The organism is Arminella tubonensis, assembly GCF_003240585.1.
Lineage (GTDB): Bacteria > Pseudomonadota > Alphaproteobacteria > Rhizobiales > Rhizobiaceae > Rhizobium > Rhizobium tubonense.
The window spans coordinates 450,513-502,966 of the sequence record NZ_PCDP01000001.1 but is presented as its reverse complement, the minus strand read 5'-3'; the positions used below and the strand labels follow the sequence as shown (position 1 = coordinate 502,966).

General features: G+C 61.3%; 66 protein-coding genes and 1 pseudogene (2 of these 67 cut by a window edge). 48 read left to right on the top strand and 19 right to left on the bottom strand.

Annotation, left to right across the window (positions count from 1 at the left end; translation table 11 throughout):
- Positions 1-600, bottom strand: the beginning of a protein-coding gene (locus CPY51_RS02590) for a S9 family peptidase (protein ID WP_111158463.1). 1,494 nt of this gene lie to the left of the window's left edge; 600 of the gene's 2,094 nt are visible here — the first part of the coding sequence; its start codon is at positions 598-600; its stop codon lies beyond the left edge, outside the window.
- Positions 601-888: 288 nt separating this feature from the next.
- On the opposite strand from CPY51_RS02590, the gene CPY51_RS02585 reads away from it, so the two are divergent.
- Together CPY51_RS02585 and CPY51_RS02580 are read left to right on the top strand one after the other, a co-directional pair.
- Positions 889-1,278 (top strand): DUF930 domain-containing protein, encoded by a 390-nt coding sequence (locus CPY51_RS02585; RefSeq protein WP_111158462.1) that lies wholly within the window; start codon positions 889-891, stop codon positions 1,276-1,278.
- Positions 1,279-1,530: 252 nt separating this feature from the next.
- On the top strand, positions 1,531-2,316 hold the full coding sequence (locus CPY51_RS02580; RefSeq protein ID WP_111158646.1) for a polysaccharide deacetylase family protein: 786 nt from the start codon (positions 1,531-1,533) through the stop codon (positions 2,314-2,316).
- A 27-nt stretch (positions 2,317-2,343) separates the two neighbouring features.
- Here CPY51_RS02580 and CPY51_RS02575 read toward each other — a convergent pair whose 3' ends face one another.
- From CPY51_RS02575 to CPY51_RS02565, 3 genes are all read right to left on the bottom strand, one after another.
- The gene (locus CPY51_RS02575) at positions 2,344-3,639 is read right to left on the bottom strand and encodes an NAD(P)/FAD-dependent oxidoreductase (protein ID WP_111158461.1); all 1,296 of its coding nucleotides are present in this window, start codon (positions 3,637-3,639) and stop codon (positions 2,344-2,346) included.
- A gap of 45 nt (positions 3,640-3,684) precedes the next feature.
- Positions 3,685-4,857, bottom strand: coding sequence for an AI-2E family transporter (locus tag CPY51_RS02570; RefSeq protein ID WP_111158460.1), 1,173 nt, complete (start codon positions 4,855-4,857; stop codon positions 3,685-3,687).
- Positions 4,858-4,971: 114 nt separating this feature from the next.
- The gene (locus CPY51_RS02565; protein WP_111158459.1) at positions 4,972-5,838 is read right to left on the bottom strand and encodes a VOC family protein; all 867 of its coding nucleotides are present in this window, start codon (positions 5,836-5,838) and stop codon (positions 4,972-4,974) included.
- A gap of 301 nt (positions 5,839-6,139) precedes the next feature.
- Between CPY51_RS02565 and CPY51_RS02560 the strand changes: the two genes are divergently transcribed.
- Positions 6,140-6,553 (top strand): universal stress protein, encoded by a 414-nt coding sequence (locus tag CPY51_RS02560; protein WP_111158458.1) that lies wholly within the window; start codon positions 6,140-6,142, stop codon positions 6,551-6,553.
- A 25-nt stretch (positions 6,554-6,578) separates the two neighbouring features.
- On the opposite strand, the gene CPY51_RS02555 is transcribed toward CPY51_RS02560, so the two are convergent.
- Both CPY51_RS02555 and CPY51_RS02550 read right to left on the bottom strand, forming a co-directional pair.
- Positions 6,579-6,830 (bottom strand): hypothetical protein, encoded by a 252-nt coding sequence (locus CPY51_RS02555; RefSeq protein WP_111158457.1) that lies wholly within the window; start codon positions 6,828-6,830, stop codon positions 6,579-6,581.
- Positions 6,827-7,300 carry a PIN domain-containing protein gene (locus CPY51_RS02550; protein ID WP_244598392.1) on the bottom strand — a complete coding sequence of 158 codons (474 nt, stop codon included), beginning with the start codon at positions 7,298-7,300 and terminating at the stop codon, positions 6,827-6,829. Before CPY51_RS02550 ends, CPY51_RS02555 begins: the two co-directional genes overlap by 4 nt.
- Positions 7,301-7,437: 137 nt before the next feature.
- Between CPY51_RS02550 and trhA the strand changes: the two genes are divergently transcribed.
- Positions 7,438-8,106 (top strand): PAQR family membrane homeostasis protein TrhA, encoded by a 669-nt coding sequence (gene trhA, locus CPY51_RS02545; RefSeq protein WP_111158455.1) that lies wholly within the window; start codon positions 7,438-7,440, stop codon positions 8,104-8,106.
- On the opposite strand, the gene CPY51_RS02540 is transcribed toward trhA, so the two are convergent.
- Positions 8,081-8,611, bottom strand: a complete 531-nt coding sequence (locus tag CPY51_RS02540) for a hypothetical protein (RefSeq protein WP_244598391.1) — start codon at positions 8,609-8,611, stop codon at positions 8,081-8,083. The two genes, trhA and CPY51_RS02540, sit on opposite strands and share 26 nt — an antisense overlap.
- Before the next feature lie 191 nt (positions 8,612-8,802).
- On the opposite strand from CPY51_RS02540, the gene CPY51_RS02535 reads away from it, so the two are divergent.
- Together CPY51_RS02535 and CPY51_RS02530 are read left to right on the top strand one after the other, a co-directional pair.
- A complete protein-coding gene (locus CPY51_RS02535) occupies positions 8,803-9,321 on the top strand; it encodes a GNAT family N-acetyltransferase (protein WP_111158454.1) in 519 nt (172 codons plus the stop codon).
- Positions 9,322-9,441: 120 nt separating this feature from the next.
- Positions 9,442-10,509, top strand: a complete 1,068-nt coding sequence (locus CPY51_RS02530; RefSeq protein ID WP_111158453.1) for an NAD(P)/FAD-dependent oxidoreductase — start codon at positions 9,442-9,444, stop codon at positions 10,507-10,509.
- A 372-nt stretch (positions 10,510-10,881) separates the two neighbouring features.
- Here the strand turns inward: CPY51_RS02530 and msrB are convergent, their stop codons facing one another.
- On the bottom strand, positions 10,882-11,295 hold the full coding sequence (gene msrB, locus CPY51_RS02525; protein WP_111158452.1) for a peptide-methionine (R)-S-oxide reductase MsrB: 414 nt from the start codon (positions 11,293-11,295) through the stop codon (positions 10,882-10,884).
- Positions 11,296-11,522: 227 nt separating this feature from the next.
- Here msrB and CPY51_RS02520 point away from each other — a divergent pair, with 227 nt between their 5' ends.
- The 12 genes from CPY51_RS02520 (at position 11,523) to CPY51_RS02465 (ending at position 21,211) form a co-directional block, all read left to right on the top strand.
- Positions 11,523-13,889, top strand: coding sequence for a putative monovalent cation/H+ antiporter subunit A (locus tag CPY51_RS02520; RefSeq protein WP_111158451.1), 2,367 nt, complete (start codon positions 11,523-11,525; stop codon positions 13,887-13,889).
- 208 nt (positions 13,890-14,097) lie between these two features.
- Positions 14,098-14,517 (top strand): Na(+)/H(+) antiporter subunit B, encoded by a 420-nt coding sequence (locus CPY51_RS02515; RefSeq protein WP_111158450.1) that lies wholly within the window; start codon positions 14,098-14,100, stop codon positions 14,515-14,517.
- The gene (locus CPY51_RS02510) at positions 14,517-14,894 is read left to right on the top strand and encodes a Na+/H+ antiporter subunit C (protein ID WP_111158449.1); all 378 of its coding nucleotides are present in this window, start codon (positions 14,517-14,519) and stop codon (positions 14,892-14,894) included. Before CPY51_RS02515 ends, CPY51_RS02510 begins: the two co-directional genes overlap by 1 nt.
- 181 nt (positions 14,895-15,075) lie before the next feature.
- Positions 15,076-16,665: a Na+/H+ antiporter subunit D gene (locus CPY51_RS02505; RefSeq protein WP_111158448.1), complete on the top strand. Its 1,590-nt coding sequence runs from the start codon at positions 15,076-15,078 to the stop codon at positions 16,663-16,665.
- Entirely contained in the window at positions 16,662-17,135 is a 474-nt protein-coding gene (locus tag CPY51_RS02500; RefSeq protein ID WP_111158447.1) for a Na+/H+ antiporter subunit E, read from the top strand. Before CPY51_RS02505 ends, CPY51_RS02500 begins: the two co-directional genes overlap by 4 nt.
- Positions 17,132-17,518, top strand: a complete 387-nt coding sequence (locus CPY51_RS02495) for a cation:proton antiporter (RefSeq protein WP_111158446.1) — start codon at positions 17,132-17,134, stop codon at positions 17,516-17,518. The genes CPY51_RS02500 and CPY51_RS02495 overlap by 4 nt, the downstream gene beginning before the upstream one ends.
- On the top strand, positions 17,518-17,847 hold the full coding sequence (gene mnhG, locus CPY51_RS02490) for a monovalent cation/H(+) antiporter subunit G (RefSeq protein WP_111158445.1): 330 nt from the start codon (positions 17,518-17,520) through the stop codon (positions 17,845-17,847). Before CPY51_RS02495 ends, mnhG begins: the two co-directional genes overlap by 1 nt.
- A 471-nt stretch (positions 17,848-18,318) precedes the next feature.
- Positions 18,319-18,747 (top strand): Ros/MucR family transcriptional regulator, encoded by a 429-nt coding sequence (locus tag CPY51_RS02485; protein WP_111158444.1) that lies wholly within the window; start codon positions 18,319-18,321, stop codon positions 18,745-18,747.
- Positions 18,748-18,980: 233 nt separating this feature from the next.
- Positions 18,981-19,424 (top strand): helix-turn-helix domain-containing protein, encoded by a 444-nt coding sequence (locus CPY51_RS02480; RefSeq protein ID WP_338049388.1) that lies wholly within the window; start codon positions 18,981-18,983, stop codon positions 19,422-19,424.
- Positions 19,417-20,229 carry a DUF6456 domain-containing protein gene (locus CPY51_RS02475; RefSeq protein ID WP_111158443.1) on the top strand — a complete coding sequence of 271 codons (813 nt, stop codon included), beginning with the start codon at positions 19,417-19,419 and terminating at the stop codon, positions 20,227-20,229. Before CPY51_RS02480 ends, CPY51_RS02475 begins: the two co-directional genes overlap by 8 nt.
- Before the next feature lie 97 nt (positions 20,230-20,326).
- Complete coding sequence (locus CPY51_RS02470) at positions 20,327-20,665, top strand: ArsR/SmtB family transcription factor (RefSeq protein ID WP_111158442.1); 339 nt, start codon at positions 20,327-20,329, stop codon at positions 20,663-20,665.
- 96 nt (positions 20,666-20,761) lie between these two features.
- Positions 20,762-21,211: an SRPBCC family protein gene (locus CPY51_RS02465; protein ID WP_111158441.1), complete on the top strand. Its 450-nt coding sequence runs from the start codon at positions 20,762-20,764 to the stop codon at positions 21,209-21,211.
- A 41-nt stretch (positions 21,212-21,252) separates the two neighbouring features.
- Here CPY51_RS02465 and CPY51_RS02460 read toward each other — a convergent pair whose 3' ends face one another.
- A complete protein-coding gene (locus tag CPY51_RS02460; RefSeq protein ID WP_111158440.1) occupies positions 21,253-21,675 on the bottom strand; it encodes a SufE family protein in 423 nt (140 codons plus the stop codon).
- A 329-nt stretch (positions 21,676-22,004) separates the two neighbouring features.
- On the opposite strand from CPY51_RS02460, the gene CPY51_RS32180 reads away from it, so the two are divergent.
- Complete coding sequence (locus CPY51_RS32180) at positions 22,005-22,211, top strand: hypothetical protein (protein ID WP_146260063.1); 207 nt, start codon at positions 22,005-22,007, stop codon at positions 22,209-22,211.
- A complete protein-coding gene (locus tag CPY51_RS02450; protein ID WP_111158438.1) occupies positions 22,211-22,738 on the top strand; it encodes a helix-turn-helix domain-containing protein in 528 nt (175 codons plus the stop codon). The genes CPY51_RS32180 and CPY51_RS02450 overlap by 1 nt, the downstream gene beginning before the upstream one ends.
- Before the next feature lie 180 nt (positions 22,739-22,918).
- Here the strand turns inward: CPY51_RS02450 and CPY51_RS02445 are convergent, their stop codons facing one another.
- Positions 22,919-23,425 (bottom strand): DUF5330 domain-containing protein, encoded by a 507-nt coding sequence (locus CPY51_RS02445; protein ID WP_111158643.1) that lies wholly within the window; start codon positions 23,423-23,425, stop codon positions 22,919-22,921.
- 471 nt (positions 23,426-23,896) lie between these two features.
- Here CPY51_RS02445 and CPY51_RS02440 point away from each other — a divergent pair, with 471 nt between their 5' ends.
- Genes CPY51_RS02440 through CPY51_RS02430 form a run of 3 tightly spaced genes read left to right on the top strand, consistent with a single transcriptional unit; the run spans position 23,897 to position 26,816 of the window.
- Entirely contained in the window at positions 23,897-25,441 is a 1,545-nt protein-coding gene (locus tag CPY51_RS02440) for a sensor histidine kinase (protein WP_195909401.1), read from the top strand.
- Positions 25,413-26,405, top strand: a complete 993-nt coding sequence (locus CPY51_RS02435) for a peptidoglycan-binding domain-containing protein (RefSeq protein ID WP_111158436.1) — start codon at positions 25,413-25,415, stop codon at positions 26,403-26,405. Before CPY51_RS02440 ends, CPY51_RS02435 begins: the two co-directional genes overlap by 29 nt.
- 54 nt (positions 26,406-26,459) lie before the next feature.
- Complete coding sequence (locus tag CPY51_RS02430) at positions 26,460-26,816, top strand: DUF1491 family protein (protein WP_111158435.1); 357 nt, start codon at positions 26,460-26,462, stop codon at positions 26,814-26,816.
- A gap of 168 nt (positions 26,817-26,984) precedes the next feature.
- On the opposite strand, the gene CPY51_RS02425 is transcribed toward CPY51_RS02430, so the two are convergent.
- The 3 genes from CPY51_RS02425 to CPY51_RS33045 form a co-directional block, all read right to left on the bottom strand.
- On the bottom strand, positions 26,985-27,482 hold the full coding sequence (locus tag CPY51_RS02425) for a type II toxin-antitoxin system PemK/MazF family toxin (RefSeq protein WP_111158434.1): 498 nt from the start codon (positions 27,480-27,482) through the stop codon (positions 26,985-26,987).
- Positions 27,483-27,599: 117 nt separating this feature from the next.
- Positions 27,600-28,658 (bottom strand): DUF2336 domain-containing protein, encoded by a 1,059-nt coding sequence (locus CPY51_RS02420; protein ID WP_195909393.1) that lies wholly within the window; start codon positions 28,656-28,658, stop codon positions 27,600-27,602.
- Positions 28,659-29,151: 493 nt separating this feature from the next.
- Positions 29,152-29,358, bottom strand: coding sequence for a hypothetical protein (locus tag CPY51_RS33045; RefSeq protein WP_111158642.1), 207 nt, complete (start codon positions 29,356-29,358; stop codon positions 29,152-29,154).
- A gap of 584 nt (positions 29,359-29,942) precedes the next feature.
- On the opposite strand from CPY51_RS33045, the gene CPY51_RS32670 reads away from it, so the two are divergent.
- Positions 29,943-30,110 (top strand): hypothetical protein, encoded by a 168-nt coding sequence (locus CPY51_RS32670; protein WP_195909392.1) that lies wholly within the window; start codon positions 29,943-29,945, stop codon positions 30,108-30,110.
- Positions 30,111-30,142: 32 nt separating this feature from the next.
- Here the strand turns inward: CPY51_RS32670 and CPY51_RS02410 are convergent, their stop codons facing one another.
- Together CPY51_RS02410 and CPY51_RS02405 are read right to left on the bottom strand one after the other, a co-directional pair.
- Positions 30,143-30,691: a DUF1254 domain-containing protein gene (locus CPY51_RS02410; protein ID WP_111158432.1), complete on the bottom strand. Its 549-nt coding sequence runs from the start codon at positions 30,689-30,691 to the stop codon at positions 30,143-30,145.
- A complete protein-coding gene (locus CPY51_RS02405) occupies positions 30,684-31,271 on the bottom strand; it encodes a DUF1214 domain-containing protein (protein WP_111158431.1) in 588 nt (195 codons plus the stop codon). The genes CPY51_RS02410 and CPY51_RS02405 overlap by 8 nt, the downstream gene beginning before the upstream one ends.
- A 123-nt stretch (positions 31,272-31,394) precedes the next feature.
- On the opposite strand from CPY51_RS02405, the gene CPY51_RS02400 reads away from it, so the two are divergent.
- On the top strand, positions 31,395-31,679 hold the full coding sequence (locus tag CPY51_RS02400) for a type II toxin-antitoxin system RelE/ParE family toxin (protein WP_111158430.1): 285 nt from the start codon (positions 31,395-31,397) through the stop codon (positions 31,677-31,679).
- Positions 31,651-31,971, top strand: a complete 321-nt coding sequence (locus tag CPY51_RS02395) for a HigA family addiction module antitoxin (RefSeq protein WP_111158429.1) — start codon at positions 31,651-31,653, stop codon at positions 31,969-31,971. The genes CPY51_RS02400 and CPY51_RS02395 overlap by 29 nt, the downstream gene beginning before the upstream one ends.
- 9 nt (positions 31,972-31,980) lie before the next feature.
- On the opposite strand, the gene CPY51_RS02390 is transcribed toward CPY51_RS02395, so the two are convergent.
- Complete coding sequence (locus tag CPY51_RS02390) at positions 31,981-34,143, bottom strand: transglycosylase domain-containing protein (RefSeq protein WP_244598390.1); 2,163 nt, start codon at positions 34,141-34,143, stop codon at positions 31,981-31,983.
- 243 nt (positions 34,144-34,386) lie between these two features.
- On the opposite strand from CPY51_RS02390, the gene CPY51_RS02385 reads away from it, so the two are divergent.
- Entirely contained in the window at positions 34,387-34,878 is a 492-nt protein-coding gene (locus tag CPY51_RS02385) for a YcgN family cysteine cluster protein (RefSeq protein ID WP_111158427.1), read from the top strand.
- Between the two features lie 22 nt (positions 34,879-34,900).
- Here CPY51_RS02385 and CPY51_RS02380 read toward each other — a convergent pair whose 3' ends face one another.
- The 3 genes from CPY51_RS02380 to CPY51_RS02370 form a co-directional block, all read right to left on the bottom strand.
- On the bottom strand, positions 34,901-35,230 hold the full coding sequence (locus CPY51_RS02380; RefSeq protein WP_111158426.1) for an MmcQ/YjbR family DNA-binding protein: 330 nt from the start codon (positions 35,228-35,230) through the stop codon (positions 34,901-34,903).
- A gap of 67 nt (positions 35,231-35,297) precedes the next feature.
- Entirely contained in the window at positions 35,298-35,816 is a 519-nt protein-coding gene (locus CPY51_RS02375) for a GNAT family N-acetyltransferase (RefSeq protein ID WP_111158425.1), read from the bottom strand.
- Complete coding sequence (locus CPY51_RS02370; protein ID WP_244598389.1) at positions 35,813-36,313, bottom strand: c-type cytochrome; 501 nt, start codon at positions 36,311-36,313, stop codon at positions 35,813-35,815. The genes CPY51_RS02375 and CPY51_RS02370 overlap by 4 nt, the downstream gene beginning before the upstream one ends.
- A gap of 863 nt (positions 36,314-37,176) precedes the next feature.
- Between CPY51_RS02370 and CPY51_RS02365 the strand changes: the two genes are divergently transcribed.
- The 21 genes and pseudogenes from CPY51_RS02365 to CPY51_RS02265 all read left to right on the top strand — a co-directional run.
- The gene (locus CPY51_RS02365; RefSeq protein ID WP_111158424.1) at positions 37,177-37,749 is read left to right on the top strand and encodes a hypothetical protein; all 573 of its coding nucleotides are present in this window, start codon (positions 37,177-37,179) and stop codon (positions 37,747-37,749) included.
- A 49-nt stretch (positions 37,750-37,798) separates the two neighbouring features.
- The gene (locus CPY51_RS02360; RefSeq protein WP_244598388.1) at positions 37,799-39,247 is read left to right on the top strand and encodes a DNA-packaging protein; all 1,449 of its coding nucleotides are present in this window, start codon (positions 37,799-37,801) and stop codon (positions 39,245-39,247) included.
- 386 nt (positions 39,248-39,633) lie between these two features.
- On the top strand, positions 39,634-40,281 hold the full coding sequence (locus CPY51_RS02355; protein ID WP_244598387.1) for a hypothetical protein: 648 nt from the start codon (positions 39,634-39,636) through the stop codon (positions 40,279-40,281).
- A 70-nt stretch (positions 40,282-40,351) separates the two neighbouring features.
- On the top strand, positions 40,352-40,648 hold the full coding sequence (locus tag CPY51_RS02350) for a toxin-antitoxin system TumE family protein (RefSeq protein ID WP_111158423.1): 297 nt from the start codon (positions 40,352-40,354) through the stop codon (positions 40,646-40,648).
- Positions 40,635-40,997, top strand: coding sequence for an HVO_A0114 family putative DNA-binding protein (locus CPY51_RS02345; protein WP_111158422.1), 363 nt, complete (start codon positions 40,635-40,637; stop codon positions 40,995-40,997). The genes CPY51_RS02350 and CPY51_RS02345 overlap by 14 nt, the downstream gene beginning before the upstream one ends.
- 84 nt (positions 40,998-41,081) lie before the next feature.
- Positions 41,082-41,393 (top strand): Dabb family protein, encoded by a 312-nt coding sequence (locus CPY51_RS02340; RefSeq protein ID WP_111158421.1) that lies wholly within the window; start codon positions 41,082-41,084, stop codon positions 41,391-41,393.
- A gap of 49 nt (positions 41,394-41,442) precedes the next feature.
- Positions 41,443-42,597: pseudogene (locus CPY51_RS02335) on the top strand (phage portal protein).
- Between the two features lie 56 nt (positions 42,598-42,653).
- Positions 42,654-42,917 (top strand): CopG family ribbon-helix-helix protein, encoded by a 264-nt coding sequence (locus CPY51_RS02330; RefSeq protein WP_111158420.1) that lies wholly within the window; start codon positions 42,654-42,656, stop codon positions 42,915-42,917.
- Positions 42,914-43,483 carry an alpha-ketoglutarate-dependent dioxygenase AlkB gene (locus tag CPY51_RS02325; protein ID WP_111158419.1) on the top strand — a complete coding sequence of 190 codons (570 nt, stop codon included), beginning with the start codon at positions 42,914-42,916 and terminating at the stop codon, positions 43,481-43,483. Before CPY51_RS02330 ends, CPY51_RS02325 begins: the two co-directional genes overlap by 4 nt.
- Before the next feature lie 405 nt (positions 43,484-43,888).
- Positions 43,889-44,209, top strand: a complete 321-nt coding sequence (locus CPY51_RS02320) for a DUF6107 family protein (protein WP_111158418.1) — start codon at positions 43,889-43,891, stop codon at positions 44,207-44,209.
- A gap of 38 nt (positions 44,210-44,247) precedes the next feature.
- The gene (locus tag CPY51_RS02315; protein ID WP_195909391.1) at positions 44,248-44,850 is read left to right on the top strand and encodes an HK97 family phage prohead protease; all 603 of its coding nucleotides are present in this window, start codon (positions 44,248-44,250) and stop codon (positions 44,848-44,850) included.
- Entirely contained in the window at positions 44,843-46,111 is a 1,269-nt protein-coding gene (locus CPY51_RS02310) for a phage major capsid protein (RefSeq protein WP_111158417.1), read from the top strand. Before CPY51_RS02315 ends, CPY51_RS02310 begins: the two co-directional genes overlap by 8 nt.
- Positions 46,112-46,511: 400 nt before the next feature.
- Entirely contained in the window at positions 46,512-47,081 is a 570-nt protein-coding gene (locus CPY51_RS02305; protein WP_111158416.1) for a head-tail connector protein, read from the top strand.
- A gap of 2 nt (positions 47,082-47,083) precedes the next feature.
- Entirely contained in the window at positions 47,084-47,419 is a 336-nt protein-coding gene (locus CPY51_RS02300) for a phage head closure protein (protein WP_111158415.1), read from the top strand.
- Between the two features lie 106 nt (positions 47,420-47,525).
- Complete coding sequence (locus CPY51_RS02295; RefSeq protein WP_111158414.1) at positions 47,526-47,927, top strand: DUF3168 domain-containing protein; 402 nt, start codon at positions 47,526-47,528, stop codon at positions 47,925-47,927.
- An 81-nt stretch (positions 47,928-48,008) separates the two neighbouring features.
- Positions 48,009-48,416, top strand: a complete 408-nt coding sequence (locus CPY51_RS02290) for a phage major tail protein, TP901-1 family (RefSeq protein ID WP_111158413.1) — start codon at positions 48,009-48,011, stop codon at positions 48,414-48,416.
- Positions 48,416-48,778 carry a gene transfer agent family protein gene (locus tag CPY51_RS02285; RefSeq protein WP_111158412.1) on the top strand — a complete coding sequence of 121 codons (363 nt, stop codon included), beginning with the start codon at positions 48,416-48,418 and terminating at the stop codon, positions 48,776-48,778. The genes CPY51_RS02290 and CPY51_RS02285 overlap by 1 nt, the downstream gene beginning before the upstream one ends.
- 26 nt (positions 48,779-48,804) lie before the next feature.
- Positions 48,805-49,005 (top strand): rcc01693 family protein, encoded by a 201-nt coding sequence (locus tag CPY51_RS02280; RefSeq protein WP_111158411.1) that lies wholly within the window; start codon positions 48,805-48,807, stop codon positions 49,003-49,005.
- A gap of 183 nt (positions 49,006-49,188) precedes the next feature.
- Positions 49,189-49,767 (top strand): phage tail tape measure protein, encoded by a 579-nt coding sequence (locus CPY51_RS02275; protein ID WP_111158410.1) that lies wholly within the window; start codon positions 49,189-49,191, stop codon positions 49,765-49,767.
- Between the two features lie 118 nt (positions 49,768-49,885).
- Complete coding sequence (locus tag CPY51_RS02270; protein WP_111158409.1) at positions 49,886-51,529, top strand: RICIN domain-containing protein; 1,644 nt, start codon at positions 49,886-49,888, stop codon at positions 51,527-51,529.
- Positions 51,530-51,845: 316 nt separating this feature from the next.
- On the top strand, positions 51,846-52,454 hold the 5' portion of the coding sequence (locus CPY51_RS02265) for a DUF2460 domain-containing protein (protein WP_111158408.1). 33 nt of this gene lie beyond the right edge of the window; the window shows 609 of its 642 coding nt (coding positions 1-609); it begins with the start codon at positions 51,846-51,848; its stop codon lies off the right edge, out of view.

Genomic DNA, 52,454 nt, shown 5'->3' with positions numbered 1-52,454 from the left:
GAAGCTCTTGCCGTCGGGCGCCCAGACCCCGCCGCCGCCGGTGTTTTCCACGACGTCGGAAAGGTCGTCGCCGGTCTGGAGATCGCGGACCTTCAGCTTGAAATATTCGGAGCCCTTGTTGTCATAGCCCCAGATGCCGCGGCTGTGGTCGGACGAATGGTCGATGCCGGAAAGGCGGAAGTAGGATTTGCCCGCGGCTTCCTTGTCGCCGTCGAGCATCAGGCTTCGCTCGCCGCCATCCCGCGCCTCGCGGAAATAATGTGGCTGCTCGCCGCCGGTGACATAAAGCGTGCCATAGGCAAACGGCCCGTCCTTCACGGGAACGGAGCTGTCGTCCTCCTTGATGCGGCCTTTCATCTCGGCAAAGAGCGTCTTCTGCAGCTCCTTGGTGTCGGCCATCGCAGCGTTCATGTAGACGTTTTCGGCGTCCAGGTAGCTGCGAATGTCGGGGTCGAGGGTGGAGGGATCCTTGAACATCGCCTGCCAGTTGTCGGCCCGGAGCCAGGCGTAGTCGTCGGTCCTCACGATGCCGTGGCGAGTGTCGGTGACGGGACGTTTCGGAGCGGAAGGGGCGGGAGGAAGGTCCTTGAATATCGACACTGAAATTCGCTTTCTGGGTGATCAATGGTGTTGAAGAGATAGAGAGCGGCGGCAGTCGGATCAAGCGCCCATTTGCATCGCTCATATGAAAGCAGGGCGATCCGACGGCTTGGAGACCACGCGGGAGCGGCCCAAACCTTTCGGTAATCTTCGGTGCGTTGCCTTGATGTCACCACATTATTTAAGAAAGTCCGAAAATGCTCCGGCGGATCCGGCTGGCGCGTGGCGAAATTCATTGCGTCCTCGTGCCGCCTCGGAGCTGAAATGACTGAAAGGGACTAGCTTTTCATGCTGAAATTCGCCGCCGTTCTTCTCCCCGCCCTCTGCCTTGCGACGTCGTCCTTTGCCGTCGATCCGGCAATCAAGAAGCAGTTGGAGAAGCTCGATCCATCCGAGCGCATGGAGCAGAGTTGCGATACCGAAGCGATGAAGCGCATCGGCGAACAGAAGGATGGCTACAAGCCCGACAAGGTCATCGCCTACACGTTCAAGGATCCCGACATGGGCGAAAATACCGTCAAGGCCCCAGGCGCGGTCTTCCGCAGCAAGGGCGACTGGTACCACCTGACCTACGATTGCGAAACCGGCCCCCAGCACATCAACGTCCGCTCGCTAAGCTACGAAATCGGCAGTAAGGTACCCCGCGAAGATTGGGGACCGCACTATCTGTATGATTGATCGGCTGACATAGTGTCTTGGGCGACTGCTGGGAAAAGCTGCCAGCCCTCCGTCGTCATGCTCGGGCCTGTCCCGAGCATCTGCAACGGTGTGATCTTGTCGACCTCAGCAGATCCTCGGCACAGGGCCGAGGATGACGCCAAACGGCGCCTCGGTTTGTCGCCAGCTAAAAGGCGGGTTGGGGATCGATTGCCGCGAAAGCGGATTTGTTCTAGGTCGTCGTCGAAACTCAATATGAACGGTACCAGTCCGATGATGCGTATTTTTCTTGTCCCGGCCATCCTGATTGCCGCCATGCCGGGCGCCTTCGCACAGACCGCACCCGTGGCACCAACAGCCATTGCGCGAGCGTCGCCCCCCGCCCATGTCAGGCTGGTCGAGCCGCATCTGCATGTCACGCGGGCCGGCAAGGGCGCGCCGAGGGTGGCTCTGACTTTCGATGCCTGCATGGGCAAGACCGATACGCGCATCCTGAATACGCTTGTCGAACAGCAGGTCCCGGCGACGATCTTCGTCACCGCCCGTTGGCTGAGGACCAATCCGGAAGCGCTGGCGGTCATGCTCGCCCATCCCGATCTGTTCGAGCTCGAGGATCACGGGCTCAACCATATCCCGGCCGTCGACAAGCCGACCCTCGTCTATGGCATCCCGGCGGCGGGCTCGCCCGCGGCAGTGGAGCAGGAAGTCAAGGGCGGCGCCGATGCGATGGTCGCGCACGGCATTCCGCAGCCGCAATGGTTTCGCGGCGCGACGGCGAAATATAGCCCGTCCGCCATCGCCCAGATCCGGGGTATGGGCTATCGCGTCGCCGGCTATTCGGTGAACGGCGACAGCGGCGCTTCGTTGCCGGCAAAGATCGTCGAGAAGAATTACCTGTCGGCCAAGGACGGCGACGTGTTGATCTCGCACATAAACCAGCCGACGCACTCATCGGGCGAGGGGGTGGCCAAGGGCATCCTCGAGCTGAAGGCGAAAGGCGTCCAGTTCGTCCGTCTCCAGGATTTCGCCGAGCGCGGTGACGACGACACCACCGAATAGTCTCGTCTTTTCCGTTTCGGCCCGAGCTTAGAAGCTTGCGCCGCTCGCATGGCAGTCGCTGCCGGCGCTGAAGGTCTTGAATGCCGGCGTCTCGCGGTCTAGCGCGAAATCGTCGAACCAGTCCCGTCGCGTGTCGGAAATCATCGCGCCGATCATCAGCGCCGCCATGAATGAAAACGTGATGCCGTTGCCGCCGTAGCCATAGGCGGCGAGCACGCGCGGCATATCGGGCACCGGGCCGATCAGCGGCAATCCATCCGCGGTTTCTCCGAAGGTGCCGCACCAGCGATAATCGACAGTGGTATCGGCCTGTGGCCACAACAGTTGCAGCTTGTGGCGCAATGTCTCGATCTTTTCCGGCATCTTGCCATCGCGGACCCCGGCATCGGTCGTGTCGTCGTCCTCTCCGCCGACGATGATGCGGTTGTCGGTGGAGGTTCGCATGTAGAGATAGGGACGGCTGTCTTCCCACATCAGCACCCGGTCGCGCCACAGGGTCGCCGGGTCCTGCGGCACGGTTGCCAGCGCCCAGCTCGATGTGGCGTGATGCAGCTTCGGCATGGGAAGCCCAGGCATGCTGTATCCGGTCGCAAGCACCACGTGCTTCGCCTCGATGACGTGGCGGGTGTCGGTCTCGATGACGACCCGCGCGCCTTCCGCATGCAGCTGCGTTGCCGACGCGTTGGTCAGATAGGCCCCGCGCTTGACCGCGACCGCCAGCAGCCCCCAGCTCAAAAGCAGCGGATCGGCCTCGGCTGCCCCGGACGAAAGGATGCCGCCGTCGCGCTCGATCTCGAATTCGGTCATGAGGTAGGGATGCGAGAGGAATTCTCCAGGCAGCCCCGCACGATCCCGAAAGGCCATTTCCCTCTGTAGCTCTCTCGCGCCGCCGGCATTGCTGGTCAGATACAGCGTGGAGCGCGGGCGCAGGCCGCAATGGATGTCGTGACGCTGGATCAGCTTGGCGAGACCGGAAACGGCGACGAGACTGCGGCGATAGATCGCCGCTGCCTTGTCGAAGCCGTAATAAAGCGAAAGCTCGGAGAGTTGCGTGTCTATCTCCCACTGGAGCATCGCCGTGCTGGCCGAGGTGCTGCCGAGACCCGGTTTCTCGCTGTCGAGGACGCAGACCGAGAGCCCGCGTGCTGTCAGATGTTCGGCCACCAGCGAGCCGGTAATGCCGCCGCCGACGATGGCGACATCGAAGGAAGCGCTCTCGTGCAGCGGGTTATACCATGGATGCAGCGCCGTGCGTCCCCAGGGGGAGCGGCCGCTGACCAGCTCGCCCTGATCTGTGTCTTGAAGCGGAAGGTCGGTCGGCATTCTAGTCTGAAGCTCCTGCGCTTAACGGTATGAGGGCCGCCGGAATTACTTCGGCAGCTGCGGCTGTAGTTTCTCCTCGACGAACAACTCGTTGATGACGGTCATGACGATCAGCGACAGCGGCAGCGCCAGCATGGCGCCGACCGGACCCCACATCCAGGTCCAGAAAATGATGGCGATGAAGACGACGAAGGGATTGAGCTCCAGCTGTCGGCCCATGACGGCAGGAAAGATCAGGTTTTCCATCGTCGCGTGGAAGCAGAAGAAGATGGCAGCGGGGGCTATGCCGATCAGGAAACTGTCATGCGTCAGGATGCCGGCGATCGCGACGGAAAAGGTCATGAGGGTGATGCCGAGGAACGGCACGAAGCTGGAGAGGAAAGCAAAGACGCCCCAGAGCGCAGGCACGCTCAGTCCGCCGAAATAGGCGATGATGGTCATGATCACGCCGAGGCCGGCATAAATGAGCGAGGCGGTCGCGAAATAGTAGCCGAGGACCTGCTCGACCGCGTTGATGATGCGGATTGCGGCCAGACGCTCGGAGCGGCCGGAGAATGCCATGATGATCGTCTTGCGCAGATGAACGCGGCCGGCAAGGAAAAGCAGAAGCGCCGCGAAGAACACCAGGCCCTGGACCACTGCCGGCGTGAGATTGGCGGTGACGACGTGCAGGATGCTTCCCGTATTGTCCAGAAGCACGCCGATCGACATCGGACCGCTCTGGAATGTCTGCGGCGTGATGTGCAGCCACTTGATCCGCTGCATGAACGGCATCAGCCGATCGATCGTCCGCTGGACGACGGCGGGCCCTTCCTGCGCCAGGCTCGACAGCGGTCCGGCCAGCGAATTGACCATGATGAAAATGATCAATGCGACCGAGGTCGAAAGCAGGACGGCGTTGAGGATGCGCGGGACGCCGAGCTTACTCAGCTTCTCCGCCACAAGCCCGAGGATCATGCCGACGACGACGGCAAGCGTCACGGGGATGAGAACCGTGGACAGCACATACACGCCGGTGAAGGCCAGCATCAGGAAGATGCCGATCAGCGCCCAGGCCGAAGCGATGTCGAGCCCATCCTTTTCAACCCGGCGGAGCGGGGTGCTGCTCTCCATTTGCTCGGTGGCCGTCTTGAGCGAATTGGCCCAGCTGCTTAAACGCATTTCACGTTCGATCGCGACCTTGCGCGCCTGTTTGCGGATGCCGTTGGCAATGCCCATATTGTTTTAGATCCCCAGAAGTCCCATCCCATCGCCACTCTAACGCGAAAAGCCCCGCCCTGGTTCCAGGGCGAGGCTTTGGTAGAGAAAGAAAGGCTTTTCTGGGTGCCGTCGTCAGGCGGTGAGGTTCAGGCCGATGCCCCAGGGATCCCGGAGCGAAACGCCGCCGTCGCGCCTTTCGCTTTTGATTTCCAGCTCGTCGAGCTTGGCGACAGCCTTGTCGAGCGCGCCCTTGTCGTTGAAGCGCAAGGTATAATCCGAAAGCCCGGTCATGTTCTCCGCGCGGGCGCCGGCACCGCGGCTGTTCCAGATGTTGGCGCCGAGGTGATGGTGATAGTCGCCCGTCGCAAAGAAGCTCGCGCCCGGATAGCGCGCCGCCATCAGCTTCATCCCCAGCACGTCCCGGTAGAAGGCGTTTGCCTGCGGAATATCGCCGACCTGAAGATGCAGATGGCCGATCGCCGATCCCTCGACCATGCCCTCCCAGGGATCCAGAGGCGCGCTTTCGTAGAGCGCCTGCAGATCCAGCCGCAGCGTTGCCATGTCGACGGTGCCGTCCTCGTGGAATTTCCACTGCTCGTGCGGCCGGTCGGCATAGATTTCGATGCCGTTGCCTTCCGGGTCCGACAGATAGATTGCCTCGCTGACCAGATGATCCGAAGCGCCGTCAAGTGCGACATTGTTGGTGGCGGCGTGCCGCAGCCAGCGGGCAAGCTCGGGGCGGTTCGGCATAAGGAACGCCGTGTGGAACAGGCCGGCCGCCGTCTGTGGCGCACGCCGGGCGTTTTTGTCAGTCGTCAGTGTCAAAAGCGGCACGCCGCCGACGCCGAGTATTTCGCCGCTCGCCGTCTTCTCCACGACCGCAAGGCCCATCGTCTTTTGATAGAAGCTTGAAACCAGCGGCAGATCGGTGACGATCAGGTGCGAGTGGCCGATATAGGCAGGGCGGGTCAAGGCATAGGAAGGCGTGGTTTCAGTCATGCTTGGAGCTCCTGCTTCTCGATATCGGGCAAACGGCGACGACAGCGTCGCCAATGGTGGAGTGAAAAACCTGCGCCAATGCAGATGCCTCGATCTTCCCCGCCACCGTACTTGGCCTCTATATGGCGGATTTGGATTGTTCACAGAAGCCCAGTTTTTGGCGATGAAGCGTGCACCCTGTGTTGACAATCTCCGCAGGAAGATTTGATCTTGTTCAGATACAGGGATTGCATTCAGGGTATAATTCGGTCGGCATGACGACAACAGGTCGCAAAGGCGGCCGCAACGCTTGGGGTGGGGCATGTACAAGAAGATCATCGTGACCGTGGACATGAGTTCCTTCGCCAAGGCGGAGCGCATTCTGCAGCGTGCAGCGGCCCTTGCCGACCAGGGCGGCGAGATCATCGTTCTCAATGTTGTCGAGGACGTGCCGAACTATATCGTCATCGACCTGCCGCAGGATCTCGTCACCGAGGCGATCAGGAGCGCCGAGGAAAAGCTGGTCGGCGTCTGCCGGATGATGAAGCTGACCGCCTTCGTCGACATCCGCACGGGCCCTCCCGCCTCATGCATCCTCGCCGCGGCGGAAGAGCACCAGGCCGATCTGATCATCGTCGCATCCCATGTGCCCAACATATCGAACTACTTCTTCGGCGCCACCGCCGACCGCGTCGTCCGCCACGCCAAATGCTCCGTCCTCATCGAACGCCGGTGAGGTCACGCAGCCTGCGTCTGCGCGCTCAACCTTCGTCCTTCGGTAGCTCGTCGCCGGCCTCCGGAGGCTGGCTCGGCAGGCTGTCGAGGATGGCGAGCGCCGCCTCCGGGTCGCCGCGCGCCGCGCGCTCCCGCACCATTTTCAATGCACGGCGATGCCCCATGCCCTCCGCGATAAAGGACAGGAACATCTGGTTGATCGACACATTCTCTTCCGCAGCCGCGGCCCTGGCTTGTTCCATAAGGTAATCGGGTACTCTTAAGGGATATTGGCTCATGTCGATTTCCTCTTATTCCGGTGATGAACGACAAACTCCTGCGCAGAGATCGCCACAAGACCGAACCGCGCAACTGCGGGGTGGCGAAAATGCCTGTCATCCGTCACGATCAATCTGGCTCCTGCTGCCAGTGCGCATTCGATAAGAAGGTCGTCCTTCGGATCATCCAGAAACGGCCGATAACGATACCAGGGCGAGACTATGTTCGCTGCTGCGCACAACGCATCCAGGATGACGTCTATCTGCTCTGTCGACGCGGTCGGCGGCGTGCCCAAAAGCCCAGGACGCTTCAGGACATCCTCATATTCCAGAACGACCGCTGGAGAGAGCGCAAACGGGATCGAGCCGAGAAGCATTTCTCTAAGAATGAATCCGGAAGCACCCTCCCGGGACCTAATTCCTCTCAGGATAACGTTGGCGTCCGCAACGATCATGGAAAAGAGGATAATATCATATGTGATATCACGCAAGTGGCCTTGCTAAGAGTGTGTCGGCTCGTTCGGCGCGCTCGTTCACGAAGATTTACCTCTCGCTGATGCCACGCAGGTTGCCTCCGTCCGGGAGAGGTGCGACCATTGGGGATGATCGACGAGATGGATGGCCCTGCATGAAGGAGTTCAACGGCGTTCGCTGGGCTTATGATCGGTACGAGATCATCGTCGATGGTATCGTCAATGGCGTCGGCGTGGTCTTTGCCCTGATCGGGGCGACCGTGTTGATTTTCTATGCGACGGTCTGGAGCTCCTACGGCGAGATCGCCGCTGCGTGGATCTATGGCGTCGGTCTCGTCCTGACGCTGGCCATGTCATTTTCCTATAATATCTGGCCGGTCTCGCGGACGAAGTGGATATTGCGGCGTTTCGATCACTCGGCAATCTTCGTGCTGATCGCGGCCACCTATACGCCCTTCCTGCAACGGGGCTCCGATGATCCGCTGCTCTTTGCCATGCTGATCGCCATGTGGCTGTTCGCGGCCATGGGCATCGGGCTCAAGTGCTTCTTTCCCGGCCGCTATGACAAGCTGGCGATCCTGCTCTATCTCGCCATGGGCTGGAGCGGCGTGCTGGTCGCCGAGCCGGTCGCCGCCCGCATTCCCTTTGCCTCGATGCTGCTGATCGTCATCGGCGGCGTGATCTATTCCCTCGGCGTCATCTTCCACGTCTGGGAAAAGCTGCGGTTCCAGAATGCCATCTGGCACGGCTTCGTCGTGGCTGCCGCTGCTGTGCATTACTCGGCGGTTTTGACTTGTTTCAGCCTGTCGCCGGGAAGCCTTTAGTCAGCTGCGTGCTGCTGGTGCATTTCTCGGTCGGATGCAGGCTGCGCACGAGCCGCATGACGACCGCGTCGTAGCGCTGCATCGCCGCTTTCGGATAGTCCATCTGGAAGAAGGCGGCGCCGCCGTTGCAGAGCGCCACGCCGCGGACATAGACGATGCGGTCCTGCCGGATGCCGGAAAAGCTCATGCCGCGCGATGTCGTTTTCGAATAGGAAATCTGCCAGCCGTCGCCCTTGGCAAGCGACATGCGGATCTTCGCCTCTGTCGCGAAGTTCCCGTCGAACATATGCGTCCCGAACACCAGTAGCCGCGCAGATTTGTCGGGAGGTGCAAGCGTCAGTCCGTCATTGTTGTCGGGACGAGCCGCGAGCCCGAACTCCGCCGGCAGTTCGATCTCATAGCCGAAACGGGCATTGTCATAGGGCCACCAATCCGATGCCGATACCGGCCCGGCTGAAACAAGCAGGGCTGAAACAATCGGGATTGCAACAGGACGCGGGAGCATGCGAATTCCGGAAGGGAGGGTCAGGCTAGCACTATCGCATTTTTAAGCGAAAATCTCGCACCGATTTAGCAATGATGCTGATAGCTGGGATTTGTTACCGTTTCATTGCCTTCAGAAAGAATAAGTCATCTTGCCCTCCGCGGAAACGCGGAGTATCCCGCCCCCACGTATCATTGGGCGGACAATATCGGATGGATGAAGCTGTGACCCTGCGCGACGCCACGGAAGCCGACATGGCCGAGGTTCGCGACATCTACAATCACGCCGTCGAGCACACCACCGCGATCTGGAACGAGACGCTGGTCGATGTTGCAAACCGCCTCGAGTGGCTGAGGGCGCGAAAGGCGAGGGGCTTCCCCGTTGTGATCGCGGAAAAGGACGGAAAGGTCGCAGGCTATGCCTCCTACGGCGACTGGCGCGCCTTCGACGGCTACCGCCACACGGTCGAGCATTCTGTTTACGTCGACAAGGATTGCCGCGGTCTCGGCATCGGCGAGGGCCTGATGCGCGAATTGATCCTGCGCGCATCGAAAGCTGATATCCACGTCATGATCGCCGGCATCGAAGCGGAAAACGCAGCCTCGATCCGCCTCCACGAAAAACTCGGCTTCCGCATCGCCGGCACGTTCTCCGAGGTCGGCATCAAGTTCGGCCGCTGGCTGGACCTGACCTGCATGGAGCTCCGGATAGAGCCGGCTTCAGGGAAATAGTCGGCGGGTGCGGATGTTGGCGCGTTACTGCAGGCGGTCATCGGCCTGTCACGTGCAGGCAATAGTAACGCAATGAAATTGTAGACAAACACCTTCCATCCAAGCCGTGGAAACGCCACCATTTCCAGGAAGAAAATCATTGTCGTCGGATCTGGCGTCGTCGGAGCCTCCATCGCCTATCACCTGGCGCGCCGAGGCGCCGAGGTCCAACTGCTCGACGAGAGACAGGCTCCCGGCTGCGGGGTGACCGGCCACGCCTTCGGCTGGATCAATCTCGTCAACGGCTCCTCCACCGCCAATCCGGCCAGCTATCGCCTCCGCCTGCAAGCCATCGAGGATTTCCGTCGTCTTGAGACGGAATTCCCTGAGGCTTTCGAAGGCGTGCGGTGTGGCTCGATCGTCTGGGAAAAGACGCCGGCAATGACCGAGGCCCGTGCTCGCGAACATCAAGCCTGGGGTGCCCCGATCGAACTGGTCGATGCAGCGGCCATTGCTCTGATGGAGCCCTCGCTGCGCGACGTTCCCGACTGCGCCGCTTTCTCGCCCGACGATATCGCGATCGATCCCGGTGACCTGTCGAGAGCGCTCGTTCGCGCCGCGGTCTCAGCCGGCGCCACCGCGAATTTCGGCATCAAGGTCACCTCGGTCGAGACATTGAATGGAAGAGCCACCGGCGTTCGCACGGCCGGCGACATCATCGATGCCGACGCCGTTGTCATTGCTGCGGGAACTGCGGTCGATACGCTCACTTCAGCGCTCGGCGCGAATATCGGCGTCGAGAGTTCGCCATGCGTGCTTTTGCGCTATCAGGTGGAACAGCCGTTCATCACGCGCATCCTCTGCGGTTCGGAGCTGGAAATCCGGCAGGCGAATGATCATTCGCTGATCGTCGCTACGAGCTATGTCGAGGGTGCGGAGGATGATGCCGCCATGGCTATCGGCCATCGGTTTCTGGAAGCGATCGGGAGATCCCTGGCAGTTCCCGGAGAGATAGCGTTTCGCAAGGGCGTGGTCGGCTATCGGCCGTTTTTCGCCGACGGATTTCCAAGGCTCGGCTTTCTGCCGCAGGTCGAGGGAGTGTATGTGGCGGTCGGCCATCCCGGCGTAATCCTGGCACCACTGCTCGGCCGCCTTGCGACGGAGGCGTTGCTGGACGATCGGCATTCCTCGCTGGTGCCTGATCTGTGAATTTGCACCGTTGCCAGCCGATCCACCTCCCCCTCGATGGGGGAGGTCGCGCGGAACGCGCGGGTGGGGGTGATTGTTGGATGTCACAGAGATCACCCTACCCCGGCATCCTGAGCTTGTCGAAGGACGTGCCGACCCTCCCCGTCAAGGGGAGGGTGAGCCCCTCATCCGGCCGATCACTGCTCGCTTTGCTTCGCCGCTTTCGTCCACCTTCTCCCCGCGCGCGGGGAGAAGGGGTTTGGCTCTTCACCTCCCCCTTGATGGGGGAGGTCGCGCGGAACGCGCGGGTGGGGGTGATTGTTGGATGTCGCAAGGGATCACCCCACCCCGGCACTTTGTGCCGACCCTCCCCATCAAGGGGAGGGTGTATGCCTATTTCCCAGCCTCAAACACCATCGAATGGCCGTTGATGCAGTAGCGCAGGCCCGTTGGTGGTGGGCCGTCAGGGAAGACGTGGCCGAGATGGGCGTCGCAGTTTCCGCAGCGGATCTCGGTGCGGACCATTCCGTAGGAGGTGTCCTTGATCTCGCGGACGGAGTCTGGCGAGACGGCCTCGTAATAGCTCGGCCAGCCGCAGCCGGCGTCGAATTTCGTGTCGGAGCGGAACAGCGGCGCGTCGCAGCAGACGCAGCTGTAGAGGCCCTTTTCGAACTGATCCCAATAGGGACCCGTGAAGGCGCGCTCCGTGCCGTGCTGGCGGGTGACACGGTATTGTTCCGGCGTCAGCTGTTCTTTCCACTCGGCATCGGTCTTCTCGATTTTCGGCTTGATCGTTGTCGTGGTCATGAGCGTGATCCTTTCCTCAGCCGCAAAGATAGTGAGCAAGCCCAGCCAAAACAATGTGGCGGCGCGGGGCAATAGGCAATACCGTCGGTCGCAGCCATGGTTATACCTCGCTTTTTATACCTCGGCTCTTGAGGCATGCTTTTCTTTGCCTTACTCCGGGGGATAACGCTTCGGCATGACCGGATTTTCGTCGATCGCCCGATGGCGACGCGCAACAGGGAGACGACATGGCCGGCATCACGGGCCTGACATTCCTGGTCTTATGTCTGCCCTTTGTCGGGGCGCTCGCTGCACCGATCCTCACCCGTATCCTGGCCCACAACGCCGCCTGGCCGCTGGCGCTCGCGCCCGGGATCGCCTTCCTGCATTTCATCCTGCTCCTGCCGCGCATCGCCGCCGGCCAGACCGTCTCGGGCGGATATGACTGGGTACCGGGGCTCGATCTCCGCTTTTCCTGGTATCTCGACGGGCTGTCGCTGACCTTCGCACTGCTGATCACCGGCATCGGTACGCTGATCGTCCTTTATTCCGGGGGATACCTGAAGGGCCATCCGGATCAGGGCCGCTTCTTCTCCTTCATCTTCCTGTTCATGGGATCGATGCTCGGCCTTGTCGTCTCCGACAGTTTCCTGACGTTGTTCGTCTTCTGGGAGCTGACGTCGATCACCTCCTTCCTGCTGATCGGCTTCGATCATGAACGCGAGGCGGCGCGCCGGGCGGCTCTTCAGGCGCTGGTGGTCACCGGCGGCGGCGGGCTCCTGCTGCTGGCCGGTTTGCTGCTCGTCTGGCATGCCACCGGCATCAACCAGCTGTCAGCGCTTCTGGCCTCAGGCGACCTCATGCGCGCCAGCCCGTTCTACCTTGCGGCGCTGATCCTCGTCCTCGGCGGCGCCTTCACCAAGTCGGCGCAATTTCCGTTCCATTTCTGGCTGCCGAACGCCATGGAGGCGCCGACGCCGGTCTCGGCCTACCTGCACTCCGCGACCATGGTGAAGGCCGGCGTCTACCTGCTGCTGCGGCTGAACCCCATCATGGGCGGAACCCCGGCGTGGGAGACTATCTTGCCGGTCTTCGGCGGCGCGACGCTCATTGTCGGGACGGTGCTCGCGATCCGCCAGACGGACCTGAAGCTGAAGCTCGCCTACACGACAGTTTCCTCGCTCGGCCTTCTGGTCATGCTGACCGGCTTCGGCGCGGACTATGCCATCGAGGCGGCGGTGCTCTATCTCGTGGCCCATTCGCTCTTCAAGGGCGCGCTGTTCATGATCGCCGGCATCATCGACCATGAGACAGGAACCCGCGACAGCACGGGGCTGGGCGGCCTCGGGGCCGCCATGCCGCTGACCTTCGCCGCAGCGCTCGGGGCGGCGATCTCGATGGGCGGCCTGCCGCCGTTTTTCGGCTTCCTTGCCAAGGAGGAGATCTACACCGCCCTTGCCCACGGTAACGTCAGGTCGATCGTTTTCACCTCGGTCGCCGTCATCGGCAATGCGCTGATGTTCGCCATCGCCTTTGCTGTTGGTCTGAAGCCGTTCGTCGGCCAAAAGGTGGAGACGCCGAAGCACCCCCATGAGGCGCCGGCACTGCTCTGGCTGGGGCCGGTGACGCTGTCGATACTGGGCCTTGCCGCCGCCCTGTTCTCCGGCCTGACGCACAGTTTTATCTCCTCGCCAATGGCAAGCGCCGTGAAGGGCGAGGCAGCAGCGGTGTCGATCTCGCTCGTGCCGCATCCGGGCGTGCCGCTCGCCTTGTCCGCGCTGACGATCGTCCTCGGCGTCATCGTGTATTGGCAGCTGGATCGCGCTCGCGACCTCGCTTCCGCCTTGCTCCCGAGGCTCGGCCCTGGCCCGGATCGCGGCTTCGATGGCTTCGTGACCGGCCTCGTGCGCATGTCCAGCCTCGTCACGCGCATCCTGCAGCCGGGCAGGCTCGAGACCTACGTCACGGCAACCTTCCTCTGCCTCGCCGCCATCCTGCTCGTCCCGCCTGCGGTCTATGGCGAATACCCTGCGCTACCGGCCTGGCCAGGTCACGTCCTCTGGCATGAGGCTGCAGTCTTCCTCATCGCGGTCATCGGGCTCGGCGCCGTCATCGCCACCAGGGACCGGCTGACGGCGATCGTCTCGCTCGGCATTCAGGGCTTTGCCCTGGCGCTGATTTTCCTGTTGTTCGGCGCGCCTGATCTCTCCTTCACCCAGTTCATGGTGGAAACGCTCTCCGTCGTCATCCTGACGCTGGTCATGACCCGCCTGCAGCTCTCTCCCGCCGATCGCCGCCCACCGGCGCAGATGCTGGCCGACGGCGCAATCGCGATCGCCTGCGGCCTCGGTTTCACGCTATTGCTGCTGAAGGCGACGCAAGCGCCCTTCGACGGCAGGCTGTCGGATTTCTTCAACCACTATTCAAGGCTGATCGCCCACGGCCAGAACGTCGTCAACGTCATCATCGTCGATTTCCGCGGCACCGACACGCTTGGCGAAGTCGCCGTCGTCACCGTCACCGGCCTTGCCATCCTCGCACTCATCCGCGTCCGCGCCGGCGGGGCGCGCAAGCTCGTGGACAATGATCCGGACCGGGCGGAGGAGAGGGGGTGATGGATCGCGATCTGCTGCTACCTCGCATATGCCGAGGCACCCCCTCATCTGCCCTGCCGGGCATCTTCTCCCCGTGGGGGAGAAGGGGGAGCAAGCGGGAGGTGCCTCTTTCCCCTTCTCCCCTCGGGGAGAAGGTGCCCGAAGGGCGGATGAGGGGGTGTTTTGGTACACAGCTCTCCGCCAACAGAGTCGCGGGAGCACGCACCCCATGAACACCCTGATCTTCCGCACCGTCGCTCCCTTCCTGACGGCCCTCATGCTGCTCTTCTCGATCTTCGTGCTGCTGCGTGGCCACAACCAGCCGGGCGGCGGGTTCATCGGCGGGCTGATTGCGGCCTCGGCGCTGGCGATCTACGGCATTGCCTGCGGCGTGCAGGCGGTTCGCCGCGCCATCCTTTTCCACCCGCTGGCGATTGCCGGCTTCGGCCTTTTGGCGGCGACTTTGGCGGGCCTGCTGTCGGTCGTCTTCGCCGTGCCCTTCATGACCGGATTATGGGTCTATCCGCATATTTTCGGCGTCGAGGTGCCGCTGTCGAGCGTCATGCTGTTCGATACCGGCGTTTATCTGGTCGTCGCCGGCGCCATCACCTCGATTGCGCTGGCGCTCGAAGAGGGGGAGGTGGATTGATGGAACCGGTCTTTGCGATCCTCGTCGGGCTGTTCTTTGCCGCCGCCATCTACCTGATGCTGTCGCGGATCACCATTCGCATCATGCTCGGCATCGCCATCCTCGGCAATGCCGTCAACCTCCTGCTGTTCACCGCCGGCCGCGTCACCCGCGAAGTACCGCCGATCATTCCCGACGGATTGGACACCCTGCCGGCCGGCGCCGCCAACCCGCTGCCGCAGGCCCTGATCCTGACCGCGATCGTCATCTCGTTCTCCTTCCTCACCTTCCTGCTAGTGCTGACCTATCGCGCCTATCAGGACCTCGAAACCGACAATACCGACGAGATGCGTTTCGCCGAACCCAGGGACCGGCCCCTGCCGCCGGCGGGGTATTAGAGATGCTGGGCACAGGTTTCGCCAGATCACCGGCATTCACCCTCCCCTTGAGGGGGAGGGTCGGCACGCAGTGCCGGGGTGGGGTGATTGTTGTGACATCCAAGGGTCACCTCCACCCGCAGCTCCGCTGCGACCTCCCCCATCAAGGGGGAGGTGGGAGCACGTCGGGTGGCCCCACCCCATGAGCATCCCCACCGATAAAATCGCCGATCTCTCCGTCGCCATGGTCACAGCGCCCGTGCCGGTCGGCCATTGGCTGGTCATCCTGCCGGTGGCGCTCTGCCTCGTGCTTGGGGCCGTTCTCCTCATGCTGCGCGACCGCGTCGCATTGCAGGGCTATGTCGCCGTTCCAGGCCTTGCGGCCCTGGTGGCGGTCGACGCCGCGCTGTTGCATCGGGTCTCCGTCGAAGGGCCGGTCACCATGGTGATGGGGCGCTGGCTGCCGCCTTTCGGCATCGCCTTCACCGTCGACCTCCTTGGCGCATTGATGGCGCTGGCCGCGGCGATCGTTGCCTTCGCCGGCAGCCTCTATGCGCTCGCCGATATCTCCACGGGCGGCAGGCGTTACGGCTTCTTCCCGTTTCTGATGCTGCTGATGGCAGGCGTCACCGGCGCCTTCCTGACGGGCGACATCTTCAATCTCTATGTCTGGTTCGAAGTGCTGCTGATCGCGTCTTTCGGCCTGCTGATCCTCGGCTCGGAGCGCGAGCAGATCGACGGCGCATTGAAATATGCGGTGCTGAACCTCATCGCCACCACGCTCTTCCTCGTCTCGATCGGCTATCTCTACGCGATCTTCGGAACGCTCAACATGGCCGATATTGCCGCCAAGGCGAAGACGGCGCGCGGCACGGCGCCGCTGATGACATTGGCTTGCCTCTTCCTGCTCGCCTTCGGCATGAAGGCCGCCGCCTTTCCGGTGAATTTCTGGCTGCCGGCCTCCTATCACACACCGCGCATCGTCGTATCTGCGCTGTTTGCCGGCCTGCTGACCAAGGTCGGCGTCTATGCGCTGGTCCGTGTGATGGTGATGCTGTTGCCCGTCGAGCGCGGCAATCTCAGCCTGCTGATCGGTCTTGTCGGGGCGGCAACGATGATTGCTGGAGCGCTCGGGGCACTGGCACAGAGCGATCTCAGGCGGCTCCTCGGCTATATCGTCATCGCCGGCATCGGCAACATGCTGGCAGGCGTGGCGCTCGGCAGCGCCGACGGTCTTGCCGGCGCGATCTTCTATGCACTGCATTCCATCGTGCTGATGACGGCGCTCTACATGATGGCGGGGCAGGCGGCGCGGCTCCGAGGCAGCTTCTCGCTCGCGGACCTCTCCGGCCTCTGGCGGCAGAACTACCGGTTCGCCTGCCTGTCGCTCGTCCTCATGTTTGCCGCCTCCGGCCTGCCGCCGTTCTCGGGCTTCTGGCCGAAGGTGATCCTGGTGAAGGCAGCGCTCGACAGCGGCGTCTGGTGGCTGGCCGGCGTCATCCTCTTCACCGGCTTCCTGATGACGATCGCCTTCGGCCGCGTCTTGCTCTTTGCCTATTGGCGGCCGGCAAGCGCGCCGGTCGGCATGACCCAAACGGGGATTAGGAAGGTCAGGGTCCCCATGCCGGAAATAACCTGGCAGGCGAGCCTGCCGCTGGTGCTGCTGACCGCGCTGGTCATCGGCTTCGGGGTGTTCCCCGGGCAGCTGCTGCGTTTGACGCAGCTTGCCGCCGCAGGCCTCCTGGACCCGACAGCCTATCTGCATTCGGTCTTTCCGGGGGGCACGCCGTGATCCTGTTTGTCTTCAACCTGTTGCTCGCCATCGTCTGGGTCGCCGTGTCAGGCAGCGCCTCGTTCCTCAATCTGGTCTTCGGTTTCATCCTGGCAGCCGCGGCACTCGGGATTGTCAGGGAACCCTATGCCGGCATCGTCTATCTCAGCCGCGCATACCGCATAGCGGCCCTGTTCTTCGTTTTCTTGAGCGAGCTCGCCAAATCCGCATGGACAGTCGCTGTCACCGTCATGAGCCCGCGCATGGCAGTCAAGCCCGGCATCTTTGCCTTCCCGCTGACCGTCAAACGGGATTTCGAGATCACGCTGCTTGCCAACCTGATCACCCTGACGCCGGGTACGCTCTCCGTCGACGTCTCCGATGACCGCAGGTTCCTCTATGTCCACGCGCTCGACTGCTCCGATCCTGAGGCGACCAAGCGCGCCATCGCCGCAGGCTTCGAGCGTCGCATCCTGGAGGCCTTCCGATGAGCGCAGCACCTGCCATCGTCGCCCTTGCCGCGACCGTGTCGCTATCGATCCTCGGGCTTGCTTTCCTCTTGACGGTTTACCGCGTCGTCGTCGGCCCGACGCTGCCCGATCGGGTGCTGGCACTCGACATGCTGGTCGCCATCGCCATCGGCTTCATCGCCGTGATGGCCGTCGAGACCGGGTTCACGCTCTATATCGATATTGCCATTTCGCTCGGCCTCGTCGGCTTTCTTGCGACCGTGGCCTTTGCTCGTTTCATTCTGACGCATGAAGGCGAGGGGAGCGCGCAGCCGGTCCAGGTGCCCGATGTTGCGTCCCTCCGCAAGTCCGGCGCGAAAGGCAAGTCGCGCAAGGCAAGCAGGCAGAAGAAAGGAAAGAAGTGATGGATATTATTCTTGCCGTGGCTGTTACCGTGCTGCTGCTGGGCGGATCGCTTTTCTGCCTGGTCGCCTCGGTGGGAATCATCCGCCTGCCGGATATCTATAGCCGGATGCACGCTGCCTCGAAGGCGGGAACGGTCGGGTCGGGCCTGTTGCTGCTCGCGGTCGGAATTCATGCACAGGATTTTTCGACCCTCATGCGTGCCCTGGCGGGTTTCACATTTTTCATTCTGACGGCGCCGATTTCAGCCCATCTTTTGGCAAAATCCGCCCATAAGGCAGGCTATTCCCTGTCCCCGTCGTCAGTTCGCGACGATCTAAAGAGAAAATAGCGGTGCGCGCGATAGAAACGAGTATTCAGCTCGTGTCAATGTTGCTTGCAAAATGAATACAAAATTTGAAACTTAATTACTTTCCCTGAATATGTGGGGGTTTTGCCAAGAAATGGCAGAAATAATAACTGGACTTTCTCCGAAAGAATGATAATCCAGATTCAAGTAGTGTTTTGATGTTTGAGTTAGTCTCAACCGAATTTTAAGCGCGCGATGCTTTGGTTTTTCTTCAAGCAAAAGCAGAGCAAACTTTCTTAAGGTTGTCAGATGGCGTCCAAAATGGCCGCTTCTGCTGATTCGCCCATCAAACGGTACAAGAGCAGGTTTCGCCGCTCGAAGTCTAGGGGTGGACTTCGTGTTGTACACAACATGGCGGTGAACGCCTCCCTCTTATACCGACAACTGCGACGAATATAGGCAGACCGTTTGAAAGGCGGGCTGTCTAGGCAAGCCTATGAACAGGAGAACACAATGACAGACATGGCTCTTGGCAGCGGGTCGGATTTACTGGTTGAACTCACGGCTGACATCGTTGCCGCCTATGTGAGCAATCATGTTGTTCCGGTCAGCGACCTCGCGAATTTGATTTCAGATGTCCATTCGGCATTGAGCAACACGTCGACGCCGACCCCGGCCGTCACCGTGGTCGAGAAGCAGAAACCTGCGGTTTCTGTTCGCAAGTCCGTTCAGGACGACCAGATCACCTGCCTGGAATGCGGCGGCAGCTTCAAATCCTTGAAGCGCCATCTTATGACACACCACACGCTTTCGCCTGAAGAATACCGCGAAAAGTGGGACCTGCCAGCCGACTACCCAATGGTCGCGCCGGCCTACGCGGAAGCGCGTTCGCGTCTCGCCAAGGAAATGGGTCTGGGTCAACGTCGCAAGCGCGGCAAGTAATTGCTCCATCGACTTCGTGATAGAAAGCCGGGCCATAGCGCCCGGTTTTTTTGTTGCCTACGGCATTTCGCAACTCGGACGTTAACCAGAAGAGGAAAATAATCCCATAAAAATCAAATGGAAGGCCAATTAAGGAAGCGAAAACAACGTCAGATTGCGGACTAGATATTCCATTCGTCCCCATGCTTGCTCTAGGGTGTATGAATTAATTCCTATTATATAGGAGCGATCATATGCCTTGCGACAAAAATCCTTTTGCAGACGTCGGCTTTGCCGGCTTGCCCTCTCGTCCTTTATCGCCAGAGACAGCCGCGGAGCAAAGCGGTGCGGTTGGACTACAGCCGTCATCGCTGCCGCTACGCACCGTCTGCCGCATCGTCGGCCAGATGACATCAGAGATATTCGGCGTGGTCGGGTCCCGCGTACAGCTTCGCCGCGATCGTCGCCGGACGCTCTGCCATGTCAGGCAGATTGCCATGTACATCTGCCATGTCGCGCTGCGGATCCCCCTGCACGAGATCGGCCTCGCCTTCGGGCGCGACAGAACCACGGTCGGACATGCGTGCCACGTGGTCGAGGACCGGCGCGACGACCCGGCCTTCGACGATTTCGTCGGCGCGGTCGAGCGCATCGTCACGTCAGCCTTTTCAGCTTCGGGGATACCAGGTCATGAATGATATCGTCTCGGCAGGTGAAAAGAAGGCTCTTGTCCGGTTGCTGCGGCTGCTCGGGCGCGGCGAGGCGGTGATGACCGCCCGCGACGATGGCGTCAACGCCGACGTCGAGACAACTGATGGCTCGGTCCTGATATCGACGCTGCGGACCATCGAGCGTGCCGTTTCCGCCGGTCTCGTTGTCCGGGATCGGGCTCGGCTGTCGCTTGGGTCGGCTGCCCGCTCCTTTCTTCGGCGCGTCGCCGCCGAAGCCGAAGAGACGTTTCTGGCCCAGCACGCCGATATCGTCTCCGGCACCGCGGAGATCGCGGGTGTGCGGCACGCGGTCCGCCTCAACCAGTCCGAATCGCCGCTCGGTCCGCTGTCGCGCCTGAAGGACAGGGACGGCAGCCCCTTTCTCCCGGTCGATGCCGTTGCCGCCGGCGATCGTCTCGCCGCCGATTTCAATCGTGGCCAGCTGCAGCCCCGCGTCACCGCTTCCTGGGAGCCGCATCTTTCCAGTGGCAGCAAGGGCGGGCGCGGCGGGATGGCCGATATGACCGACAGCGCGGTCGCCGCACGCCTTGCCGTCAATCGCGCCATCGAGGCGATGGGTCCGGAGCTCTCAGGCGTGGCGCTAGACGTGTGCTGCTTCATGAAGGGCCTGGAGATGGTGGAGCGCGAGCGCCAGTGGCCCGCCCGCTCTGCCAAGCTCATGCTGCGCACCGCCCTGTTGTCGCTCGCCCGCCATTATTCTCCACCCCGCAAGGCTGCCCACGTGTCCACGCAGCATTGGGGCGCCGACGGCTATCGGCCGGAGTTCACCTGACCCTAGCTCCGCATCCGGCGAACTTGTGACTTGACAGGGAACCAAATGGTTGCCTATAAAGCTGCTACAAAAGGCAACCAGATGGTTCCGTAATAAAATGAATGATGACGATGCCGTTTTTCGAGCCTTGGCGGACGGGAGCCGCCGGCTTTTGCTGGACCGGCTCCATGAGAAGAGCGGCCAGACGCTCGGGGAACTGTGTCACGGCCTCGATATGACGCGACAGGCGGTGGCAAAGCATCTGGCGATCCTGACGGACGCCAATCTCGTGTCGTGGAAGCGCCAGGGCCGGGAGAAGCTGCATTTCATCAACGCGGTGCCGATCAACGAGATCGCCGAGCGCTGGATCGGCAAGTTCGAACGCACGCGTCTCAGCGCCCTGGCCGGCCTCAAGAAGGAGCTGGAGGCCGGGGGCAGGGACAACGACAGCGAATAGGTATTACGACCGCAGGATATCGAAACGCGTCCCGTCGGGACGCACGCTTCCTATCGACAAGAAGCGATCGGAGGCGGCTTTTAAAGGGAGTGAATCATGGCTGGAAGTACTTTCGTCTACGTCACCTTCATCCGCACCTCGCCGAAGGACCTCTGGTCGGCGCTGACGAGCCCGGAGTTTATGAAGAAATACTGTTTCGGCGCCCACTTCGGCACCGATTGGAAGGTCGGCTCGTCATGGGCAATGATCCATGCCGACGGGCGAGTGACCGACGCGGGTGAGATCCTCGAGATGGAGCCGCCGAAACGCCTCGTTCTCAAATGGCAGAACGAGTGGAAGCCGGAGCTGAAGGCGGAAGGCTATTCGCAGTGCGTTTTCGAGATCGAGCCGGAGGGCGGAGCCACAAAGCTCACCGTTACGCACTCGATGGAGCAGGAGGGATCGAAATTGATCGGCGCCGTATCTGGAGGCTGGCCGCGCATCCTCTCCAACCTCAAGTCGCTGATCGAGACGGGCGAGGTCGCGCTCGCTTCCAAGACGCCCTGACGCACCTGCCGGGCGGGTTGGCGCCTGCTAGGAGCGATCCTTCAGGCGGCAACCCGCACCCGTGCCTCTTCGCGGATCCGCTTGATCATCGAACGCAGACCGTTGGCGCGCTGGGCGGAGAGGTGCTCGACGAGGCCGATCTTGTTGAAGACGTCCAGGGCGTCGAGATTGGCGATCTCGGAAGCTCTTTTGCCGGAATAGGTGGCAAGCACGATGGCGACGAGGCCGCGGACGATATGCGCGTCGCTGTCGCCTTCGAAAGTCATCAGGGGATCGGCCGGATCGCCTGATGTGTGTGTGACAAGCCAGACCTGGCTGGCGCAGCCCATCACCTTGTTCCCGAGCGTCTTCTTGTCCTCGGCCAGATCCGGCAGCGCCTTGCCGAGCTCGATCACATAACGATAGCGATCATCCCAGTCGTCCAGGAAGGCGAAGTCGTCAATGATGTGTTCGAGGCTGTTCATGACACCGGTCCAATATCTCTTGGCTCAGCATATAGGCTAAAGCCGGCGAAATTTGAACCGCGTCGCGATCGATATTTGCGCAGTTGCAGTTTGGATCATTCTCGGAGTGGGGCCCTGTCGAGCAATGAATAGGAGACCTATCATATTGACAGGCAATATGCCTATCAATATGATAGGTCGAATATTCATGCAATTTTAAATCGGTCCTCATTTTGAACCCTGCGAAGCCTCGAATTTCCGATCTGGAGAAGATCATCCGATCGCTCGCGCAGGATTCCCGAAATGTCCGCTGGCGAACTGGAAGCTATAGTACGCATGCCGAAAGCCGCATGGATTGGCGTGGCATCACAGACCGGATGATGTTCGAGGTTTTGCGATCGGGCTATATCAAAGGTGAAATCGAAGCCGGCAGGAATGCGGGCGAATGGAAGGTCAAAATGGCCAAGCAGATCAAGGGCAGCAGGGAGGTCGGTGTCGTGACGATTGTGATCGACTCAAGCGGCCTCTTCGTCAAGACGGTGGAGTGGGAAGACTGATGGGACAGAGCATCATCGCGGATCGCGGTGTCATGGGCGAGCATAGCCGGAAGCCCTATCATTATACGGAATGCGGGCTGGATAACGTCTTCCTCCTCAACGGCTTTGTCATCGAGCGAATGGATGACGAAGATTACGTCAGCGTGGAAAAGATCGACGATCTCTGGAAGTCCATCGGCCTCGATCTGGTCACCCACCAGAAATTTTTCGCGCCAAAAGAATTGCGTTTCCTCCGCGGCCTGATGGACCTGACCCAGCTCGAACTCGCGAGGTTGTTGCGCGTGGAAGACCAGACGGTCGCCCGGTGGGAAAAAGGCAAGGTTCGCCTGCCGGGAACGGCTGATATCGCGATCCGCGCGCTCTTCCTTGCGTCCCCTGTGGCCCAGCCCGAGGGTAATGCCGTGCTTAGTCATTGGCTGACGACCGTACGTGGATTGGCTGAAACGGACGCTCCGCGCGCCGATACGATGGTCTTTGCCCGAAATGCCGGCGGGTGGGAACCCCAGGCAATGGCTCTCGCAGCTTGAACCCGGCACAAAAAAGAACGCCGTGAGGGATGGGCTTCCTCACGGCGCAGCAGATGCTGGAAATTTTACAGGGCAGGCACGTCACATACCGGAGCGGTCGGGCGAAGTTGCAGGAGCGCTCCGGGCAGGCATCGGAGGTGCCGAAGATATCGGCACTTCACGGAATGGATTGAAAGCGTTTCAGATGGCGGGCTTGCGTTGCGGCACCGGGATGAAGCCGTGGGTCGCAACCGTGCCGGTGACCACTGCATCGGCAGCATCATTGTCGGCGGCGGGCTTTGCCGGCATCGGCTGCATGGCAGCCGCCGCCACGATTTTGCTCAAGGCGGCCTGGCCGGCTTTGCCGATCGCAGCGTCGGCATTCTTGATGGTGTCGGCCGGAATGGCACCCTTGTCGTCAGCCTTGTTGCCGCTGAACTGGCTGTCGAGGAACTGATAGGCGACGAGGGCGCCTTCACGGGCCCTGTAGCCGAGTGCGGTGAAGGTCTCGCCGCCCTTGACGCAGACGTCGGGCTTTTCGCTGCAGAGCGCGCTGACATACTGGAAGGCGCCGGTCGCCGCCCCGAAGGCATCGGAAACCTGGACTTTCGGTTCGCCCTGAAGGCGCGACGTGCTCTGCGAACTGAAGACTGGCAGAAGCACCAGCACCAGCGAGAACCAGAAGGCCGTCTTGATCAGAAACCACATCGTCTTGCCCATCCTGTCTGTCGTTCGGTCTTGTCGCCGATCAGTGCCGGGTTGTCCGGCGTTGATCGAACCCTAGACGGCAGATGCAAATATCGCTTTTCGAAACTCCACGGCATTTTTGGCAAATTTAGTTCAAATTCGAATGATCCGGATTTTATCGGCATTTCGCTCAAATTGTAGCGATTGCCGTTAAGCATGTCCCGGCCGATCTGCCTGAAATGCCAAGGCTTGGCCGCCCGGGTGCACAAGCAAAGGTTAACATAGCACCGAAATATGAGCGAAATCCATCGCTTACCCCCCATTAACCACAAAAGCCAAAGCTGCCTCCGTCTGCGCCAAAACGGGATTTTCGGGGTTTTTCGGCCTCGGCCGCCACCTTTGCTTTATCCTTTCCTTAAGTCGCCAAAGCCTATTGTGCGGTACGGTTGTAGTACCGGTTTGGTGGGCTTTGGTGTGCGCGTATTGAGTAAAATGACTGGCAGGGCTATCGCCCTCGTGGACCGGGCGGGCGCAAGCTGGCTGTCCCGGACAAGCGGGAACGGGCAGGTCCGCGAGCAGGAGCTGGCAATTCTGCGCCGGCTCGTGCTGTTGTCGTCGGCTGCTCTGCTTGTTGTCCCTGCAGCACTTTCCCTCATCACCAGCCCCGCCGTGGCGCTTCCGGCCGGCGTTGCCACCGTCTGCGCCGCCTTTCTGTTTTCCGCCGTCGGCAGCATCGCCATGTCGCGCCAGAAGCTTCTTCCCGAGAACGTGGAAGACACTTCGCCGCGCGAGGAACTGATGCTGGAGGCCGCAGCCGGTCTCGTGCTCATCTTCGATCCGCAGGGCAACGTCACCGTCACGGGCGGCCGCGACCGCAGCGACTTCCTCGCCTGGATGCGCCGTCCGCACGGGCGCGGCTTCCTGGACCAGATACACGTTTCCGATCGCATCCTGTTCCTTCAGGCGCTGGACGGGCTGCGCCAGGGTCGGGAGACCATGTCGATCGATCTCAGGCTCGACCGACAGACGGTCGCCCATGATGGCGATCAGTTTACCCATATCCGCATGGATATGACCGCCCGGCGCGACGCCGATGGCGCGTTTGTCAACGTCGTCACCCAGTCGCGCAACATCGGTCACGAGCAGGAGCTGCGTGACGAAGCGGCCCGCAAGGCTGCCGAGGCCGAATCGGCCAACGACGCCAAGTCGCGGTTTCTCGCGGCCGTCAGCCATGAACTGCGCACCCCGCTCAACGCCATCCTCGGCTTCTCCGACATCCTGGCCGGCGAATATTTCGGCCAGCTGGCAAACGATCGCCAGCGCGAATATGTCGGGCTGATCCGCCAGTCCGGCGGCCATCTCCTGTCGGTCGTCAACACCATGCTCGACATGAGCAAGATCGAGGCCGGCCGCTACGAACTGATCCTCGAGCCTTTCGACATCTCGGGCTCCGTCAAGGCCTGCGAGGCAATGCTGGCGCTGCAGGCAAAGAACAAGGGACTGACGCTGACGAGCCGCGTCCAGCGGGGCCTGGGCGACGTCGTCGCCGACCAGCGTGCCATTCAGCAGATCCTCATCAATCTCGTCGGCAATGCCATCAAGTTCACCGATCCCGGCGGCGCCATCAGCGTCGACGCCGCGGTGGCCGAAGGCATGTTGAAGCTGTCGGTCAGCGACACCGGCATCGGCATCGCGGCAGACAGGCTGGCATCGCTCGGCCAACCTTTCGTCCAGATCCACAATGAATATACTCGCCGCTATGAGGGAACCGGGCTTGGCCTTTCGCTCGTCAAGGGCCTCGTCGCCCTGCACGGTGGAACTTTCGCTATTACGAGCAACCCCGGTGAAGGCACTGCGATCACCATCCTGGTCCCGCTCGACGGAACAGGCGCCGTGACTGGGGCCATGACTGGGGATGCTGAGCTCGATAAACACAAGACGGTGGATTTCCCACCGCGTCTGAGGCATGTCGTGGAGAACGTCACGAGGAAAATAGAGGAAGAGGGGAATGGCCGCGCGGAAGCGAAAATCGCCTAAGGGAAAGGCAAAGCGCCGTCACGTCGGCCTCGCCTCCCGAGGCGCGGTCGCGGTGGGAACGCTCGGCTTGCGTGGCGCCGGCGCGCTTGGCAACGTCGGCCTGCGGGGTGCCGGCGTGCTCGGGGCCGTCATCGCCCGCAATCCGTCGGTTGCCGGCGGCGCCATGGCCTTTGTCGTGATCTTCAGCTTCGTTGCCGCCAATGCGCTCTGGTATCAGCCAGGCGTACATCCGTCGCCCTTCTTCCGCACGCGCGATCCCGCGTCGACGGCGCTTGCCGGCCACAAGTCTTCGCTCCGAAACCAGCAGGACGCCTCCAACACCACGACGTTTCGCATCGAACGGCCGGACGCGGCAGCAGCCAAATCGGCTTCGACATCTGTGGCAAATGCCGCGACACCGCCACCGGCCTCTCCCCAGACCGTCAAGCTGGTAGCCGAGGTGCAGAGCGAACTGGTTCGCCGCGGCCTCTACAACGGCGCTGCCGACGGCGTCATCGGGCCGCGCACCACCTCGGCCATTCTGTTCTTCCAGGAATCGGTCGGCATGCAGCAGACCGGAGAGCCGAGCCCGGAACTGCTGGCCGCACTCAAGACCAATTCCTCAGGCAGCGCTGCCGTCCCCATCGAACGCCCGGCCGCGGACCTGACCTCGAAGGCCGCTGCGGTCGACCCGGTCGCTGCCGCCATCCGAAGCTCGGAAAAGGATGTCAGGACTGCTTCGAATGCGCCGAAGGCCCCAGCGGCAAACGCGGCCACTAGCCCCGCCGTTAACAGCGTGAACATGGTGATGCAGATCCAGAAGGGCCTCAGCAACATCGCCTATAGTGACGTCAGCGTTGACGGTGTTGCCGGCGAGACGACCCGAACGGCGATACTGCATTTCCAGAAGCACTACCGCCTGCCCGAAACCGGCGAACCTGATGCAGCCGTGCTGAAGAAGCTTCGGGATATCGGCGCTCTCTGACGCGTTCCCTCAGGTCGCATTGCCTGGACCGCCTGCCGTCGCTATAGCTCGACCATGAGATTGCGCAGCGACATCTTCGTTTCAGCCCTGATCCGCCGACTTTTTGGCCGCGGCGACTTTGCCGCCGTCGAGCGCAAGGGAGCGGAGGCTGCCGGCGCCATTTTCATAAGGCAACGATTTCGCGACGGGCTGGAAACGCTCTATGCCCCGGCGCCGCAAAGCTTCTTCGATGAAGACGAGACCATCGGACGTCTCTTCGAAACCCGCCTCGACCGCGAAACCCCCGAGATGGTTCGACAAATGCTCGACCGCGAAATCAAGTTCGATTCCGACCTCTGGGTTGTCGAGCTCGAGACAGACGATATCGCCGATATCGTCCCGATGGCGGATGTTCGGGAAAACCCGTTGTGAAAAGCTGCGGTAATGCTGGGCCAGTGTCCGCACGCAGAAGCAAATCGCATCAACGAAAGGCCCAAAAATATTTAGGCCTGACTGAAGCTTTCGCTTCGGCCAGGCCCGCAAGCCCCTTTCGGGAAGTGGTCTATATATGGTCGCTGTTGCGTTATCGGTCAAGTGTCATCAAAGGCCAAGCGAATGTCGCAATGCGTCTTCTATCCGCGCAAGGTCGTTGGCATTCATAGATTCGCTCAGGAATTTTCGTCCAGAAGCCACGCGGTCAAGCCGGGCGTGAGAAACATGAGTCACCATTTCGCAGATTGCCCAAACCTGTTTGGTGAGGCTGTCATATGACTTGTCGGCAATCGCAACGTGTGATGCCAGTTGGGTTCGCGGTTGTGACGCTGAAAAAGGCACGACAATGCACTTCCCCGGCACCGACATACTCTTGCGCTTGTTATATGATTTCGGAGAAACGACCACGACACGCCGAATTTTCCTCATTTCAGGAGGCACGGTTGCCATGTCGAAATTGCACATCAAAATCAAGCCACGCGTAGGTGAGAAAGTAATCAAAAGAATCCTGGAGAGATTTAAGAGGCTCGAGAGCGAAGGTGTAGGGCAACAGCCAAATCGGTGGCATCGTCCGCAGACTTGCAACCTATCTCCAAGAAGATTCATATCAAGACAAAATTGCTACCTGAGGGAGAAACACTTGCACGCCAATGGCGCGCAACCTCTCCCCGCATGCAGGCGGAATTGGCAGCTTCTGGCCGCGGCGAAGATGATTGTCGCGTCTTACCGCGAACCGCCAAAAGCGCGGGCGACGGTGCGGAGGTCGCGGCTGGGGGCGACTTGGCGGGTGAATTGCGATACGGCCGGCCGAGATGGCAGCGGGGTCGACCGTTCCTCCGGCAGGTAGGTATAGCGGTCCGCCCGGCGCCATGCCTCGACGCGTCTTTCGCAGTCTTCAGGATCGGCGTCGTCAAGCACAAGCCAGGCACGGCTGACGCTGCCATGCATGTCGGAGAGGTGTGGATAGAAGCGTTCGAGGACGAAGACGGCGTCGGCAAGACCCATGCCGAGACTGGTCAGTGTCACGGCCAGCTGTTGCCCCGAGAGATCGAGCAATATCCGCTCGGCAAGCCAGCAGGAGGCCGATAGCGCGTCGGCAAGCGTGGTGGCGAAATGAGCCGCCTCGCGCTCCCGGGCAAAGCGCACGAGCAGCGCCTCCTGCACATCGGACAAGGTCCGCAGTCCCAGGCGATCGTTGGCGCCATCGCTGAGGTGTCGGGCTATCTGCTTGATTTCACGGCGCAAGGCCTCTTCGCGAGCGAGCAACGTCGACTGCACGTCGTCGGCAGGCGAGGGATGTGCGTCGTAAACTTGTGGGAGCGGCGCCTGTTCGATGGCCCCCTCCGTGGCCCAGCCACCGCGACCGGGCTCGGCCTGCCGAAGACTGACCAGCGCGTCGATCACCTTGGGCGACAGCTGCTCGCGGCGGACGATTGCCCTCGCGTGGGCAGCCCCTTGTGTTCTGGCAATGGTGATCAGGGTGTCGTCGTCGATGATCTGCGAACTGGCGAGGAAAGGCGCCGCGATGGCAATCGGCTGGGAGCCGATGAACAGTGCCACCGCCGGCGGTACGTTCGGGCACTGCGAGAGGGCGGCCACGGCCTGACGTTTGGCTTCATCTGACGAGGCCTGGAAGAGGGGGGTGAAGAGCTCTGCGAACTGCCGCAACGCCGATTTCGCCGGGTGGGGCATGCACTCGAAGCTGCTGACCGTCGCCATCAGTACCACATCCTTCTTTCGGACAGTCAGCGGTCCTTCAAGGTCTCGAAACCGGTCGCGCACGCCAACACCCATACAAATACGCAGAACAAAGACAGGGACCGAACCCGAGAACGCATGAAGGCGAGGCGCCGCTTCCAGCCTGCTCCCCGCGCCTCGAAAAGATCCTTCGGACGGGCGAGAAACAGATAGAAGAGCCGGCGCGTAGGCGATCGTTCCAGATCTGGCTTGATCGAAAGAGTAAGGCGGGCAGGGTTAACAGCTCGTGAAAACTTTATTAAAATCCGAATAAAAATTGCCCGCTTAGCTTGCGTGGCGACGACGCGCCCAGGCACGTCCGGCACACCGGGATGCGCCCGGCAGCCGCGTTGACGGAGCGCCGACTGTTTCGAGGCGGCATTCGACCTGCGCAATCTGGGCGTGTTCTATCTGGGGAGGGCAGGCGCTGCGCGATTTTGTGAAGCTTCGGAACGAAAAATGCCCCGCAAAGGCGGAGCGCACATCTGATCTGGTCTCATCTCCGAACGGCGCATCGCCACCGCTGCGCCAGCTGAAACTATAGTGCTCGATGCTCCCGCAACGCAGCCAGCAACTTCTCGCTGGTATTGTGACCCGATTGAAAAAGGTCGATTGCGGCCGACGCAGCGAATTGAGCTTCGGCGCTCTTGATATTCAGCCGTTTTTCCACGCACCAGTTGTCGAGGGCGCCGCGTAGGACGTCCACATCGTCTGGGGAAAAGGAAGAATTCACCATTAAAGACATCATCCGCCCTCCGTCCTGCGGCAAGCGCATATATGGTAATCGTCGGCCACCGCCTTGCTTTTTAGCCGACGCGGGACAACATACGCCGTTTTTTGCCCCTCGCAAATAATATTTGCGTGACGTTTTTATGCAACACGTACATCTTTTGCAGGATATCGGTTACTTGCGCCGACGTTTTATCTAACATTATGATTTTACGATATTTTAACGGATCGTGCGATTCGCAGAATCTTGGACTTTCCATGAAACCAAATCGGCGTCGATTGCGTTTAGGGTAGGGACGTCATTCGTGTTCTGCGTCGTGAGGTTCAAATTAGTACTCTGTTAACTGTCCTATGTCTCAATTCGGGTGAGAACAGCGCGATTACTAGATTTGGTCGTAAGATGTTCGCGTGAATGCCGAAATCAGGTGTTCATGTCACGGTATTTTAAGCGTGAGTGAAAATGCCGTGAGAAAGGCGCGAATGCCCATGGCCTGGTGTCCGAAAGGACACGATCCCAGGGGAGCGCCGGCCCGCACGTAAGTCGGGCAGGGTGAAATCAGTCGCAAGTTCATCCGTCTCGAGCTGCAAATGGAGACGAGAATGGCCAATGTAATATCCCTTGGAGACAGGCGACCGCGGACGCCGCGCCCTATCGCCAAGGAACCGATGGAAGCAAAAATCCTGCTGTTTACCGGCGTTCGCTATGAACGCCTTGAATTCGTCACGCCGCGTCCGCGATCCGGCGCCAAGCGCGCGAAGACCAAATAATTGACGCCCGTCCGCTTGACGCTGGCCGGCAGTCACTGAGCCTCGAACGCCTCGCAACCCGCTTGTGACAGGAAGCCGCGCGCGGCATCGTCGAAGCTCCGCTGCGGCGCCATCGTCCTCAGCACCACGTAGCCCTCGTCCCTCGGCATTTCGACGAGGATGGATTGGGCAAGGGTCGCCGGCAGCGCCTTGCGAATGCCGGTAAGCTGGATCGGGGACGCGACCAGCACGTCGAGTATCCCCCCGACAGAGGTTCGGTCGCTCATGCTGAAGACCTCGTTAGATGCCTTGTCATAAACTGAAAGCGACCAGAACGGCACCTTTCCGTTTGCAGCCAGCCGGATCGGCTCGTCGCTGATGTCGAAGGCGCAGACCGCCGTCCTGATGTAGGGGTCGCCATTCGAAAGGCCCGCATCGTCGTCCTTGTCGTCAAGCATGTAGAAATGGTTCTCCTCGCCCTCGTCCTCGACACGGGTATAGGCATCGCGATCGCTGTAGTGCGGCAGTGACAGGATGATGACGAGATGTAGCAGGGCCGCCCCGAAGAGGCCGGTGAGGACGGCAAAGACGATCCTAAGCATGACCGCACCCGGTCTTTTCAAGCTTCGGCATCGACAGGTCGATCAGCCCGGAATTGCCGGCCGCCGGTGTGTCGAGCAGGGTCAGCACCAGCCGGAAGCGGCCCGAGGGCGGCAGCGCCAGCCAGTTGCCCGACTTGGCATCCTGCGAGATCGAAATGACGAAGCTGGAATCCGGATTGCGCAGCACCGTCCAGGAATTCAGCGCCGACGGTCGGCCCTCGATCGGCGGCAAAGGCTCGCCGTCGTCACCGGCGGTAAACAAGGTCCAGAGACGGGCCGCAGGCGTCTGGCCGCTGATCCGGTAGCTGCATCCGGCCACGAGCCTGTTGTTGTTGTCGTCATCGATCGCCGCAAACGACAGACCCTCTGCCGTCCCATAGAGCAGCCGGCCGGCACGGGCCCGGTGCGATTTCGCATAGGGGTCGGCCTCGACCGTATGCAGGCTGGGAAAGGCCTCCCACGCCCCAAGCTTGATCGCACCAAAGCCCGCGGTCGCATTCAGCGCATAAAGCGTGAACAGGATACCGCCGCCAAAGGCGATGATCAGCGAAAGCGCGACCAGAAGGGGAACCCGAAACACCTTGGCTTCCTCGTGACAATTCAATCATGAGGTTATCTGTGATTCTGAGGGGGGAGGGAAGGGCAGTGGATGTTTGAGGCTATAACGCCTTGCGTTATGTAACGCCACACGTTATGATCAACCATGATCCAAAACTTTGGAAATGCCGAAACAGAACGGATTTGGACGGGTCAGCGGAGCCGCAAATTTCCGCCGGAGATTCAAGATGCGGCTCTGAGAAAGCTCCGTTTGCTCAATCAGGCGCGTTCGCTCACCGACCTCAGGGTCCCGCCGGGAAACCGGCTTGAGGCCTTGAAAGGCAATCTGGAAGGGCAGCATTCCATCAGGATCAACGATCAATGGCGCATTTGTTTTGTTTGGAGCGAAGGAGGCCCGCGAAATGTTGAAATCATCGATTACCACCGCTGACGCGGATTGGCTGGCTAACCCGCACCCCGGCGAAATTCTTCTGGAAGAGTTCCTGAAGCCCATGGAGTTGAGCCAGAACGGTTTGGCTCGAGCAATCAACGTTCCTCCAAGGCGGATCAACGAGATCGTGCTGGGCAAGCGAAATGTGACCGCAGACACCGACTTGAGGCTGGCACGCTACTTCGGCATGTCGGAGGGCTTTTTCCTCGGGCTGCAGGCGGATTATGACCTGATGGAGCGGCGGCGGGCTATCATGCCCGAATTATCGAAGATCGAGCCGCGAGCAGCCTGAACCTTCCGCTCACCCCGCGCTCGCCACCTTCTCCGGCACCGGCGGTGCTGCAGCCTTCAGCCTGCTGCCGATGTCGTGCAGGATCCTGGTTGAATCCTGGGACAGCGAGCGTGGGCGGATGGGTGGCGGCAGGGTGGTTGCGGCGTCGGTGTCGGCAGGCGGCTTCTTGGCGGCGACCGTTTGCGGCTTTTGCACCGGGAAGGGGTCCTGGATGCCCGGGATCGGCTTCAGCACGATGCCCTGGTGGGCATAGTCCATGATCTTCTTGAAGGTCATGGCCGGAAGCGTGCCGCCGGTCATGTTGTTGGTCGAGGTATAGTCGTCATTGCCGAACCAGACGGCGCAGGTGTAGTTGCCGGTAAAGCCGATGAACCAAGCGTCGCGATAGGCCTGCGTCGTGCCGGTCTTGCCGCCGACGACGATGCCGTTGTCGAGTGCTGCCTTGCGGCCGGTGCCGATGATCGGGATCTGGGTCAGCATCTGGTTCATGTATGACGCGGCCTGTTCGCTGAGCACGCGCTTGGCCGGCGGTTCGTCCCGGTCGAAATCGTAGAGCACCTTGCCGTCGTAGCCGGAAATCTGAGAGATTCCGTGCCGCCGTGATTGCAGGCCATCGGCGGGGAATACCGCATAGGCCGTCGCCTGGTCGAGAACGGTGACTTCGGAGGTGCCGATCGGGATGGTCTTGTCGTTACGGATCGGCGTTTCGACGCCAAGCGCCTTCGCCATGTCGCGGATCGGCTGGATGCCGAATTTCTCCTTGGCAAGCCGCACCGGCACCGTGTTGATCGACTTGGCGATCGCCGTCGTCAGGGTGATCTTGCCTTCATAGCGGTTTTCATAGTTATGCGGGCTCCAGTTGCCCCAGGTGATCGGCGCGTCGACGATGGTCGTCGTCGGCGTCATGCCGCTCTCCATGGCGACCGAATAGGTGTAGATCTTGAAGGACGAGCCCGGCTGGCGAAGCGCCTTGGTAGCGCGGTTGAACTGGCTTTCGCCATAGTCCCGGCCGCCGACCATGGCGCGCACCGCGCCGCCGTTCTCGATCATGACAGAGGCACCCTGCTTGGCGTTGTAGTGCTCGCCATATTCGAGCAGGCTGGACTCGATCGAATCCTCCGCCGCCTTCTGCAGGCTCATGTCGATCGTCGTATGCACGATCAGCGAACGCTGCGAGAAGCGGGGCGACAGGCGCTGCACCTCGTCGAAGGCCCAGTCGAGGAAGAAATCGGGAGATTCGACCTGGGCGCGGTCGACGACGCTGGCAGGGCTTCGCCGGGCGGCAATCACCTGGCCCTCGGTCATGAAACCGCTCTGGACGAGGTTGCTCAGCACATCGTTGGCGCGCGCCCGGGCCGCGGGAAGATTGACGCTCGGGGCATATTTCGTCGGCGCCTTGAACAGGCCGGCGAGCATGGCGGCCTCCGCCAGGTTGACGTCCGTGATGCTCTTGCCGAAATAATATTGCGCCGCCGCCGCCGCGCCAAAAGTGCCGCCGCCCATATAGGTCCGGTCGAGGTAGAGGCTGAGAATTTCCTTCTTCGAAAGGTTGGCTTCCAGCCAGATCGCCAGGAACGCTTCCTTGATCTTGCGCTCGATGGAGCGCTCGTTGGTGAGGAACACGTTCTTGGCCAGCTGCTGTGTCAGCGTCGAGCCGCCCTGGACCACGCCGCCGGCCTGGGCATTGACGGTCAGCGCGCGGAACAGGCCGAAGACGTCGATGCCGAAATGGTCGAAAAACCGCCGGTCCTCGGTCGCCAGCACCGCCTTGACGAAATAATCGGGCAGTTCGTCGACGGGAACCGAGTTTTCGTGGATGATGCCGCGATGGCCGATGACGTTGCCGTAGCGGTCGAGGAAGGTGACGGCGAAGTTGCCGCGATTACGCCAATCTCCTTCGGTAGACTCGAAGGCAGGCATGGCGAGCGCAAGCAGGACGACCGAGGCGGCGACGCCGAGCGTCATGCCTTCGCCGGCCAGTTCGAAGACGATCCTCTTCCAGCCGCGGACGCGGAAGCGGCGGAAAAAGATGGTAATGTCTTCCCAGATTTCGGCAGCGCGGAAACCGGCATTCCAGATGGTCGAATCGATAAGCGAATCGATCCGCAGCAGCAGATGGCGTTTCCTGCGCGGTCGCTCCGGTGGCTGGCCTTCTGGATTTGATGGATCCACGTCTCGAATTCCCGCCCGAAATTGACTATATCGGCGCCACTAGCCGAAAACCGCTGCGAACTGTCACCGAGGGAGACCGATCCGGCCGGTCACGAACGATCCATAAGCGTGTTCGGTTGAATAATTGGTTGATTTGAGAAAAAGAACAAGAGAATTGCATGCCGCCGCAAAGGGCCAGCCCTCATCCTGAGGTGCAATTCGCAGAATTGCCTCGAAGGACGGGGCCGGCAAGGAAAGCCTGACATGGACGACATACCCTTCTGGAAGCGGAAATCGCTTGCCGAGATGACATCCAGCGAATGGGAAAGCCTCTGCGACGGCTGCGGCCTCTGTTGTCTCAACAAGATCGAGGAATGGGACAGCGGCGACATCTATTTCACCGAGGTCCGCTGCAAGCTGATGGACGGCGAGACCTGTCAGTGCACCAGCTATCCGAACCGCTGGGATTTCGTGCCGGACTGCGTTCAGCTGACCCCGGAAAACGTCCCTGAGATCGAATGGCTGCCGCCGACCTGCGGCTACAGGCTCGTCAACGAAGGCCGCGACCTCAACTGGTGGCACCCGCTGATCTCGGGCGATCCCGAGACGGTGCACGCGGCCGGCATCTCGGCAAGGGGCCGCTCGATCAACGAGGAAGACATCGATCCCGACAAGCTGGAAGACTATGTCGTCGACTGGCCGCTGACGGTCGGGGACGCGGAACGGGACGATGAACACGAGGAACGCAAACGCTGACGTGGCCACGGCCTTTCAGGGGCTAGTCCTCCTTCGCCGTCATCGCCTTCGGCGCCGCGTTCTTCCAGGCCTGCTGCACTAGCGCCCGGGTCGTCGCATCCTCCGCCATCGCGTGGTAAAGGCGGGTGGCTCCGCGTTCGCCCCAGCCGCCCGGCACGACAGCGACGACGTCAGGGGTGGTTGCGAGCGCCATCTGCTGCTGGTCAGGTTTCAGCATCACCACGCAGTAATCTCCGGCCGGCAACGTCAGGAAAATCTTGCCGCGCACGCGAAAATCTCGCGTCCCGAAATGCGCGTTCTCAGTCGCTTCCGGCAAGCCGAGCGCAAAGACGACAAGCTCCTCTTCGGTCATAAAACCAGTATAGCCTATCCCTGGTCGGAGCTGTAGTCGCGCAAAATAGGAAAATAGTCTCCATTTTTCAAAGCTCTCGCTCGAAGAACACGAGCCAGTCCCGCATGTCGTCGGGGAGTTCGTAGTAGGGCTCGATGCGGGTGAAACCAAAGCTCTCGTAGAGCCGCATCGCCTCGTTCTGGCGCTTGCTCGTATCGAGGCGCATCGCCGTATATCCCGCCGCCTTTGCGTCCGCGATGATCTCCCCGGCCAATGCCCGCCCGACGCCGAGCCCACGGAATTCGACGGGCACGAACATCCGCTTCATCTCGCAAACTCGCTCGCCAAGATCGCGAAGCGCCACGCATCCGGCCGGCTTCCCCTTGTCATAGGCGATCAGCAGGCTGCCTTTCGGGGGTGCGTATTTTCCCGGCAGGGAGGCAAGCTCCGCGGCAAATTCATCCTCGTCGAAATAGCGGTCGATAAGGGCGATATCATCCACATGCCGTTCGCGATGCCAGGCGACGAAGGCGCGCATCAGCGCCCGGACGTCGCTGAGCTGCGCCTCTGTTTTCGCCTGAAGAACAAGGATGCTCTCGGTGTTCAAGGCGCGACCACCGCCAGCACAGGAAAGGTCGGTTTCTCCTTGGGTCCGAGGGGTTCAGGGACTTTGTTGCTGATCGGCGGCAAGGATTTGAGATAGAGCGCGATGGAGCGGGAATCAGCGATCGTCAGATGCGCAAAATCCTTCCAGGGCATGATCTCGGCCAGCACCCGACCCTCAGGCGTAACCCCGGTGCGAAGCGCCTTGACGATGTCCTCGACAGACCATTTCCCGAGCCCGGTCTCCTTGTCGGGTGTCAGGTTCGGCCCGACGAATGTGCCGGGAGGAATGCGAAAGCCGACATCGGAACCGCCGAGATAACGGCTCATGTCGACCTTCCCGAGGAAATATCCCGGCGTATGACAATCGCTGCAGCCACCGAACTGAACAAGATATTTGCCGCGAGCAACCGTCGCCCCATCCGCCCCCTGCGCCGTCGTCGCGCTGAGACAGAGGCAGGCAAACAGCAAGGCAGCAGAAACCGAATAACCCGACCGCATCGACGTCTCCATTGGGATTTGAAATCCAGCGCATATTAGCGATAGGTAATTCGCACCACAATCATACGTATTGATTGCGCATAGGGCAGGGAGGCATGATTGTACTAATCCGAACGGAATATTTGGGGGATAGGAAAATAGTCCTTGACTACGTGACGGTGTTTCGGTAGGGTTCAGGCATAGTCGAAGAGTTGCGAAAATCTTCTGCCCTTGCGCAGGACTGGGTCGTTCCCTCGCCCCGTTCTTACGGGGAGAGGGCTAGGGTGAGGGGCGAAACTGTCCACGCACTCCTCCTTCTCGATGACGTCTGCGCTGCCCCTCAACCGGCTTTCACGCTTTCGCTTCGCGCAATCGCTCAAATCCACCTTCTCCCCGTTTTACGGGGCGAAGGGGTTGGACCTTGTTCGGTCCGGAGTCACGTCCTCTTGCGGTGAGAGGCTGAAGCGCGAGAAAATTTTGGAAATCGAGGCCGCCGCAACCCCTTCTCCCCTCGGGGAGAAGGTGCCCGAAGGGCGGATGAGGGGGCTTCCGCAGGACTCGATAGACCTGAAATTCAAACCTAAACAAAGCATCCTCTCCCGTACCGCCCCCTCATCGCCTCGCTCTGCTCGGCACTTCTCCCCGAGGGGAGAAGGGGGAGGCCGCGGCGCCGGCAGAGGTGCTCATCTATCTCCGGCGTGCACGTGCGGTCGCCTCCTCCACCTCCCCCTTGATGGGGGAGGTCGCAGCGAAGCTGCGGGTGGGGGTGATCTTTGGGTGTCTGAGGCGGTCACCCCACCCCGGAGTCCTGAGCTTGTCGAAGGACGCTCCGACCCTCCCCCTCAAGGGGAGGGTTAAGTTCACCCACTCATCAAGGTGTATTCATGAGCGATATCGAGACATTCGATCCGGCGCTGTTCGGATCGTGGCCGCCGCCTGGTCGTCACGAGGTGACGGCGGGATGGAGCGCGGAGGAGAGCCGTGCGCAGGCGGAGGGTCTTTTTCTGGAGACCAAATCTGCCGAGGCGCCGCAGGAGGCGCTGCGGATGCTGATGAACGACATGACGCAGGAGATGCGCGACCAGTTCGATTATTTCCGAAAGCTGCGCACCGCCGCGGAAGCGAAGGCCGGCGGGGAGGTCGACGACGCCGAGGCAAAACTTGCTCGTGCCGACGTCAAGGCCGCGACCGATGCGATGTCGCTAATCGTCCGCACGCTGGAAAAGGTCGACAGCCTGCAGCGCCAGCTTGCCCGAGACCGTGACCTGGAGGCCGAACGCAATGCCGATCGACCGGGATATGAAGAGGCGAAGAGCAAGCTTCTCGCTCTCATCGAACAGAAAGCCAATGAACGCGCTGAGATCATCATTGCTGAGCGGAGCCGCGCAGCTGCCGAATTGGAAGCATGCACCGCCGTTGGCACCGGCCCGCCCGGTGAGCGAAAGCCGGAAGGCTGAGGCCAGCCTTCGGCGGCTGTTGCAGTGCTTGGCAAAATACGAGGCGCGGATGATCGAAATCGATGCGGCGCTCCGGGCAATCAGGGCGGCGACGGCGGCCGGTCGAATGCTCCGGTCGGCGATGGCAGATCCGCCTGTTGCAACGATCGAGGCCCCGGAAAATTCTGTGAAGCCGGAAGGTGGCGCGGAAGCTCAGGTCGGGGCTTTCGTGGGTCCGGACGCGGCCCCGTCGCTCGTGAACGACACGATCATCGACCAGATCACTTCAATATCTCGTTTTCAGGGACTCCAGGCTGATTGGGACATCATCGGCCGTCCCGACCAGAAGCCGCCCGCCGGCGACTGGCATACATGGCTGGTTCTTGGCGGCCGAGGTTCGGGAAAGACGAGGGCGGGGGCCGAGTGGGTGCATGCGCTCGGCAGTGCCGGTGAAAGATCCAACATCAGGATCGCGCTTGTGGCGGAGACGCTGGGCGACGCCCGCGAGGTGATGATCGACGGCATGTCGGGCATATCGAGGATCGCCCGCGAGCACCGGCCGGATTTCGAGATTTCCCGCCGCCGGCTGGTCTGGCCGAACGGCGCTGTGGCGCAGATATTTTCGTCCGAAGACCCCGAAAGCCTGCGTGGTCCGCAGTTTCACTATGCCTGGTGCGACGAGCTGGCGAAATGGAAATACGGGCAGGAGACCTGGGACATGCTGCAGTTCGGCCTGCGCCTCGGAGCCTTCCCTCGGCAGCTGGTGACGACGACGCCGCGGCCGGTGCCGCTGGTCAAGCATCTGCTGGCCGATCCCGGCACCCGGCTGACGCGGCTGAGCACGCTGTCGAATGCCGGAAACCTGGCGCCCGGCTTCATCAATGCCCTTTCCGTCCGCTATGGCGGCACGCGGCTAGGCAGGCAGGAGCTCGACGGCGAACTGATCGAGGACCGCGAGGACGCGCTCTGGAAGCGCGATGCGATCGCCGCCGTCACGCTGCGTTTCACCGGCGTCTTGCGGCGCATCGTCGTTGCGGTCGATCCGCCGGCAGGGGCCGGCAGCGGCTCATGCTGCGGCATCGTCGTCGCCGAGCTCGATGGCTCCGGCCGCGCGGTGGTGCTGGCCGATTGCTCGGTGGAAGGCGCCAGCCCCGCGACCTGGGCTACAGCAGTCGTCAAAGCCTATCGACGCTTCGATGCCGACCGCATCGTCGCCGAGATCAACCAGGGAGGCGACATGGTGACGGCGATGCTTCGCAGCATAGACGCCAACCTTTCGGTTTCGACAGTCAGGGCGACGCGCGGCAAGTTCCTGCGCGCCGAGCCCGTTGCCGCCCTCTACGAGCAGGGCAAAGTCGCGCATGCCGGGAGATTTACCGCACTTGAGGATCAGATGTGCGACTTCGGCCCGGATGGCCTGTCCTCAGGCCGGTCGCCAGACCGGCTCGATGCGCTGGTCTGGGCGCTGACGGCGTTGATGCTGGAAGGTGGTGGAGAGCCGCGCGTACGCGGCATTTGACCGTTTCTTTCAAGCCTGATGCATGTCAACCGTGAGAAGGTTTGGGTGCAGGCTTTGGTGCAGGTTCGCTGTTGGTTTGCATTTGGCGCCATTCGCTTTCAAGGCGCTCGAAAACGTGCTGCGGGATCGTGGTCTGGGTAGTCGCTTGCTTTTGCATTCAATCCTCTCTCGTTCAACGAGGCACACAACGTCGAGAACACAAGGATGGTTCCACATCGCAAAGCGATTGTAAATCATGGCCTTATACACTTTAAACGATTGAATTCTTTTTAAACGATTGAATGCAGTGGACAACGTTTTTGTGCTCCCAGTCCAAATTGATACCACTCGCGCCAACGTGCCCGCCCGCCGTGACAAGAAGTGGAAAAGGCGGGAAAAGGGATGGGATGAGCAAGATCGATCGCACGTTTTTCTTCGAACACCTGCGTAAGCGGCTCTATCCGCATGGCCTCGACCAATCGCAGATGGACGGCCACCGGGTCATCCTGGATGAGTGGGAAAGGAACCACGCGACCGATGACGATCGATGGCTTGCCTACATCCTTGCAACTGCGCACCGGGAGGCGGGTGCAGGACTGCAGCCCGTCTGCGAAAACCTGAACTACAGCGAAAGGGGACTGCTTGCGACATTCCCGAAGTACTTCGGCATTGCCGAGGCCAGGGCCTACGCCCACCATCCGGAGCGAATTGCCAACCGCGCCTATGCCAACCGGATGGGCAACGGCAACGAAGCGAGCGGCGACGGCTGGCTGTATCGCGGCCGCGGCCTGGTCCAGATCACCGGCAAGGCCAACTACGCGAAATTCGGCTGCGCGAAGAGCCCCGACACCGCGCTCGTGCATCAAACCGCGATCAGAATTCTATTCGACGGCATGATCGACGGCGCCTTCACGGGAAAGAACCTCGCCGGCTATTTCAACAGGACGACAGCGGATTGGGTCGGCGCACGGGCAATCGTCAATCCAGGCAATCTCGCCGACCTGGTCGGCGCCAACGCCCGGGCCTATTATGCGGCAATCGGCTACATGGTGTGAGAGTTTGGCCATTGACGACCTGTCCGGAATTTGATGTTGTCGACGACATATGCTATAGAGAACATATGTGATGCCGCCTGCCACGCTGATCATCAGCCGCAAAAATCTATTGGCCAGCGGCGCCATAGTTCAGATTCGCGTATGGCGACTTCCGTCGCTCGATGACGAGCGGCCGCACGGGTTGAAGTATTCGCTATTCTACGGCCGACCGGGTGAACGGATCGTCGCTTATGACAATGAGGCCGGCAAGGGTGACCACAGGCACTACAGGGATGTCGAAGAGACTTATGTCTTCACCACCCTCGAGCGCTTGATCAAGGATTTCGAACGGGACGTAAGGCAGGAGATCGACAATGAAGGAAGTTAGGCTCCATGTCGCAAGCATTGACGACTTCTTCGCAGGCGCTGCTGCTGCCGGGCGGAAGGTCGACGAGGGAGATTTTTCCGAGCAGGCCGGCATCATCGCTTTCGAAAACATGGAAGTGCTGCTTGCGGTTTTGACCGCAAACCGGTGGCAGCTTCTACGTCAGCTGCGAAAAGAAGGCCCCACATCGATCCGCCATCTATCCCAATCGCTGAAGCGGGATTACCGGGCGGTGCACGCCGACGTTCATGCGCTGATGGTCACGGGACTGATCGAGCGCAACGACAGGGGACTGATTTCGGTACCCTGGGAACGGATCACCGCGGAAATGGCGATCGACCTGGCTGCGTGACGCCTACGCGCTTTTTTGTCATGTTGAACCGCTGGGATGCGCATGCTAACCGCAGGGCAGGGATAGTCCTAAGGAGTTTTCCGCGTGATCCGCCATATCGTGTTTTTCAACGTTCCCGACCGGGCCAATCTCGAAGCGGTACGGGCAGGGCTGTCCATCCTGACGGAAATTCCGTTTGCGCGCCTGGTGGAAGTCGGTTTGAATGTGAAGACCGACCAGCTGGGAACGGATGTGGACCTAGTGGTCTACGGTGAATTCGATGACGAGGCGGCGCTGGCGGCCTACAAGGCGCATCCGAATTATCAGATATCCATCGAGCGCGTCCGGCCCTTGCGCGAGATGCGGATTGCCGCCGACTACGACACCGATACTGCGGTGAAGGCGCCATTGGGCTGACCTCCAGCCGCTTTCGATTTTGAACCCATAAAGGAATGAGCGGATGAAAATCCCATTTCGTCTGCCGTGGCGGCAAGCCGCGGCGGATCGCAAAGCCGTGCCCGAAACCAAGGCATCAGGCGGTCTGCTGACGCTTGCGGCCGAGGGCAGGGCGCATTGGACCGGACGCTCTTATGCGGCGCTCGCTCGGGAAGGCTTCATGAAGAACCCGATCGCCCACCGCTCCGTACGCCTGATCGCCGAAGCGGCCGCCTCGGTCTCCTGGCTGCTCTATGCCGGCGATAGCGAATTGACCGAGCATCCATTGCTGGCGCTCATGCGCCGGCCGAACGCGCGCATGGCCGGGCCGGAATTCTTCGAGGCGCTGCATGGTCACCTGCTGCTTTCGGGCAACGCCTACGTCGAGCCGCTCCTGATCGGCGGTGAATTGCGCGAGCTCCATCTTCTGAGACCGGACCGCATCAGCGTCGTCGAAGGCCGCGATGGTTGGCCGGAGGCATACGAATATCGCGCCGGCGGCCTGGTGCGACGGTTCGCGGTGGAGACCGATGGTCTGGCGCTGCTGCACCTGAAGCTCTTCCATCCGCTCGACGATCATCTCGGCTTCCCGCCACTCGCCGCAGCCCAGGTGGCGCTCGATCTCCACAACGCTGCCGCCACCTGGAACAAGGCGCTGCTCGACAACTCGGCTCGCCCCTCAGGTGCGCTGGTCTACCAGCCGAAGGAGGGCGGCAACCTCTCGCCGGATCAATACGAACGCCTGAAGCTGGAGCTGGACGAAGGCTATTCCGGCCCGATGCGCGCCGGCCGGCCATTGCTGCTCGAAGGCGGGCTCGACTGGAAATCGATGTGACTTTCCCCGAAGGACATGGACTTCGTCGAAGCCCGCAATGGTGCTGCCCGCGACATCGCGCTCGCCTTCGGCGTTCCCCCGATGCTGCTCGGCATCCCGGGCGACAACACCTACGCCAACTATCAGGAGGCCAACCGCGCCTTCTACCGCCTGACCGTCCTGCCGTTGCTGAACCGCATAGCCACCTCGCTCTCCCTCTGGTTTGCCGGCGCCTACGGAGACGATCTGCGGCTGGAACCCGACCTCGACAAGATCGCCGGCCTCGCCGCCGAGCGCGACCAGCTTTGGACACGGCTGGCAGGCGCGGCCTTTCTCACGGACGAGGAGAAGCGCCAGGCGGTGGGGTATTGATTCCTCGTACCTTCGAAGCAAATTTGTTATACGCCGTATTACAAAAGGAGCTTCTAATGTCCAAGCCAGTCCTCTCCGACCCGATCGCCCTTCGCCTTCCCGAAGACATCCTCCGCGACATCGAAACGATCGCAAAGGCCTCCGAACGAACCCGCAGCTGGGTCATCGTCCGGGCGCTGAAATATTATCTGTTGGCTGAGGGCAAGGACATTCTCGAAGTGTTGAAGGGCGAAAACGATATTAGGGAAGGCAGGTTTGTCGATGCCGAGGTGCTATTTGCGGAGCTTGACCGCCTCAACGCGGACACGACATCCAGATGAGCAAAGCGGATTTGCCGCCGGGCGCCATTCATGTTTCGAATTTCCTCTCGAACGAAGAGCAAGCAGCGCTTGCAGCTGTCCTCGACGACGGTGTCTGGAGCACAGAACTCAAGCGCCGCGTCCAGCACTTCGGCTATCGATACGATTATCGTGCAAGGACGGTCACGGACGATGCCTATCTTGGCCCGCTGCCGGACTGGCTTGCCCGGCTTGCCGATAGGCTGGTCCGGGAGGGCTATTTCGACCGCTTGCCGGATCAGGTCATTGCCAACGAATATCTGCCGGGGCAGGGCATCAGCGCCCACGTCGATTGCGTGCCGTGCTTTGCCGAGTGGATTGCCTCCCTCAGTCTGCTTTCGGCCTGCGAGCTGGTATTTCGCGATGTGGAGCATGGCGAGCGGCGGTCCCTGATTTTGGAGCCGCGTTCGCTGCTGCTGCTCGGCGCGGAGGCGCGGTATGGATGGACCCATGAAATTCCGGCGCGTGCTTCTGATGTCATCGAGGGTGAAAGGCTGTCCCGACAGCGCAGGATCTCGCTGACGTTCAGGATTGTCATGAGGTCTTAGGGCGCTGCGCCCCGCCCTCATGGTGAGGTGTATGGTGGAGCGCAAGCGCAACCATGCCTCGAACCACGAGGGTCGGGCCCGGAGCTGCCATTTACGCGATTTGAAGCTGGCCCCACCGAGCAAGCGCCCCCGCCCTTCGAGGCTCCGGCCGATGGCCTGCGCACCTCAGGGTGAGGGCTCTCTGATACGCGGAATTTTTATCGATTCTCTCGCTCGCCAACCCGACTCAATTTCCGAAGCCTCGGACTCAACCTCCGAAGATCCCGACCCAACCATTTCAAAAGACTCAGAAAACGCCGATTGCCTGACGTAACGTCAGGCAGATCGCAGCCGGCCGCGTGACGCCGGTGAAGGGCCGTTGAACACAGCGCCCGTCCGACCATCATATCCAGGAGAGATTAAGAAATGGCCGAGTTCTCAGGTGATGCAGGACTGTGGGCGGAGAGGGCCGTCGGGGCGGCGGCGGGTGCTGCGGTTTCGCTGATCTATTTGCTGCCGAAGAGCCGGCGCGAAGCCGCCAGCCGCTTTTTCACCGGTGTCGCCTGCGGACTGACCTTCGGCGGCCCCACCGGGGTCTGGATCGCCGAGCGGCTGGAGCCGGCCGCGATCCTTTCCGCGTCGGAAGTGATGCTGTCCGGGTCGGCTGCGGCCAGCCTTTGCGCCTGGTGGGGCCTCGGCATCCTGTCACGGCTGGCTGCCCGCTATGGCGACAAGCCAGGCTCGTAACGCCGGAACAACTTCCATCACATCAAGGAGAACCAACCATGACCGCGTCAGGCGCCCGGGAGCGCAGCCCCATGGGCATCGATACCTGCAAATTCGCCAATCTCGAACTGAGGGGGCTGGGGAGCGACGGCAGCTTCTCGGGCTATGCCAGCGTCTTCGAGGAAGTCGATCTCGGCAAGGACAGGGTCGAGCGCGGCGCTTTCCGCAAGTCGCTCGCGGAGCGCGGCCCGGGCGGCGTGCGCATGCTGTTCCAGCACGATCCTGCCGAGCCGATCGGCGCCTGGAAGACGATCCGCGAGGATGCCCGCGGCCTCTATGTCGAGGGCGTATTGGCCGACGGCGTGGCGCGGGCCCGCGAGGTGCACCAGCTCCTGAAGAATGCCGCCCTCGACGGCCTCTCGATCGGCTTCCGCACGGTGCGCGCCAGAACCGACGCCAAATCCGGCGTCCGGCGCATCCTCGAGGCGGACCTCTGGGAGATCTCGGTGGTGACCTTTCCGATGCTGCCGTCGGCCCGCGTCCAGAATGTCAAGAATGCGCGGTGGTTCCGCGACAGGGAAACCGAGCTCGTCCGCACCATGCGGCGGGCGACCCGGATGTTGATGACAGAAACCTTCAAACAAGGAAGATCTCATGACTGAGCAGACGAAAAATATCGCCGCAAACCGCAGCGCACTGGAAATCAAGACGGTGCCGGACACGGTGACCGGCGCCTTCGACGACTTCATGGGCGCCTTCGAAGCCTTCAAGGACGTCAATGACCGGCGCCTGGGAGAAATAGAGAGCAAACTGACCGCCGACGTCGTCACGCGCGACAAGATGGACCGCATCAATCGCGCCGTGGACGAACACAAACAGGTGCTGGACCAGCTCCTGCTGAAAAAGGCCCGCCCGCCGCTCGGGCGCCCGGGATTTGGGTCGTCCGGCTCTCCCGAGCACAAGGCGGCGTTCGAAGCCTATATCCGCGGCGGCGACGAGGCGAGCCTGCGCGACCTGGAAGCCAAGGCTCTATCAGTCGGGTCCGACGGCGACGGCGGCTATCTGGTGCCGCCGGAAATCGACAGCGAGATCGGCCGGCGCCTCGCGGTCATATCCCCCGTCCGGGCGCTCGCAACTGTCCGCCAAGTCTCCAGCTCCGTGCTGAAGAAGCCCTTCAACACGACCGGCCTCGCATCCGGCTGGGTATCGGAAACGGCAGCAAGGCCTCAGACCAGCACGCCGACGCTCAGCAACATGATCTTCCCGACCATGGAACTCTACGCGATGCCGGCCGCGACCCAGGCGCTGCTCGACGACTCCGCGGTCGATATCGAAGCCTGGATCTCGAGCGAGGTCGATGTCGTCTTTGCCGAGCAGGAAAGCGCTGCCTTCGTCTCCGGCGACGGCGTCAACAAGCCGAAGGGCTTCCTGTCCTACACGGCGGTCGCCGACGCGACATGGAGCTGGGGCAATCTCGGCTATGTCGCGACAGGTGCCGCCGGCGCCTTCAAGCCCGTTGGCCCGACCGACGTTCTCGTCGACACGATCTACGCGCTGAAGGCCAGTCGCCGCCAGAACGGCAACTTCATGATGAACCGCCGCACGCAGGCAGCACTGCGAAAGTTCAAGGATGCGGACGGCAATTATCTCTGGCAACCGCCGGCAGTTGCAGGCGCAACGGCGTCGCTTATGGGCTTCCCCGTGGCGGAAGCCGAGAATATGCCCGACATCGCGGCCGATGCGTTCCCCATCGCCTTCGGCGACTTCCGCGCCGGCTATCTCGTCGTCGACCGCGTCGGCATCCGCGTCCTCCGTGATCCCTATTCCGCCAAGCCCCACGTGCTGTTCTACACCACCAAACGCGTCGGCGGCGGCGTCCAGGATTTCGAAGCCATCAAGCTGGTGAAGTTCTCGGCAGCGTAGTTTCTTCACCCTCCCCTTGAGGGGGAGGGTCGGCACGCAGTGCCGGGGTGGGGTGACCGCCTCAGACACCCAACAGTCACCCCCACCCGCGCCTTCGCGCGACCTCCCCCATCAAGGGGGAGGTAAGGGACCGCAGCCTCCGATCTCAACCCTCCCCTTGAGGGGAAGGGTCGGCACGAAGTGCCGGGGTGGGGTGACCGCCCCAGACACCCAACAGTCACCCCCACCCGCGCCTTCGCGCGACCTCCCCCATCAAGGGGGGAGGTAAGGGACCGCAGCCTCCGATCTCAACCCTCCCCTTGATGGGGAGGGTCGGCACAAAGTGCCGGGGTGGGGTGATCGCCTCACACACCCAACTATCACCTCCCACCCGCGCGCTCGCGCGACCTAAGGACGACCCATGACCTATGCCCTGATCGCTCCGCCAACGGCGGAGGCGCTGTCGCTTGCCGTTGCCAAGGCGCATCTGCGTCTCGACACACCTGACGAAGACGATCTCGTTCTGACGTTGATCCGCGTTGCCCGCGAACATCTGGAGCGCACGACGGGTCTTTGCCTGATCACCCAGAGCCTAAGGCTCTATCTTGATTCAATATCTGAAGACGGCGTGATTCAGATTAGCAGAGGGCCGGTGCAAACCATTGAAAAAGTGACGGTTTACGACGCGGCCGGAAATGCTGGTCCGGTCTCGCTGGCAGGCCACATGCTCGACGGGCGGCGACGCCCGGCACGGCTGATGTTGCCGCAGCGTCCGCAGCCGGCTCGCACCGTCAATGGCATCGAGGTCGATTTCACCGCAGGGTTCGGCGCCACCGCCGCCGATGTTCCGGACACGCTGAAGCGCGCGATGCTCACCCACCTCGCTCAGATGTTCTCCTGCCGCGGTGTCGTTGCGACGGAGGATCAGCCGGCGCTGATCCCGCCCGGCTACGACCGGCTGGTTGCACCTTTCCTGATACGGAGGCTCTGACCATGCGCTCGACTTTCTTCGACCCGGGGCAGATGACCGCGCGGTTGAACCTCGAAGTCCCGGTCGAAACGCCAGACGGGCAGGGTGGCGCGACCACGGTTTTCGAGGAGAGGGCCTCGGCCTGGGCGCTGATCGAACCGGTTGCTTCGGCTGTTGCGGAAGAGGCCGGCAGCGAGATTTTCACGCGAACGCATCGCATCTGGCTGCGGTGGCGCACTGATGTCTCGATCGGCATGCGCCTGCGCAAGGGCGCGCGGATATTCCGCATTGGTGCCACTGAGGACCCCGACGAAACGCGCCGCTATCTGATCTGCCATTGCGAGGAGAAACTGCCATGAACGCGATGCTGCAATTCACGCTACCCGACCTTGCTGCGCTGCTTTCGCGGCTAGCCGCGGCGGGTCGGCAAACCCGGCCGGTGAAAACCGAAGTCAGGCAAGATCGATGAGCGCGGCGGCCAACGACCTGCTGCGGGCGATCCACACGCGGCTCGGTGCCGATGCAGCCCTGACAACCCTCATCGGCGCGGATGGCATCCGCGACCGGCTGGTCACCGGAAAACAGCTGCCCGCGATCGTCATTTCCGAAATGACGACCAGCGACTATTCGACGGCGACCGAACCCGGCGAGGAGCATCTCCTTGTCCTTGAAGTCTGGTCCGACGCCGCCGGCCAGCGAATTGCCCAGGAGATCGCCGCCATGATCCACGCCTTGCTGCAGGATGCGGCGTTGCCACTTGCCGCCCATGCCCTCGTCAACCTCCGGCACGCTTCGACGAAAGCGCGACGGGAGCCAAAGACGCGCCTGTTTTGTGCGGAGATGCGGTTTCGCGCGGTGACGGAGTAATTGCCGCAGCCCGTTTCGACATTTTGATTTGAACTGACAGGCGCCCCTCGTGGCGCCGTTTTCTTTGGAGAGGATAGTGCGATGGTGGCGCAGAAGGGCAAGGACCTGCTGCTGAAGATTTACAATGGCAGCGCCTATGGGACGGTGGCTGGCCTGAGAACGAAGAAGCTCTCGTTCAATACGGAAACTGTCGATATCACCGATGCCGAAAGCGTTGGCCGATGGCGCGAACTGCTGGGCGGCGCCGGCATGCAGCGCGCTTCGCTCGGCGGTTCGGGCCTCTTCAAGGACCAGGCTTCGGACGAGCTGATCCGCAATGCCTTCTTCAGCGGCTCGATCCTCTCCTGGCAGATCGTCATCCCGGATTTCGGAACGGTGACGGGGGCTTTCCAGGTGACGGCGCTCGAATATTCGGGCCAGCATAACGGCGAGGTGACCTTCGATATCGCGCTGGAATCGGCCGGCCCCATTGCCTTCGGAGGGCTCTGATGCCGAGGCTACGCACTGGCGCGCGCGCCAATCGCCATCGCGGCGAGATCGAGGCCGAGATCGATGGTGAACGCCGCATTCTCTGCCTGACGCTCGGCGCCCTGGCCGAGCTGGAGACAGCCTTCGCCGCCGACAACCTTTCGGGACTTGCCGCCCGCTTTTCCGACGGAAAGCTGAGGGCCGCCGATATGATCCGCATCATCGGCGCGGGCCTTCGCGGTGGTGGCAACGTCTTTTCCGACGAGGATGTTGCGACCGTCGGCATCGACGGCGGTATAGCCGCTTACGCCGCGGTCGTCCGGGATTTGCTGACGGCGACATTCATGGGGGATCGGGCGGACGCCACGGTGGACCCTCTCTAGCCGCAGCGGGCAGCATTTCTGACAGCTTGGACAGCACGGCTCCGGCTCCGTTCCCCTGGCGCCGTGTTCTTCACGTCGGTCTTAGCCTGCTGCGGCTTCCACCCGACACTCTGTGGGCGATGACGCCGATCGAGTTCCACGCGATGGCCGGCGGCTTCTCGCCTCGTGCTGGCACACTCGAGCGGAGGAATTTGCGGGAACTGATGGAGCAGTTTCCAGATAGTTAAGGCAATTCGAATTTGATGCTTGACGAACATATCGACTCTTATTAGCTGTATTATATAATAAAACACTTTATACGAGTATTCTTATTTTCGTGTAGGTAATGTGTCGGCGCATGTGCCGAGAGTGGGTTTTCATCGGCACGGCAAGAGCTGGCCGAACAGTTTCTGCAAGTTTTAGGAGCCCCCATGGACGAGAGCGATAACGACCTTTCCTCGACCAACGACCAGGCACAAGCCCTCAAACGGACGCTGGACGATCTTGACGGCCGCTCGCGCTCCTTCGGCGCAGCACTGGCAGGCGCGTTGACATCGGCGACCATGGGAGGGAAGGGCCTCGACAGCGTCCTGCGAGGTCTCGGCAATCGACTGACTGATATTGCGCTCTCGGCCGGCCTCAAGCCGTTGGAGGGTGCAATCGGCAGCGCAACAAGCAGCCTTGCCAATGGCATCGGCAATCTGTTCGCCTTTGCCGACGGCGCCGCACCTGGCCGGATGACGGCTTTTGCCGACGGCGGCGTCGTGGCATCGCCAACCTATTTTCCGATGGGCGGCGATCTCGGCCTGATGGGCGAGGCGGGTTCGGAAGCGATCCTGCCGCTGAAGCGCGGTTCGGACGGTTCGCTCGGCGTGGCGATGTCGGGCCACGGTGTATCGCCGATCGTCTTCAATGTCACCACGCAGGACGCGCACAGCTTCCAAAAGAGCGAAGCCCAGATTTCCGCAATGCTGGCGCGCACGGCGATGCGCGGCCAGCGCAATCTATAGCAGTTTTAAGTACGCTTTCCTCAACATGAAGCGCGAGGTTTCCCGGCAAATTTGCCTCAGATTACGTGCACGTAAAAGTCAGAAAAACTGACATCAGACCCGACCAAGGAGAGAAATTATGTTGAAGCAAGCATGCCTCACGGGGATGGTTCTCACCATGCTATTAAATCTGATGTCTGCATATGCAGCGTCTCCGAGTTGCACGGCGGCGCTGACGCTCCCCAATTCTTGGCTCCCTGTCGGCGGCAAGAGCGATGCTACGTTGACGCTGACCAACGACGGGGATGTTTTGGCCAAGGCTGGACTGATGATCAGAATGCCGTCCGGTTTCAGCGCCGCGAATCTTCCCTCAGCGTGCGGGGGCGGCTTCAGGGTAGCGCCTAGAACCGGTAGTTTGGTCCTCGCGGGGGTATCGATCCCGGCGAAAGGCTCATGTACCTTCAGGTTCACCATGAACGTTCCACCCGTCGCATCGATGCCGCCGAGTGAGCGTCGCATTTTTTCGATTGTCCCGGCCAAGAGCCCTAATTTGGCAACCGCGGACGCTATCAGTGTACCGGTCATCAGCGAGATACTGGGATCAACACCGGGTTTGTACAGCAACACGACATTCCCTGCCGGCATCTCCAGTGTCGCGCAGCTGGATCTCTTCATCACGCCCAAGACAGATCCTGGACCAAATTCCAACGTCTTTTGGTCCAACCAGATCGACAGCCTCGGTGGCTACACCGGCTTGCAATCGACCGAGTTGGCATCCGGCCCAGAAGGTTACGGCAAGCAATTCCTTTTTAGCCTGTGGGGCGCAACTGATGCGCGACCAGGGACGCCTGCGACTGCGGGCATCGGTGCAGGCAGCTATTGCACGGTCAGTCAAACCGCGACCGACGGCGCTTCAGGCGCGCAGTGTCGCTATCGTTACGAATGGCAGGCCGGTCATATCTATCGCTTCCGAGTAACGGCAGATACGGCGCTGGGTGCGGGTTGGTACAAAAGCAACGTGACGGATATTTCGCCTGGATCAAATCATGATTCGTTCGACATAGGCAGCATCTATGTCGGCAATCAAAAAACCGACGTGCCCGTCACCACCATCAGCCAGTGGGTCGAGTATTTCGATTGGAACTCCGAGCGCACAAGCTGCGAATCCGTCGCGCATACGGAGGTAAAATTCAAAATCCAGGCGTTCGATCAATTCGGCACGCGAGTGATTGTTCCGGCGCCACATGTAAGTGCAAATGCGGGGTGTTCAGAAAGTTTCTTTACTGTAGGGAGCGGCAAGAATGGCGAGGCAACCCTAGTAGGGGGACCGAATCAGTCTGCCGCCGGTCTGCTCAAGACGGACGGCAAGTGTCTTTCCACGAAGGCTGGCTTGACGGATGGCTCGCCGGTCGGATCGAACGACGCAATACTTCAAACATGTCCTACACTTGATGATATGAGGCGCGTAGGTGGTGGATCATATAGTAGCCATTTATGGGTGCAGTCAGCAGCTGGCACGATCCAGATCAAGAACAATTATTGCCTGACTGCCCAAGGCGAAGACGTCGGTGACAAGGTGATCCTTGCGACATGCGTGCAGAATGCCGCCAACCAGAAATGGACCTTCACACAGCCAGACAAGGCGCCTTTGGGTACTCAGATAGTTGCAACGAGCAGAAACTTGTGTTTGGCGCAAGGTGCTCCGGACGGCACCCTGAATTTGCAGTCATGTGCCTTGGTCGGCAACATTTGGACGATACCCGGAAAAAGCTTTAGCTACTGATATGCCGATAAACATCGACACCGATATTTACCTGCTGTCGTAAGGTCTTCAACATGCTGAACCATCAAGCAAGTATGAAGAATACAGCGGCAATATCGGTGTCGATGGGGTTCCTTGCGGCAGGGCGCGTGAGATGAACAGGCCGTCGGCGCCACTTGATTCCTGCTCCCCTTCCCACCGGTCCATAGTCCGGATCTTGCATTATCGATCCTTCGCCAGCCTCAAGGGCCTTCTCGGCGTTGAAGGTTCATCCGCGTCGCCTCGACGTTCGGACGATAGATGCTCTCTCAATTTCAAAACGTCCCAAGGACCAACCATGACCGCAGGATTTCACGAAGTCCGCTTTCCCCAGCGGCTGTCACTGGCGACAAGCGGCGGCCCGGTGCGGCGCACCGATGTCGTCAACCTCTCCAACGGACGCGAGACCCGCAACAGCCGCTGGAAGGACGCCCGCCGCAGCTACGACGCAGGCTCCGGCATCCGCTCCGTCGGCGATCTCTTCGAGGTCATGGAGTTCTTCGAAGCCCGCAGCGGCGAACTCTACGGCTTCCGCTTTCGCGATCCGGTCGACTGGACCTCCAGTCGGCCCGGCGCGCCCGTCACACCGCTCGATCAGGTGGTCGGCATCGGCGATGGCACAACCCGGCGGTTCCAGCTGACGAAGACCTATGGCGATGCCGGCGGCCGCTCGACCCGTGCCATCGCCAAGCCGGCGGTGGGCACGGTGAAGATCGCGGTCAACGGTGTGCTGCTGGCGCCTCCGAGTTTCTCGTGCGATCCCGCCACCGGCGTGGTGATGTTCGTGGCGGATGCAATCCCGCGGTCGGGCATGACCATTTCGGCCGGCTTCGAATTCGATGTGCCGGTGCGCTTTGCCACCGATCGCATCGACATCAATCTCTCGGCCTTCAATGCGGGCCGCATT

Excerpts from the sequence above, each read along its gene's own strand:
- CPY51_RS02285 (WP_111158412.1), top strand. The coding sequence starts at position 48,416 with ATGCCGAGGCTACGCACTGGCGCGCGCGCCAATCGCCATCGCGGCGAG.
- msrB (WP_111158452.1), bottom strand. The coding sequence starts at position 11,295 with ATGACCACGACAACGATCAAGCCGAAAATCGAGAAGACCGATGCCGAG.
- CPY51_RS02575 (WP_111158461.1), bottom strand. The coding sequence starts at position 3,639 with ATGCCGACCGACCTTCCGCTTCAAGACACAGATCAGGGCGAGCTGGTC.
- CPY51_RS02510 (WP_111158449.1), top strand. The coding sequence starts at position 14,517 with ATGGAACCGGTCTTTGCGATCCTCGTCGGGCTGTTCTTTGCCGCCGCC.
- CPY51_RS02475 (WP_111158443.1), top strand. The coding sequence starts at position 19,417 with ATGAATGATATCGTCTCGGCAGGTGAAAAGAAGGCTCTTGTCCGGTTG.
- CPY51_RS02435 (WP_111158436.1), top strand. The coding sequence starts at position 25,413 with ATGGCCGCGCGGAAGCGAAAATCGCCTAAGGGAAAGGCAAAGCGCCGT.
- CPY51_RS32180 (WP_146260063.1), top strand. The coding sequence starts at position 22,005 with ATGGATTGGCGTGGCATCACAGACCGGATGATGTTCGAGGTTTTGCGA.
- CPY51_RS02585 (WP_111158462.1), top strand. The coding sequence starts at position 889 with ATGCTGAAATTCGCCGCCGTTCTTCTCCCCGCCCTCTGCCTTGCGACG.
- CPY51_RS02300 (WP_111158415.1), top strand. The coding sequence starts at position 47,084 with ATGCGCTCGACTTTCTTCGACCCGGGGCAGATGACCGCGCGGTTGAAC.
- CPY51_RS02580 (WP_111158646.1), top strand. The coding sequence starts at position 1,531 with ATGATGCGTATTTTTCTTGTCCCGGCCATCCTGATTGCCGCCATGCCG.
- CPY51_RS02480 (WP_338049388.1), top strand. The coding sequence starts at position 18,981 with ATGCCTTGCGACAAAAATCCTTTTGCAGACGTCGGCTTTGCCGGCTTG.
- CPY51_RS32670 (WP_195909392.1), top strand. The coding sequence starts at position 29,943 with ATGGCCAATGTAATATCCCTTGGAGACAGGCGACCGCGGACGCCGCGC.
- CPY51_RS02470 (WP_111158442.1), top strand. The coding sequence starts at position 20,327 with ATGAATGATGACGATGCCGTTTTTCGAGCCTTGGCGGACGGGAGCCGC.
- CPY51_RS02495 (WP_111158446.1), top strand. The coding sequence starts at position 17,132 with ATGAGCGCAGCACCTGCCATCGTCGCCCTTGCCGCGACCGTGTCGCTA.
- CPY51_RS02505 (WP_111158448.1), top strand. The coding sequence starts at position 15,076 with ATGAGCATCCCCACCGATAAAATCGCCGATCTCTCCGTCGCCATGGTC.
- CPY51_RS02310 (WP_111158417.1), top strand. The coding sequence starts at position 44,843 with ATGACTGAGCAGACGAAAAATATCGCCGCAAACCGCAGCGCACTGGAA.
- CPY51_RS02270 (WP_111158409.1), top strand. The coding sequence starts at position 49,886 with ATGTTGAAGCAAGCATGCCTCACGGGGATGGTTCTCACCATGCTATTA.
- trhA (WP_111158455.1), top strand. The coding sequence starts at position 7,438 with ATGAAGGAGTTCAACGGCGTTCGCTGGGCTTATGATCGGTACGAGATC.
- CPY51_RS02295 (WP_111158414.1), top strand. The coding sequence starts at position 47,526 with ATGAGCGCGGCGGCCAACGACCTGCTGCGGGCGATCCACACGCGGCTC.
- CPY51_RS02350 (WP_111158423.1), top strand. The coding sequence starts at position 40,352 with ATGCCGCCTGCCACGCTGATCATCAGCCGCAAAAATCTATTGGCCAGC.
- CPY51_RS02395 (WP_111158429.1), top strand. The coding sequence starts at position 31,651 with ATGTTGAAATCATCGATTACCACCGCTGACGCGGATTGGCTGGCTAAC.
- CPY51_RS02425 (WP_111158434.1), bottom strand. The coding sequence starts at position 27,482 with ATGAATCTTCTTGGAGATAGGTTGCAAGTCTGCGGACGATGCCACCGA.
- CPY51_RS02330 (WP_111158420.1), top strand. The coding sequence starts at position 42,654 with ATGTCCAAGCCAGTCCTCTCCGACCCGATCGCCCTTCGCCTTCCCGAA.
- CPY51_RS02515 (WP_111158450.1), top strand. The coding sequence starts at position 14,098 with ATGAACACCCTGATCTTCCGCACCGTCGCTCCCTTCCTGACGGCCCTC.
- mnhG (WP_111158445.1), top strand. The coding sequence starts at position 17,518 with ATGGATATTATTCTTGCCGTGGCTGTTACCGTGCTGCTGCTGGGCGGA.
- CPY51_RS02450 (WP_111158438.1), top strand. The coding sequence starts at position 22,211 with ATGGGACAGAGCATCATCGCGGATCGCGGTGTCATGGGCGAGCATAGC.
- CPY51_RS02410 (WP_111158432.1), bottom strand. The coding sequence starts at position 30,691 with ATGCTTAGGATCGTCTTTGCCGTCCTCACCGGCCTCTTCGGGGCGGCC.
- CPY51_RS02520 (WP_111158451.1), top strand. The coding sequence starts at position 11,523 with ATGGCCGGCATCACGGGCCTGACATTCCTGGTCTTATGTCTGCCCTTT.
- CPY51_RS02275 (WP_111158410.1), top strand. The coding sequence starts at position 49,189 with ATGGACGAGAGCGATAACGACCTTTCCTCGACCAACGACCAGGCACAA.
- CPY51_RS02385 (WP_111158427.1), top strand. The coding sequence starts at position 34,387 with ATGGACGACATACCCTTCTGGAAGCGGAAATCGCTTGCCGAGATGACA.
- CPY51_RS02445 (WP_111158643.1), bottom strand. The coding sequence starts at position 23,425 with ATGTGGTTTCTGATCAAGACGGCCTTCTGGTTCTCGCTGGTGCTGGTG.
- CPY51_RS02465 (WP_111158441.1), top strand. The coding sequence starts at position 20,762 with ATGGCTGGAAGTACTTTCGTCTACGTCACCTTCATCCGCACCTCGCCG.
- CPY51_RS02540 (WP_244598391.1), bottom strand. The coding sequence starts at position 8,611 with ATGCTCCCGCGTCCTGTTGCAATCCCGATTGTTTCAGCCCTGCTTGTT.
- CPY51_RS02325 (WP_111158419.1), top strand. The coding sequence starts at position 42,914 with ATGAGCAAAGCGGATTTGCCGCCGGGCGCCATTCATGTTTCGAATTTC.
- CPY51_RS02320 (WP_111158418.1), top strand. The coding sequence starts at position 43,889 with ATGGCCGAGTTCTCAGGTGATGCAGGACTGTGGGCGGAGAGGGCCGTC.
- CPY51_RS02370 (WP_244598389.1), bottom strand. The coding sequence starts at position 36,313 with ATGCGGTCGGGTTATTCGGTTTCTGCTGCCTTGCTGTTTGCCTGCCTC.
- CPY51_RS02315 (WP_195909391.1), top strand. The coding sequence starts at position 44,248 with ATGACCGCGTCAGGCGCCCGGGAGCGCAGCCCCATGGGCATCGATACC.
- CPY51_RS02360 (WP_244598388.1), top strand. The coding sequence starts at position 37,799 with ATGATCGAAATCGATGCGGCGCTCCGGGCAATCAGGGCGGCGACGGCG.
- CPY51_RS02535 (WP_111158454.1), top strand. The coding sequence starts at position 8,803 with ATGGATGAAGCTGTGACCCTGCGCGACGCCACGGAAGCCGACATGGCC.
- CPY51_RS02400 (WP_111158430.1), top strand. The coding sequence starts at position 31,395 with ATGATCCAAAACTTTGGAAATGCCGAAACAGAACGGATTTGGACGGGT.
- CPY51_RS02290 (WP_111158413.1), top strand. The coding sequence starts at position 48,009 with ATGGTGGCGCAGAAGGGCAAGGACCTGCTGCTGAAGATTTACAATGGC.
- CPY51_RS02365 (WP_111158424.1), top strand. The coding sequence starts at position 37,177 with ATGAGCGATATCGAGACATTCGATCCGGCGCTGTTCGGATCGTGGCCG.
- CPY51_RS02380 (WP_111158426.1), bottom strand. The coding sequence starts at position 35,230 with ATGACCGAAGAGGAGCTTGTCGTCTTTGCGCTCGGCTTGCCGGAAGCG.
- CPY51_RS02460 (WP_111158440.1), bottom strand. The coding sequence starts at position 21,675 with ATGAACAGCCTCGAACACATCATTGACGACTTCGCCTTCCTGGACGAC.
- CPY51_RS02305 (WP_111158416.1), top strand. The coding sequence starts at position 46,512 with ATGACCTATGCCCTGATCGCTCCGCCAACGGCGGAGGCGCTGTCGCTT.
- CPY51_RS02570 (WP_111158460.1), bottom strand. The coding sequence starts at position 4,857 with ATGGGCATTGCCAACGGCATCCGCAAACAGGCGCGCAAGGTCGCGATC.
- CPY51_RS02560 (WP_111158458.1), top strand. The coding sequence starts at position 6,140 with ATGTACAAGAAGATCATCGTGACCGTGGACATGAGTTCCTTCGCCAAG.
- CPY51_RS02430 (WP_111158435.1), top strand. The coding sequence starts at position 26,460 with ATGAGATTGCGCAGCGACATCTTCGTTTCAGCCCTGATCCGCCGACTT.
- CPY51_RS02355 (WP_244598387.1), top strand. The coding sequence starts at position 39,634 with ATGAGCAAGATCGATCGCACGTTTTTCTTCGAACACCTGCGTAAGCGG.
- CPY51_RS02565 (WP_111158459.1), bottom strand. The coding sequence starts at position 5,838 with ATGACTGAAACCACGCCTTCCTATGCCTTGACCCGCCCTGCCTATATC.
- CPY51_RS33045 (WP_111158642.1), bottom strand. The coding sequence starts at position 29,358 with ATGTCTTTAATGGTGAATTCTTCCTTTTCCCCAGACGATGTGGACGTC.
- CPY51_RS02555 (WP_111158457.1), bottom strand. The coding sequence starts at position 6,830 with ATGAGCCAATATCCCTTAAGAGTACCCGATTACCTTATGGAACAAGCC.
- CPY51_RS02485 (WP_111158444.1), top strand. The coding sequence starts at position 18,319 with ATGACAGACATGGCTCTTGGCAGCGGGTCGGATTTACTGGTTGAACTC.
- CPY51_RS02345 (WP_111158422.1), top strand. The coding sequence starts at position 40,635 with ATGAAGGAAGTTAGGCTCCATGTCGCAAGCATTGACGACTTCTTCGCA.
- CPY51_RS02440 (WP_195909401.1), top strand. The coding sequence starts at position 23,897 with ATGACTGGCAGGGCTATCGCCCTCGTGGACCGGGCGGGCGCAAGCTGG.